General features: G+C 66.6%; 52 protein-coding genes, 1 tRNA gene and 2 pseudogenes (1 of these 55 only partly in view). 27 read left to right on the forward strand and 28 right to left on the reverse strand.

Features of this window, described 5'->3' with window-relative positions:
• From AC1DFE_RS17985 to AC1DFE_RS18025, 9 genes and pseudogenes are all read right to left on the reverse strand, one after another.
• Positions 1-221, reverse strand: a 221-nt coding sequence (locus AC1DFE_RS17985) for an aldehyde dehydrogenase family protein (protein ID WP_476907234.1), incomplete at its 3' end; no start/stop codon positions are given.
• Between the two features lie 232 nt (positions 222-453).
• A pseudogene (locus AC1DFE_RS17990) lies at positions 454-1,856 on the reverse strand (MFS transporter).
• A gap of 35 nt (positions 1,857-1,891) precedes the next feature.
• Complete coding sequence (locus tag AC1DFE_RS17995; RefSeq protein WP_476907235.1) at positions 1,892-3,412, reverse strand: NAD-dependent succinate-semialdehyde dehydrogenase; 1,521 nt, start codon at positions 3,410-3,412, stop codon at positions 1,892-1,894.
• 40 nt (positions 3,413-3,452) lie between these two features.
• Complete coding sequence (locus tag AC1DFE_RS18000; protein WP_476907236.1) at positions 3,453-4,268, reverse strand: HpcH/HpaI aldolase family protein; 816 nt, start codon at positions 4,266-4,268, stop codon at positions 3,453-3,455.
• Positions 4,253-5,038 carry a 2-oxo-hept-4-ene-1,7-dioate hydratase gene (gene hpaH / locus AC1DFE_RS18005; protein WP_476907237.1) on the reverse strand — a complete coding sequence of 262 codons (786 nt, stop codon included), beginning with the start codon at positions 5,036-5,038 and terminating at the stop codon, positions 4,253-4,255. Before hpaH ends, AC1DFE_RS18000 begins: the two co-directional genes overlap by 16 nt.
• Before the next feature lie 3 nt (positions 5,039-5,041).
• The gene (gene hpaD, locus AC1DFE_RS18010) at positions 5,042-6,133 is read right to left on the reverse strand and encodes a 3,4-dihydroxyphenylacetate 2,3-dioxygenase (protein ID WP_476907238.1); all 1,092 of its coding nucleotides are present in this window, start codon (positions 6,131-6,133) and stop codon (positions 5,042-5,044) included.
• Positions 6,134-6,168: 35 nt separating this feature from the next.
• Complete coding sequence (gene hpaE / locus AC1DFE_RS18015; protein WP_476907239.1) at positions 6,169-7,683, reverse strand: 5-carboxymethyl-2-hydroxymuconate semialdehyde dehydrogenase; 1,515 nt, start codon at positions 7,681-7,683, stop codon at positions 6,169-6,171.
• A 59-nt stretch (positions 7,684-7,742) separates the two neighbouring features.
• A complete protein-coding gene (locus AC1DFE_RS18020; protein ID WP_476907240.1) occupies positions 7,743-8,465 on the reverse strand; it encodes a GntR family transcriptional regulator in 723 nt (240 codons plus the stop codon).
• On the reverse strand, positions 8,458-9,933 hold the full coding sequence (locus AC1DFE_RS18025; protein WP_476907241.1) for a fumarylacetoacetate hydrolase family protein: 1,476 nt from the start codon (positions 9,931-9,933) through the stop codon (positions 8,458-8,460). Before AC1DFE_RS18025 ends, AC1DFE_RS18020 begins: the two co-directional genes overlap by 8 nt.
• 225 nt (positions 9,934-10,158) lie before the next feature.
• Between AC1DFE_RS18025 and AC1DFE_RS18030 the strand changes: the two genes are divergently transcribed.
• Positions 10,159-12,126, forward strand: a complete 1,968-nt coding sequence (locus tag AC1DFE_RS18030) for an FAD-binding monooxygenase (protein WP_476907242.1) — start codon at positions 10,159-10,161, stop codon at positions 12,124-12,126.
• A gap of 118 nt (positions 12,127-12,244) precedes the next feature.
• On the opposite strand, the gene AC1DFE_RS18035 is transcribed toward AC1DFE_RS18030, so the two are convergent.
• Positions 12,245-12,538 (reverse strand): hypothetical protein, encoded by a 294-nt coding sequence (locus AC1DFE_RS18035; RefSeq protein WP_476907243.1) that lies wholly within the window; start codon positions 12,536-12,538, stop codon positions 12,245-12,247.
• A gap of 236 nt (positions 12,539-12,774) precedes the next feature.
• Between AC1DFE_RS18035 and AC1DFE_RS18040 the strand changes: the two genes are divergently transcribed.
• Positions 12,775-14,250, forward strand: coding sequence for an APC family permease (locus AC1DFE_RS18040; protein WP_476907244.1), 1,476 nt, complete (start codon positions 12,775-12,777; stop codon positions 14,248-14,250).
• Between the two features lie 141 nt (positions 14,251-14,391).
• On the opposite strand, the pseudogene AC1DFE_RS18045 reads toward AC1DFE_RS18040, so the two are convergent.
• Positions 14,392-14,871, reverse strand: a pseudogene (locus AC1DFE_RS18045) (AmiS/UreI family transporter); the annotation flags it as partial.
• A gap of 196 nt (positions 14,872-15,067) precedes the next feature.
• On the opposite strand from AC1DFE_RS18045, the gene gdhA reads away from it, so the two are divergent.
• Complete coding sequence (gdhA, locus tag AC1DFE_RS18050) at positions 15,068-16,405, forward strand: NADP-specific glutamate dehydrogenase (protein WP_476907245.1); 1,338 nt, start codon at positions 15,068-15,070, stop codon at positions 16,403-16,405.
• 51 nt (positions 16,406-16,456) lie between these two features.
• Here gdhA and AC1DFE_RS18055 read toward each other — a convergent pair whose 3' ends face one another.
• The 3 genes from AC1DFE_RS18055 to AC1DFE_RS18065 form a co-directional block, all read right to left on the reverse strand.
• A complete protein-coding gene (locus AC1DFE_RS18055) occupies positions 16,457-17,416 on the reverse strand; it encodes an AraC-like ligand-binding domain-containing protein (protein WP_476907246.1) in 960 nt (319 codons plus the stop codon).
• A 154-nt stretch (positions 17,417-17,570) separates the two neighbouring features.
• Positions 17,571-18,701: a D-TA family PLP-dependent enzyme gene (locus tag AC1DFE_RS18060; RefSeq protein WP_476907247.1), complete on the reverse strand. Its 1,131-nt coding sequence runs from the start codon at positions 18,699-18,701 to the stop codon at positions 17,571-17,573.
• A gap of 65 nt (positions 18,702-18,766) precedes the next feature.
• Complete coding sequence (locus AC1DFE_RS18065; protein WP_476907248.1) at positions 18,767-19,357, reverse strand: TetR/AcrR family transcriptional regulator; 591 nt, start codon at positions 19,355-19,357, stop codon at positions 18,767-18,769.
• Between the two features lie 120 nt (positions 19,358-19,477).
• Here AC1DFE_RS18065 and AC1DFE_RS18070 point away from each other — a divergent pair, with 120 nt between their 5' ends.
• From AC1DFE_RS18070 to AC1DFE_RS18080, 3 genes are read left to right on the forward strand one after another with little or no spacing between them, the layout of a single operon-like run.
• Positions 19,478-21,394: a primary-amine oxidase gene (locus tag AC1DFE_RS18070; protein WP_476907249.1), complete on the forward strand. Its 1,917-nt coding sequence runs from the start codon at positions 19,478-19,480 to the stop codon at positions 21,392-21,394.
• Positions 21,395-21,403: 9 nt separating this feature from the next.
• Entirely contained in the window at positions 21,404-21,949 is a 546-nt protein-coding gene (locus AC1DFE_RS18075) for a hypothetical protein (protein ID WP_476907250.1), read from the forward strand.
• Between the two features lie 32 nt (positions 21,950-21,981).
• Positions 21,982-22,947, forward strand: coding sequence for an Lrp/AsnC family transcriptional regulator (locus tag AC1DFE_RS18080; RefSeq protein WP_476907251.1), 966 nt, complete (start codon positions 21,982-21,984; stop codon positions 22,945-22,947).
• Here the strand turns inward: AC1DFE_RS18080 and AC1DFE_RS18085 are convergent.
• Positions 22,919-24,364, reverse strand: coding sequence for an amidase family protein (locus AC1DFE_RS18085; RefSeq protein WP_476907252.1), 1,446 nt, complete (start codon positions 24,362-24,364; stop codon positions 22,919-22,921). The genes AC1DFE_RS18080 and AC1DFE_RS18085 overlap by 29 nt on opposite strands.
• Positions 24,365-24,648: 284 nt before the next feature.
• On the opposite strand from AC1DFE_RS18085, the gene AC1DFE_RS18090 reads away from it, so the two are divergent.
• Together AC1DFE_RS18090 and AC1DFE_RS18095 are read left to right on the forward strand one after the other, a co-directional pair.
• Positions 24,649-25,383, forward strand: coding sequence for a DUF5058 family protein (locus AC1DFE_RS18090; protein ID WP_476907253.1), 735 nt, complete (start codon positions 24,649-24,651; stop codon positions 25,381-25,383).
• Between the two features lie 91 nt (positions 25,384-25,474).
• Positions 25,475-26,215 carry a hypothetical protein gene (locus tag AC1DFE_RS18095; RefSeq protein ID WP_476907254.1) on the forward strand — a complete coding sequence of 247 codons (741 nt, stop codon included), beginning with the start codon at positions 25,475-25,477 and terminating at the stop codon, positions 26,213-26,215.
• 70 nt (positions 26,216-26,285) lie between these two features.
• Here the strand turns inward: AC1DFE_RS18095 and AC1DFE_RS18100 are convergent, their stop codons facing one another.
• Positions 26,286-26,837, reverse strand: coding sequence for a flavin reductase family protein (locus tag AC1DFE_RS18100; protein WP_476907255.1), 552 nt, complete (start codon positions 26,835-26,837; stop codon positions 26,286-26,288).
• A gap of 260 nt (positions 26,838-27,097) precedes the next feature.
• Between AC1DFE_RS18100 and pstS the strand changes: the two genes are divergently transcribed.
• The 4 genes from pstS to pstB all read left to right on the forward strand — a co-directional run bounded on the left by pstS (position 27,098) and on the right by pstB (position 31,239).
• Complete coding sequence (gene pstS, locus AC1DFE_RS18105) at positions 27,098-28,219, forward strand: phosphate ABC transporter substrate-binding protein PstS (RefSeq protein ID WP_476907256.1); 1,122 nt, start codon at positions 27,098-27,100, stop codon at positions 28,217-28,219.
• Between the two features lie 124 nt (positions 28,220-28,343).
• Positions 28,344-29,276 carry a phosphate ABC transporter permease subunit PstC gene (pstC, locus tag AC1DFE_RS18110; RefSeq protein WP_476907257.1) on the forward strand — a complete coding sequence of 311 codons (933 nt, stop codon included), beginning with the start codon at positions 28,344-28,346 and terminating at the stop codon, positions 29,274-29,276.
• The gene (gene pstA, locus AC1DFE_RS18115) at positions 29,277-30,386 is read left to right on the forward strand and encodes a phosphate ABC transporter permease PstA (protein ID WP_476907258.1); all 1,110 of its coding nucleotides are present in this window, start codon (positions 29,277-29,279) and stop codon (positions 30,384-30,386) included.
• Positions 30,387-30,459: 73 nt separating this feature from the next.
• Positions 30,460-31,239, forward strand: a complete 780-nt coding sequence (pstB, locus tag AC1DFE_RS18120; protein ID WP_476907259.1) for a phosphate ABC transporter ATP-binding protein PstB — start codon at positions 30,460-30,462, stop codon at positions 31,237-31,239.
• Between the two features lie 117 nt (positions 31,240-31,356).
• Here pstB and AC1DFE_RS18125 read toward each other — a convergent pair whose 3' ends face one another.
• The 3 genes from AC1DFE_RS18125 to AC1DFE_RS18135 all read right to left on the reverse strand — a co-directional run bounded on the left by AC1DFE_RS18125 (position 31,357) and on the right by AC1DFE_RS18135 (position 33,908).
• Complete coding sequence (locus AC1DFE_RS18125; protein WP_476907260.1) at positions 31,357-32,373, reverse strand: inorganic phosphate transporter; 1,017 nt, start codon at positions 32,371-32,373, stop codon at positions 31,357-31,359.
• Between the two features lies 1 nt (position 32,374).
• Positions 32,375-32,992, reverse strand: a complete 618-nt coding sequence (locus tag AC1DFE_RS18130) for a DUF47 domain-containing protein (RefSeq protein ID WP_476907261.1) — start codon at positions 32,990-32,992, stop codon at positions 32,375-32,377.
• A 256-nt stretch (positions 32,993-33,248) separates the two neighbouring features.
• Positions 33,249-33,908, reverse strand: coding sequence for a hypothetical protein (locus tag AC1DFE_RS18135; RefSeq protein ID WP_476907262.1), 660 nt, complete (start codon positions 33,906-33,908; stop codon positions 33,249-33,251).
• A gap of 233 nt (positions 33,909-34,141) precedes the next feature.
• Here AC1DFE_RS18135 and AC1DFE_RS18140 point away from each other — a divergent pair.
• Positions 34,142-34,214: transfer RNA gene (locus AC1DFE_RS18140), tRNA-Lys, on the forward strand.
• Positions 34,215-34,302: 88 nt separating this feature from the next.
• On the opposite strand, the gene AC1DFE_RS18145 is transcribed toward AC1DFE_RS18140, so the two are convergent.
• Positions 34,303-35,658 carry a glutamyl-tRNA reductase gene (locus tag AC1DFE_RS18145; RefSeq protein WP_476907289.1) on the reverse strand — a complete coding sequence of 452 codons (1,356 nt, stop codon included), beginning with the start codon at positions 35,656-35,658 and terminating at the stop codon, positions 34,303-34,305.
• Between the two features lie 466 nt (positions 35,659-36,124).
• Here AC1DFE_RS18145 and AC1DFE_RS18150 point away from each other — a divergent pair, with 466 nt between their 5' ends.
• The 10 genes from AC1DFE_RS18150 to AC1DFE_RS18195 all read left to right on the forward strand — a co-directional run bounded on the left by AC1DFE_RS18150 (position 36,125) and on the right by AC1DFE_RS18195 (position 43,962).
• Positions 36,125-37,132 carry a LacI family DNA-binding transcriptional regulator gene (locus AC1DFE_RS18150; RefSeq protein ID WP_476907263.1) on the forward strand — a complete coding sequence of 336 codons (1,008 nt, stop codon included), beginning with the start codon at positions 36,125-36,127 and terminating at the stop codon, positions 37,130-37,132.
• Positions 37,133-37,159: 27 nt separating this feature from the next.
• Positions 37,160-37,756, forward strand: coding sequence for a cysteine hydrolase family protein (locus AC1DFE_RS18155; RefSeq protein WP_476907264.1), 597 nt, complete (start codon positions 37,160-37,162; stop codon positions 37,754-37,756).
• Positions 37,757-37,834: 78 nt separating this feature from the next.
• Positions 37,835-38,137 (forward strand): urease subunit gamma, encoded by a 303-nt coding sequence (locus tag AC1DFE_RS18160; RefSeq protein ID WP_476907265.1) that lies wholly within the window; start codon positions 37,835-37,837, stop codon positions 38,135-38,137.
• Positions 38,138-38,144: 7 nt separating this feature from the next.
• The gene (locus AC1DFE_RS18165) at positions 38,145-38,489 is read left to right on the forward strand and encodes an urease subunit beta (protein WP_476907266.1); all 345 of its coding nucleotides are present in this window, start codon (positions 38,145-38,147) and stop codon (positions 38,487-38,489) included.
• Positions 38,486-40,231 (forward strand): urease subunit alpha, encoded by a 1,746-nt coding sequence (gene ureC / locus AC1DFE_RS18170; protein WP_476907267.1) that lies wholly within the window; start codon positions 38,486-38,488, stop codon positions 40,229-40,231. Before AC1DFE_RS18165 ends, ureC begins: the two co-directional genes overlap by 4 nt.
• Positions 40,232-40,240: 9 nt before the next feature.
• Positions 40,241-40,717, forward strand: coding sequence for an urease accessory protein UreE (ureE, locus tag AC1DFE_RS18175; protein WP_476907268.1), 477 nt, complete (start codon positions 40,241-40,243; stop codon positions 40,715-40,717).
• Entirely contained in the window at positions 40,698-41,378 is a 681-nt protein-coding gene (locus tag AC1DFE_RS18180; RefSeq protein WP_476907269.1) for an urease accessory protein UreF, read from the forward strand. Before ureE ends, AC1DFE_RS18180 begins: the two co-directional genes overlap by 20 nt.
• 12 nt (positions 41,379-41,390) lie before the next feature.
• Positions 41,391-42,008, forward strand: a complete 618-nt coding sequence (ureG, locus tag AC1DFE_RS18185) for an urease accessory protein UreG (protein ID WP_476907270.1) — start codon at positions 41,391-41,393, stop codon at positions 42,006-42,008.
• Complete coding sequence (locus tag AC1DFE_RS18190) at positions 42,005-42,904, forward strand: urease accessory protein UreD (RefSeq protein WP_476907271.1); 900 nt, start codon at positions 42,005-42,007, stop codon at positions 42,902-42,904. The genes ureG and AC1DFE_RS18190 overlap by 4 nt, the downstream gene beginning before the upstream one ends.
• On the forward strand, positions 42,904-43,962 hold the full coding sequence (locus AC1DFE_RS18195; protein ID WP_476907272.1) for a HoxN/HupN/NixA family nickel/cobalt transporter: 1,059 nt from the start codon (positions 42,904-42,906) through the stop codon (positions 43,960-43,962). The genes AC1DFE_RS18190 and AC1DFE_RS18195 overlap by 1 nt, the downstream gene beginning before the upstream one ends.
• Here AC1DFE_RS18195 and AC1DFE_RS18200 read toward each other — a convergent pair.
• Entirely contained in the window at positions 43,959-44,567 is a 609-nt protein-coding gene (locus AC1DFE_RS18200; RefSeq protein WP_476907273.1) for a TetR/AcrR family transcriptional regulator, read from the reverse strand. The genes AC1DFE_RS18195 and AC1DFE_RS18200 overlap by 4 nt on opposite strands.
• 156 nt (positions 44,568-44,723) lie before the next feature.
• Between AC1DFE_RS18200 and AC1DFE_RS18205 the strand changes: the two genes are divergently transcribed.
• Positions 44,724-46,181, forward strand: a complete 1,458-nt coding sequence (locus AC1DFE_RS18205) for an APC family permease (RefSeq protein WP_476907274.1) — start codon at positions 44,724-44,726, stop codon at positions 46,179-46,181.
• The gene (locus AC1DFE_RS18210; RefSeq protein ID WP_476907275.1) at positions 46,171-47,814 is read left to right on the forward strand and encodes an amidohydrolase; all 1,644 of its coding nucleotides are present in this window, start codon (positions 46,171-46,173) and stop codon (positions 47,812-47,814) included. Before AC1DFE_RS18205 ends, AC1DFE_RS18210 begins: the two co-directional genes overlap by 11 nt.
• On the opposite strand, the gene AC1DFE_RS18215 is transcribed toward AC1DFE_RS18210, so the two are convergent.
• The 6 genes from AC1DFE_RS18215 to AC1DFE_RS18240 form a co-directional block, all read right to left on the reverse strand.
• Positions 47,811-48,197: a VOC family protein gene (locus tag AC1DFE_RS18215; protein WP_476907276.1), complete on the reverse strand. Its 387-nt coding sequence runs from the start codon at positions 48,195-48,197 to the stop codon at positions 47,811-47,813. The genes AC1DFE_RS18210 and AC1DFE_RS18215 overlap by 4 nt on opposite strands.
• Before the next feature lie 114 nt (positions 48,198-48,311).
• Positions 48,312-49,280, reverse strand: a complete 969-nt coding sequence (locus tag AC1DFE_RS18220) for a carbohydrate kinase family protein (protein WP_476907290.1) — start codon at positions 49,278-49,280, stop codon at positions 48,312-48,314.
• A gap of 156 nt (positions 49,281-49,436) precedes the next feature.
• On the reverse strand, positions 49,437-50,231 hold the full coding sequence (locus AC1DFE_RS18225; protein WP_476907277.1) for an ATP-binding cassette domain-containing protein: 795 nt from the start codon (positions 50,229-50,231) through the stop codon (positions 49,437-49,439).
• The gene (locus AC1DFE_RS18230; protein ID WP_476907278.1) at positions 50,228-51,274 is read right to left on the reverse strand and encodes an ABC transporter permease; all 1,047 of its coding nucleotides are present in this window, start codon (positions 51,272-51,274) and stop codon (positions 50,228-50,230) included. The genes AC1DFE_RS18225 and AC1DFE_RS18230 overlap by 4 nt, the downstream gene beginning before the upstream one ends.
• Complete coding sequence (locus tag AC1DFE_RS18235) at positions 51,271-51,426, reverse strand: hypothetical protein (protein WP_476907279.1); 156 nt, start codon at positions 51,424-51,426, stop codon at positions 51,271-51,273. The genes AC1DFE_RS18230 and AC1DFE_RS18235 overlap by 4 nt, the downstream gene beginning before the upstream one ends.
• A gap of 5 nt (positions 51,427-51,431) precedes the next feature.
• Positions 51,432-52,550 (reverse strand): substrate-binding domain-containing protein, encoded by a 1,119-nt coding sequence (locus AC1DFE_RS18240; RefSeq protein ID WP_476907280.1) that lies wholly within the window; start codon positions 52,548-52,550, stop codon positions 51,432-51,434.
• Between the two features lie 165 nt (positions 52,551-52,715).
• On the opposite strand from AC1DFE_RS18240, the gene AC1DFE_RS18245 reads away from it, so the two are divergent.
• Complete coding sequence (locus tag AC1DFE_RS18245) at positions 52,716-53,714, forward strand: LacI family DNA-binding transcriptional regulator (protein WP_476907291.1); 999 nt, start codon at positions 52,716-52,718, stop codon at positions 53,712-53,714.
• A gap of 64 nt (positions 53,715-53,778) precedes the next feature.
• Complete coding sequence (locus AC1DFE_RS18250; protein WP_476907281.1) at positions 53,779-54,072, forward strand: putative quinol monooxygenase; 294 nt, start codon at positions 53,779-53,781, stop codon at positions 54,070-54,072.
• Between the two features lie 133 nt (positions 54,073-54,205).
• Here the strand turns inward: AC1DFE_RS18250 and AC1DFE_RS18255 are convergent, their stop codons facing one another.
• Positions 54,206-56,217, reverse strand: the 3' portion of a protein-coding gene (locus AC1DFE_RS18255) for a GH32 C-terminal domain-containing protein (protein WP_476907282.1). It continues 652 nt past the right edge of the window; 2,012 of the gene's 2,664 nt are visible here — the last part of the coding sequence; the start codon falls outside the window, past its right edge; its stop codon occupies positions 54,206-54,208.

Genomic DNA, 56,217 nt, shown 5'->3' on the forward strand with positions numbered 1-56,217 from the left:
GGCGGCCTGGCGGCCTTGAGCAGCGCGGCGGACCTCGCGTCGTGGCCCAGGGCAGCCCACGCCGGCTGGGCAGCCTGGGCTGCGGTTACCGCTCGCTCCAGGTCTTCGACGGTGTGGACCGGTGCCTCGCCAACGGGCTTCCCGGTGGCGGGGTCGAGGATGGTCCGGGTCTCGCCGGAACCGGGGGTGATGGATGCGAGGAGGGCATCGTAGGTTTCCAAGAGGTACTCCACTTCGAGTAGGTCTGTGCGCTCGGCCGGTCGGCGAGGCGGGCATACCTAAGTGTTGTCCGGGCGCGGACCCGATGGCTTGTCTTTGGGTGCAGAACCCTTGACTTGGGGCGAACTGACCGGCTGAAATGCCTGCAGGAGCTGCCGCTGGCCGGGAAAGCGAACTGGCCGGAGCGGACCAAAAGGGTCCGCTCCGGCCAGCCGGACGTGTTGGTATAACGGGCTAGATTTCGGCGGCCGCCTTGGCGGCGTCGGCCGGAGCGGCCCGGCGCCGGTCGAAGACGGTGGCGCCGACCTCCTGCTCGGCCTGGTTGTTGATGCCCAGGTCGATGTCCCTGCGTTCCCGGATTACCAGCACCGCGGCCGTTGAAACGAGGGCCACGATGAGCAGGTAGACGGACACGGAGGCTGTTGTTCCGGTGGCCTGGACCAGGGCCGTGGCGATCATCGGGGCGAAGGCACCGCCGACGATGGCGCCGAGCGCGTAGGAGATGGCGACGCCGGAGAACCGGATGGAGGCGGGGAACAGTTCACTGTACAGCGCCGCCTGCGGCCCATAGGTGAGGCCGAGCCCGGCGGTGAACAGTGCAAGGCCAAGGAACAGCGCCCAGATGTTTCCGGTGTTTACCAGCCAGAACAGCGGGAAGACCGTGACAATGAGGCAGCCGTAGCCGATGAGGTAGGTCTTCTTCCGGCCGAGGCTGTCCGCCAGGTAGCCGGAGATCAGCGTGAACATGAACCACAGGGCAGCGGAGCCGGTCACTGCGAGGAGCACTTGCGTGCGGTCCATGGCCAGTCCGGCGGGATTGGAGCATAGCTGAGGATGTAGCCGCCGGTGGTCATGTAGCCCGCGGCGTTGTTGCCGGCGAAGACCAGGGCCGCGATGATGACCAGCAGCCAGTGCTTCTTGAACAGTTCCACAACCGGGACCCGGGTCTGCTGCTTCTTTTGGGCGATCTCCTCGAAGACCGGGCTTTCCTCCACGCTGCGGCGGACCATGAAGCCCACGACGATCAGGACGAAGCTGAGCAGGAATGGGATACGCCAGCCCCACTCCACAAAGGCGGCACCGGGGGAGACCACACCGGACATCAGGGCCAGCACGCCGGAGGCCAGCAGCATGCCCAGGGGGACGCCCAGTTGGGGGAACGCACCGAACAGGCCCCGCTTGCCGCGCGGCGCATGTTCAACCGCCATCAGGACGGCGCCGCCCCATTCGCCGCCGGCTGAAATGCCCTGCAGGATGCGCAGGAGCAGCAGCAGGATGGGCGCCACGATACCGGCCGTCTCGAAGGTCGGAAGCACACCAATGAGGGTGGTGGCCGCCCCCATCATGGCCAGCGTGATGACCAGCATGGCCCGGCGGCCCAGGCGGTCCCCGAAGTGTCCGGCCAGGAAGGCGCCCAGCGGGCGGAACAGGAAGCTAAGTCCCACCGAGGCGAAGGAAATCAGGATCCCGATGTCGGCGCCGGCGGGCTCGAAGAACAGCTTCGCGAAGACCAGGCCCGCGGCGTTGGCGTAGATGAAGAAGTCGTACCACTCGATGGTGGTTCCGATGATGGTGGCGAACGCTACGCGGCGGTTGTCCGTCGCCGAGCCGCGCTGCCCATGCTGGACAGTACTCAATGTTTTTCCTTGCTGTGTGGACACGTCGCTAGGTGCTAGCCCGCGTAGGGGTCGGCGATGCCGATGTACTGGGTGGTGGTGTATTCGGCGATGCCTTCGGAGCCGCCTTCGCGGCCGAGCCCGGATTGCTTGACGCCGCCGAAGGGTGCGGCGGCGTTGGAGATGACGCCGGCGTTGAAACCGACCATGCCGAATTCGATCTGTTCGGCCACGCGGAGGAGCTTGTTGAAGTCGCGGCTGTAGAGGTAGGAGGCGAGGCCGTATTCGCTGGCGTTGGCCAGCCGGATCGCGTCGTCCTCGGTGGCGAAGGTGGTCACCGGGGCGACGGGGCCGAAGATTTCCTGGCGGAGGATGTCGGCGTCGTTGGGGACGTTGCCCAGCACAGTGGGCGGATAGAAGTAGCCGGCTCCCTCGACCGGGGCGCCGCCCGTGATGGCGGTGGCTCCGGCGTCGACGGCTGCACTCACCAGGGCGTGCACGTCGTTGCGGGCGCCGGCATCGATCAGGGGACCGACCTGGGTGTCCGGTTCGGTGCCGCGGCCGGTGGCCAGGGCGGCCATGGCCGCGGCGAACTTGGCGGTGAATTCGGCGGCGACGGTTTCCTGGACGAGGAACCTGTTGGCGGCTGTGCAGGCCTCGCCCATGTTCCGCATCTTGGCTGCCATGGCCCCTTCGACTGCCTTGTCGAGGTCGGCGTCCTCGAACACGATGAAGGGTGCGTTGCCGCCAAGTTCCATGGAGGTGCGCAGGACGTTCTGGGCGGCGTCGGCCATGAGCCGCTTGCCCACCGGTGTGGAGCCGGTGAAGGAAACCTTGCGCAGGCGGGAATCTTTGAGCAGGGGCCCCGAGATGCCGGAGGCGGACGAGGAGGAGACGACGTTGAGGACGCCGGCGGGCAGGCCGGCGTCGAGCATGGTCTGGGCAAAGTACTGCGCGGTGAGCGGGGTGAGTTTGGCGGGCTTGAGGACCATGGTGCAGCCGGCCGCGACGGCGGGGGCGACCTTGCGGGTTGCCATCGCGAGCGGGAAGTTCCACGGGGTGATGAGCAGGCACGGCCCGACAGGCTTGTGCTGGACCAGGATCTTGTTCTTGCCCTCGGGGGTGGTGAGGTAGCGGCCGTGGTCGCGGACGGTTTCCTCGGAGAACCAGCGCAGGAACTCGGCGCCGTAGGTGACTTCGCCGCGGGCTTCGGCCAGCGGTTTCCCCATTTCCAGGGTCATCAGCAGCGCGAAGTCCTCGGCGCGTTCGGTGACCAGGTCGAAGGCACGGCGCAGGATTTCGGCCCGTTCCCGCGGTGCGGTCCGTGCCCAGGACGCCTGGACGGCGTCCGCTGCGTCGAGCGCGGCGAGGGCGTCCTCGCTGGTGGCCGAGGCCAGGGTGGCGAGCACCTCCCCGGTGGCGGGATCCTGCACGTCGAACGTGCCGCCGTCGGACGCGTCCCGCCACTGGCCGTTGATTAGCAGGCCGGTGGGCACGGACGCGAGAAGTTCGGCCTCACGTTCGGGAGAGACGGAGGCCGGCGAGACGGCAGGGGAGAGTACGGGCGAAGTGGTCATGCGGGGTCTCCTCGGGAGTGGGAAGGTCTGAGGGTTGGGTTTAGTAGCTGGCCGGGGAGTCGGCACCGGCCGCTCGGACGTATTCGGCGGCGAGGGCCTCGGAGCCGCGGGCCAGGAGGGCGACGTCGGCGCCGACCAGGATGAAGTCGGCACCGGCCGCCAGGTAGGAACGGGCCGTGGCGGGCGCGAAGGCGTTGACGCCCGCCGGTTTGCCGGCCGCTTTTGCGGCGGCGAGGCAGTGTTCGACGGCGGCACGTACCTCGGGGTGTTCCTGCTGTCCCAGCAGCCCCATGGAGGCGGCGAGGTCTGACGGCCCGACGAAGATGGCGTCCACGCCGTCGACCTTCAGGATGTCCTCCACCGCTTCAACTGCGGCCGTGGATTCGATCTGGATGGTGACGCTGACGGTGTCCGATGCCCGGGCGAGGTAGTCCGGAACGCGGTTCCAGCGGGCCGCGCGGGCCAGCGCCGAGCCAACGCCGCGGACGCCGTGGGGCGGGTAGCGGGTGGCGGCCACCGCGGCCTCCGCCTCGGCCACGGAGTTGACCATCGGGACCAGCAGGTTCTGCACGCCCAGGTCAAGGTACTGCTTGATCAGCACGGTGTCGTTCACCGGTGGCCGGACCAGGGTGTGGACCGGGTAGCCGTGGATGGCCTGGAGCTGGGCCAGGAGGGATTCGAGCCCGTTGGGGCTGTGCTCGGCGTCCACCAGGAGCCAGTCCAGGCCGGACCCGGCGCAGAGTTCGGCGATCAGCGGGCTGCCGGAGCAGACCCACATCCCGGCAAGCGGCCTGCCTGCTTTACCGTTTTGACTGCGCAGGGCATCCCGGAAAGTGTCGTCTATTCGAAGCGGCATGTCACGCTCCCCAGGGGTCCGTAGTCGGCGTGGACGGTGTCGCCCTTGTACACCCAGAGCGGGCGGGTGAAGGACCCGGCCAGGATGATGTCGCCGGCCTTCATGCTGTCTTCGTGTGCGGCGATCTTGTTGGCCAGCCAGTGCACGCCGTTGGCCGGGTGGTCCAGGACGCCCGCGGCGACGCCTGTTTCCTCCACGGTCTGGTTCTTGTAGAGGATCGCGGAGACCCAGCGGAGGTCGACGGCGTCCGGCTTCACCGGGCGTCCGCCCACCACCATGGCGCCCATGGCCGCGTTGTCGGAGATGGTGTCCACGATGGTCCGGCCCTCCATCTCGATCCTGGAATCGAGGATCTCGAGGGCCGGAACCACGTAGTCGGTGGCGTTCAGGACGTCGAAGATGGTGCAGCCCGGGCCCTTGAGCCCGTCCTTCAGGACGAACGCCAGCTCCACCTCCACCCGCGGATGGGTGTATTTGTCCCATTCCACGGAGCAGCCGGTTTCCAGCACCATGTCGTCAAAGATGGCGCCGTAGTCCGGTTCGGTGATGCCGGTGGCGGCCTGCATGGCCTTGGACGTGAGGCCGATCTTGCGCCCCACCAGGGTCCGGCCGGCGTCCTCGTTGCGGCGCCGCCACAGCTGCTGCACGGCGTAGGAGTCCTCCACAGTCATGTCCGGGTAACGGGCAGTCAGGCGGGGCACAGGGGTGCGGGTCCGGCCGGCGTCCACCAGCTCGTCCGCAATGGCCTCGATCGTCTTCGCGTCCAGCATCGGTTAGACCTGGGCTCCCAGCTTGAAGCCCACTGCGTCGGTGCCTGCGGAGGAGGTTTCGTCCTTGCGGGTGTAGGAGAAGCCGTCGGCTCCGACGGTGACGGCCATTTCGGAGGCGTCGGTGCGCTCGATGACCGGCTGCGGGTTGCCGTCCAGGTCCAGGACCAGGGAGGCTTCGGTATACCAGGACGGGACCACGGGGTTGCCCCACCAGTCGCGGCGCTGGTTGTCGTGGACGTCCCAGGTCACGGTGGGGTTGTCCGGGTCGCCGGTGTAGTAGTCCTGGGTGTAGATCTCGATGCGGTGGCCGTCCGGGTCCAGGATGTAGAGGTAGAAGGCGTTGGACACGCCGTGCCGGCCGGGGCCGCGTTCGATCCGGTCGCTGATGCGCAGGGCGCCCATCTTGTCGCAGATCTGGATGATGTTGTGCTTCTCGTGCGTGGCGAACGCGACGTGGTGCATGCGCGGGCCGTTGCCGCCGGTCAGGGCGGTGTCGTGGACGGTCTGCTTGCGGTGCATCCACGCGGCGTACGTGACGCCGTCGGAGTCCTTGATGTCTTCGGAAACGCGGAAGCCCAGGTCCTCCAGGTAGGCGCGGCCGCGGGGAACGTCCGGGGTGACCTGGTTGAAGTGGTCCAGGCGCACGAGCTCGCCGGCGGAGTAGAGGTCGTAGCGCTGGGTGAGGCGCTCAACGTGCTCGGTCTCGTAGAAGAACTCGTAGGGGAAGCCCAGCGGGTCCTCGACGCGGACGGAGTCGCCGATGCCCTTGGTGAAGCCTTCCTTGCGGCGCTCAACCCGGCAGCCCAGTTCCTTGTAGTAGGCCTCGGCGGCGTCCACCTCGGTGGGGGACTTCACCCGGTAGGCGAAGGCGGCCACGGCGGCGATGGGGCCCTGGCGGAGCACCAGGTTGTGGTGGATGAACTCCTCCAGGGAGCGCAGGTAGATGGTGTTCTCATCTTCTTCGGTGACGTGCAGGCCCAGGACGTCGACGTAGAACTCGCGCGACTTTGCGAGGTCCGTGACGACGATTTCCATGTAGGCGCAGCGGACGATGTCCGGTGCCGGGACGGTGGGCGTGGGAACGAAGTTGGTCATGATGTTCTCTCTTCTTTGAAAGGGGTGGCTAGCGCTTACGCGCCGAATTTAGGGGTGTGGACGGAGCCGAGTGTGATGTGCACGGCCTGCTGGTCGGTGTAGAAATCGATGGAGCGGTAGCCGCCCTCGTGGCCCAGGCCGGAGGCCTTGACACCGCCGAACGGGGTGCGGAGATCGCGGACGTTGTGGCTGTTCAGCCACACCATGCCGGCTTCCACGTTCTGCGAGAAGTTGTGGGCACGGGTCAGGTTCTGGGTCCAGATGTAGGCCGCCAGGCCGTACTTGGTGTTGTTGGCCAAGGCGAGGGCTTCGTCGTCGTTCTCAAACGGGGTGATGGCGACGACGGGACCGAAGATCTCCTCCTGGAAGATCCGGGCGTCGGGGGAGACGTCGGCGAAAACGGTGGGGGCGATGTAGTTGCCCTCCGGCAGGCCTTCGGGCCGCCCACCGCCGGCCAGCAGCCGGCCCTCGGACTTGCCGATCTCCACGTAGGAGGCCACCTTCTCGTAGTGCTCCGGGTGCACCAGGGCGCCCACCTGCGTCTTGGGATCGTGCGGATCTCCGACGACGATGTTCTTGGCGCGGGCAGCGTACTTCTCGCAGAACTCGTCGTAGATGGCGCGTTCCACCAGGATGCGGGAGCCGGCGGTGCAGCGCTCACCGTTGAGGGAGAAGACGCCGAAAAGGGCGGAGTCGACGGCGGCGTCCAGGTCGGCGTCGGCGAAGACGACGCAGGGGGACTTGCCGCCGAGCTCCATGGAGAGGCCCTTGAGGTTGGCGGCGGCGTTGCGGAAAATGGTCTGGCCCGTGGTGGTCTCGCCGGTGAAGGAGATCAGCGGGACGTCAGGGTGCTTGACCAGGGCGTCGCCGGCTTCCTCGCCCAGGCCGTTGACGAGGTTGAAGACGCCGTCGGGCAGGCCTGCCTCCTTGAAGATGGCGGCCCAGAGCGATGCGGACAGCGGGGTGAATTCGGCCGGCTTGAGGACCACGGTGTTGCCGGTGGCCAGTGCCGGGGCCAGCTTCCAGGACTCGAGCATGAACGGGGTGTTCCACGGGGTGATGAGCCCGGCAACGCCGATCGGCTTGCGGTTCACGTAGTTGATCTGTGAGCCGGGGACCTTCATGGCGTCGTCGAACTGCGCCACGATCAGGTCCGCGAAGAAGCGGAAGTTTTCCGCGGCGCGCAGGGCCTGGCCCTTGGCCTGGGTGATGGGCAGGCCGGTGTCGAAGGTTTCGAGTTCGGCGAGGCGGCTTTCCTGGGCTTCGACGGCGTCGGCAATCTTGTTGAGGATGCGGGCGCGCTCCCGCGGCTTCATCTTGGGCCACGGGCCGTTGACGAATGCTTCGCGGGCGGCGGCGACGGCGAGGTCGATGTCCTCCTTCTGGCCTGCCGCGGCGGTGGCGTAGTTCTGGTTGGATACCGGGTCCAGGACGTCGAACGTCTTTCCGCCCACGGAATCAACGAACCTGCCGTTGATGAAGTGCTGGATGTGGGTGGGCAGGTCCTCGGGAACGTAGTGCTTTGCTGCTGTTTCTACAGGGGTCGTCATCGTTGTTTTCCTTACTGTCTAGAGAGACGCGGGGTCAGTTACGGCCCAATTCGGGGCCGTTATTGGGCGCTAAGTGACCCCGCGTTGGTTTGGGAGAGGTACGCGTCCAAGGTGGCGCTGCGGTGGAGTCGAGCTGCTTTTTCGATGGTGTCGGCGTCGGCGCCGGCTTCAATGAGCCGGAGCAGGGCCTCGTGTTCGTCCACGGACTCATGGGCCCGGCCGGGGACAAAGCGGAACGTTGAGGATCGCAATGACGCCAGCCGGTTCCAGCCGCGGTGGACAAGATCCAGGATGTGCGGGTTGGGGCAGTGCTCGAAGAGGACGCTGTGGAAGTCCTGGTTGAGCCGGGTGAACCGGACGGGGTCGAAGTGCTGCAGGCACTCGCGCATCTCGGCGTTCACGGCGCGGGCCCGGGCAATGTCCGCTTCGCCCACCAGCGGTGAGGACAATGCCGTGGCCGCACCCTCCACGATGCTCAGCGTCTGCATCGTGTAGAGGTACTCGGTGGGATCGATGCCCGCCACGGTGGCCCCAACGTTGCGTTCGAAATTCACCAGGCCTTCGGCCTCGAGCCGGCGGATCGCTTCGCGGACCGGGACCACGCTGAAGCCGAGGTCCTTGGCGATGGCGGCCAAAACCAGCCGGTAGCCGGGCGTGTAGGTGCCCTCCACGATCCGTGCCTTGATGGCCTGGTAGGCCTGCTCGGACTTGCTCCCGGCGGTGCTGCCGGAGGCGCTTGCGGAGATGCTCTCGGCGGCGTGGGCTGTTGCCGTTTCAGTCATTGGCCTTGCCTGCTTCCCATTGCTCATACTTGGCGCGCCACTGCGCGTTGAGCGGGTAGAGCCCGTCCACCCCGTGGCCCTGCTCCACCATTTCGGCGATGAAAACCTCTTCGCGTTCCTGGGCGATCGAGTCGTTGGCGACTTCCTCGGCGATGGCCGGCGGGATGACCAGGATGCCGTCCGAGTCCGCCACGATGATGTCCCCGGGCTGCACCGTGGTGCCGCCGCAGGCGATGGTGATGTCCGTATCCCACGGGATGTGGCGGCGGCCCAGCACGGCGGGGTGCGGGTTGGAGTAATAGGTGGGGAGCTCCATGGCGGCCACGGCGGAGAAGTCCCGGACGCCGCCGTCGGTGATGATCGCGGCGGCGCCGCGGACCTGCGCGCGCAGGGCCAGGATGTCGCCGATAGTCCCGGTGCCCTTCTCCCCGCGGGCCTCCATCACCAGGATTTCGCCCTCGTTGACGGAGTCGATGGCCCGCTTCTGTGCGTTGAAGCCGCCGCCGTGCGTCTTGAAGAGGTCTTCACGGTTGGGCACGTAGCGCAGGGTCCGGGCCAGGCCTACAACCTTGCGGTCCGGGCGGGTGGCGGTGAGGCCGTCGATGCTGACGTTGTTAAGACCGCGCTTGCGCAGCTGGGAGGACAGCGTGGCGGTGCAGACGCTCTCCAGCTTGGCCTTCAGCTCCGGGCTCAGGACGGAGGCGGCAGCCTCGGAAGACACGGCCGGAAGTCCTGCAGCTTCGCGGGAGCCGTAGGCTTCCTCCCGCTGCAGATCATCGGCCTTGGGCAAGGCACCAAAGTCGGCGAACGGCGTCGTGCCTTCGGTGACCGTGGTGGTGAGCCGGCCGGTAGTGAACGAACCGGCGCTCACCTCCACCTCCAGCACGTCGCCGGGCACGGCGACCGAGGCGCCGGCCGGTGTACCGGTGAGGATGATGTCCCCCTCCTCGAGGGTGAGGAGCTGGGACAGGTCCGCCACGAGCCGGGCGAACGGGAAGAGCAGGTCTTCGGTGGTGTCGTCCTGGACGAGTTCGCCGTTGTGCCAGGTGCGGAGGCGCACTTTGGCGGGGTCGACGGCGTCTGCCGGAATCAGCGCCGGGCCCACGGGGGTGAAGCCGTCGCCGCCCTTGGACCGGAGGTTGGAGCCCTTGTCCGCGTAGCGGAGGTCGTACACGCCGAGGTCGTTGCTGGCCGTGACGGCGGCGACGTGGCTCCAGGCGTCTTCGACCTCGACGCGGCGGGCCGCCTTGCCGATGATGATGGCGATCTCGCCCTCGTAGCCGAGGAGTTCGCAGCCTGCCGGGCGCTCGACGGCGGCACCGGTCAGGGACAGCGACGACGACGGCTTGAGGAAGTAGGAGGGCTGCGCCGGTGTCCGGCCGCGCTGGGCTGCCCGGCTGGGGTAGTTGATGTGCACCGCGATCACCTTGCGCGCTGCTGCCAGGGTGTCGTCGTTGACCTGCTCCAAAGCGTTCTCCTCATCAGGTACGAAATCGTATACGAAACATCTTGGACCCCCTCCGGCAGCTTCGTCAACCCCCGCCTTCCGATAAGGGGGAGGTGGTTGTAACCCGGGTCATATGTGACGTACAGTACTGAAGCATAACCACAATTTCTATTATCGAACCAGCTGTTCCGATATAGAACACATGATTTGGCGAAAGCCAGCCACACACTGAAGTGAGGAAAGCCCGTGCAGTTCCACCACCACGGTTACGTTTCCGGTGACCCGCGCATCCAGCCGGCCGCCGGCGTCGGCATCAACCGCCCCGAAGAGCTGCCCGACGAGGTCGACGTGCTCATCGTGGGCTCCGGCCCTGCGGGCATGCTCGCGGCCGCCCAGCTCTCCCAGTTCCCGGACATCACCACGCGCATCGTGGAGCGCCGCGGCGGCCGCCTCGCCATCGGCCAGGCCGACGGCATCCAGGCCCGCAGCGTCGAGACCTTCCAGGCCTTCGGCTTCGCCGAGGAGATTACCGCAGAGGCCTACCGGATTACCGAGATGGCGTTCTGGAAGCCGAGCGCGGAGAACCCGAAGCACATTGTCCGCGCCGCCCGTGCGGTCGACGACGAGATGGGCATCAGCGAATTCCCGCACCTCATCGTCAACCAGGCCCGCGTGCTGGACTACTTCGCCCGGGTCATGGCCTTTTCCCCGACCCGGATGACGCCGGACTACGGCTACGAGTTCCGCAGCCTCGACGTCGCGGATTCGGGGGAGTTCCCCGTTGCCGTGACACTGGTCCACACCACTGGCGAGCACGCAGGCCAGGATCGCGTTGTGCGGGCCAAATATGTGGTGGGTGCTGACGGAGCGCGGAGCAGGGTCCGTGAATCGATCGGCTGCACGCTCGCCGGTGACCAGGCCAACCATGCCTGGGGCGTCATGGATGTCCTCGCGTCCACCGACTTCCCGGACATCCGCACCAAGTGCGCCATCCAGTCCCACGACGGCGGCAGCATCCTGCTGATCCCGCGCGAGGGCGGCCACCTGTTCCGCATGTACGTCGACCTCGGCGTCGTGCCGGCGAACGACAATGGCGCCATCCGCAAGACCACCATCGAGCAGATCATCGCCCACGCGAACCAGATCCTGCAGCCCTACACGCTCGACGTCCGCAACGTCGCCTGGCACAGCGTCTACGAGGTGGGCCACCGCCTCACCGACAGGTTCGACGACGTCCTGCCCGCCGAACGGGATACCCGCACGCCGCGCGTGTTCATTACCGGCGACGCCTGCCACACGCACAGCGCCAAAGCCGGCCAGGGCATGAACGTGTCCATGCAGGACGGCTTCAACATCGGCTGGAAGCTCGGCCACGTCCTTGAAGGACGCAGTCCGGAATCGCTGCTCGCCACGTACTCCGCGGAGCGGCAGGTCGTCGCGAAGAACCTGATCGATTTCGACAAGGAGTGGTCCACCCTCATGGCCAAGAAGCCCGAGGAGTTCGACGACCCCTCGGAACTCGAGGACTTCTACGTGCGCACCGCCGAATTCCCGGCCGGTTTCATGACCGAGTACGCGCCGTCGATGATTGTTGCTGAGGCGAAGCACGCCGGGTTGGCCACGGGGTTCCCGACCGGCAAGCGCTTCAAGTCTGCCCCCGTGCAGCGCGTCTGCGACACTAACCCGCTGCAGCTTGGCCACCAGGCAACGGCGGACGGGCGCTGGCGCATCTATGTGTTCGCCGACCCCGCCGAGGCCGGCGCCGCGTCGCCGACCACCGACTTCGCACAGTGGCTGGAGAACGCCCCGGAGTCCCCGCTCGCGGCCACGCCGGAGGGTGCCGACGCCGATGCCTGGTTCGACGTGAAGGTCATCTACCAGCAGGACCACAGGGGCATCGACATCAATGCCGTCCCGGCCGTGTTCAAACCGGAGGTGGGGCCGTTCAGGCTCACCAACCTCGAGAAGGTCTACGGCACCGACCCGAAGGCCGACATCTTCGAACTGCGCGGACTGGACCGCGGCGGCGTCGTGGTGGTGGTCCGCCCGGACCAGTACGTGGCGAATGTCCTGCCGCTGACGGCGACCGCGGAGCTCGGAGCGTTCTTTGCGCCCCTGCTGCCGGGCCGACCGCGGAAGCCGCTGCAATCCGAACCGCTTCGGACCAAGCCGCTACAGTCCGCTGGCTCGGGGCTCGTCGCCAACCTGGCATAAGAGCAGGTCTGCCGGGGAATCCGGCAGCCTCCCCGGCAAAACTTTGGCTCCTGGAGTCCGGATCCTTGCACCGAGGATCCGGACTCCTTTGTGCTCCGGGGCTTTGCTCGGGCGCGCTTCAGGCGAGCCCGCGGTGTGCGGCCCACATCGCGGCCGCGTGGCTGGCAGCCTCGGCGATCAGTGCGGCCAGTTCCGGCCGGTCAGGCACGCGGAACGAGACGTAGGCCCCCCGGCCGCCGGCGATGGGGCGGCCGTAGGCCTTGGCGGCAAGGTGTCCGTCAGGCAGGAGCCGGACGTTCAGCGTGGTCAAAGTGAACTCCTCGCCCCTCCTGCTGTCCGTCCAGCGGAGTGCCTCCGGGATGGTGACATTGATGGCCAGGGCGCTCACTTCAAGAGCGGGATCGCTGCTCATGGACACATGGTCTCACGCGGGTGGGAGCCGGCGGCAGCAACGTCCTTGACCTCGTGCGGACACCCGCGGGATCCTCTGAGAGGAGGCTTCCTCAGGACACGGGCAGTGCGCTCAGGCACAACAACTGATCGCTGCCAGACAAGCCCCCGGCAGCCCGGGACTGCCAAGCTGGATTTACGGTGCGAGGCCATTGCCAGCACCCCTCTCCAACGCTCATGACCGTTAAGAAGGATCCAATGAGTATTTCAAATTCCGAATCCCGGACTGCAGAAGCAAGTCCCCGCAAGGAGCAGTCCACCGCCCTCCGCGCCGGCAGCATCGGCGTCCTGGGCATTCTCTTTTTCGTCCTTTCAGCCCAGGCCCCGCTGACCGGCATCGTCGGTGCGGCGCCCCTGGCCGCTGCCCTCGGCAATGGCGCCGGGGCACCGGGCGCGTACCTCGTCGTGGGCATCGTCATCGTCATCTTCGCCGTGGGGTTCGTGGCGATGAGCCGTAAGGTCCAGGCCAACGGAGCCTTTTACGCCTACATCACCGCCGCATTCGGCCGGAAGATCGGAGTGGGTGCAGCCTGGCTGGCACTCTTGGCATACAGCACCGTGCAGGCCGCCATGTACGGCCTCTACGGCACGGCCTTCTCCGGTTTGCTGGCTTCCGCCGGCGTGGCGGTACCGTGGTGGCTTCTGGCCGTTCTCACCATGGGAGGCGTGCAGGTGCTGGGATCGATGAACATCGAACTCGGTGCCCGCGTCCTGGCGTTCCTTGTGGGCCTGGAAGTGGCGATTCTTCTGATGTTCGGCGTCACCGTCCTGCTGAAGGGCGGAGGCCCGGAGGGCCTCAACGTGGCAGCGTCGTTTTCCCCCGAGGCGATCGCAACCGGAGCCCCCGGAGTGGCTATCATGTTCGCCGTGGCGTCCATGTTCGGCTTCGAGTCGACGGCCATCTACTCCGCCGAGGCCAAGGATCCCCACCGGACGGTGGCGCGGGCAACGTACCTCTCGGTGGGCATCATCGCCGTGTTTTTCGCCTTCATCACGTGGATGCTGGTGAGCTTCTACGGGCCGTCGCACGTCATGGACGCCGCCGGCGCCGCCCTTGAGTCAGGGGACGCGACCTCCTTCGTCATCGGGCCGCTGGTTGAGCTGTTCGGCCCCTGGGCCGGAGTAACAGCCGGAATCCTCCTGGTGACGTCCCTCCTGGCCGGCATCATCGCCTTCCACAACGGCATCAACCGCTACCTCCACTCGTTGGCCCTGCGCGGCTCCCTGCCCGCCGTCCTGGCGCGGACCAACAGGCACCAGGCACCCGCCTCGGCAGCCTGGGTCCAGACGGGCGTCGCCGTGCTGCTCGTTGCGCCGTTCGCGGTACTGGGAATGGACCCGGTCCTGACGCTCTTCTCGTGGTTCAGCGGGCTGGCTGTTGCGGCGCTGTTGGTGCTGTACATGCTCTGTTCCCTGGCCGTCGTCGTATTCTTCCGCCGCGAACGGGTGCAGGGGCAGCACTGGCAGACCCTGGTGGCGCCGGCCCTTGCCTCGCTGCTCCTGGCGTGGGTCCTCTACCTGGTGGTCAGCAACTTCACGTCCCTGATCGGCGGGAGCGCTGAAACGGCCGTCGGGCTGCTGGTGGCCGTCCCCGTGATGTTCCTGGCCGGCGTGCTGGTGGAAATCGTAGTGGAGAAGAGGGCGGGGACACTGGAGCCGGAGCTCGCCGGGTAACGGGCGTTCGACGACGGCAGCACCTGTTCCGCTGCGGCGGCCTCGCCACGCGAGGCCGCCCGCCAGCACCAGGAGTGTGGCAAGGCCGGCCCCTGCGGCCCCGGCCGCCGCGATGCCGGCCGGCCACTGCCCGGTAATTCCCAGGAACGCCGGCACAGTGGCCGATGCCTGGCTGGTGAGGACAAGGGACCAGCCAACCAGCGGCGTCAGGCGCGCGATGCCCAACGCCAGTTGAAGGAAGAACAGCAGCCACAAGTAGGTCCAGCAGAGCCAGAGGGCGGCAAGCAGCGGATCCTCGCCGGACCAGGCCGCAGCCAGAAGGATGCCGCAGGCGCCCACCATCCCGCAGAACCAGCCGAGGCCCGTGGACCCCAGTCCCAGCAGGACATCCAGGCCAACGTACACATAGGTCAGCCCGAAGAGGAACATTCCGGACGCCGTCAGCAATGACTGCGTCCCGGCGGCGGCGGTGACAGCCAGATGGGTAACGCCCAGGATCAGCTGGGCGCTCCCGATGACCAGGCTGAACACGGCAGCGTCCCGGCGGGGGACCAGATCCAGCGCGGCCAGTCCGTTGATCAACAGTGCGGCTCCGGAGAGGAGCAGGCAGAGATACGGCATCAGAGGCTCTTCCTGGCCCAGGGCATTGAGCACTTATTTCTCGTTCTACGGAATTCTTCTGTCACATTACGGAGAATAAGGGAGATGACGCCGGCCGCCTACCTGGCTGCGGTCTTAATCGGTTAGGTTGAAAGCTCAACTATAGGCGGCTGAAAAATCCTCTCCGGCCGTTGCCCGCGGAAGTAAGGACAGTTTCATGGATGCAAGGCTGGAGGCCGTCAGGGATACGGTACTGGCGCGGAACCCCGGCGAGGCTGAGTTCCACCAGGCGGTGGTCGAGGTGTTCGAAAGCCTTGGCCCCGTGCACGACCGGCACCCCGAGTTCCTTGAAGCCGCCATCCTGGAACGTCTCTGCGAGCCCGAGCGGCAGATCATCTTCCGGGTGCCGTGGACCGACGACTCCGGCCGGGTGCAGATCAACCGCGGCTTCCGAGTGGAATTCAATTCCGCTCTCGGCCCCTACAAGGGCGGCCTGCGGTTCCACCCCTCCGTTTACCTCGGCATCGTGAAATTCCTCGGCTTCGAGCAGATTTTCAAGAACGCGCTCACCGGCATGCCGATCGGCGGCGGCAAGGGCGGCTCCGATTTCGACCCCCGGGGGCGCAGCGATGCCGAAGTCATGCGCTTCTGCCAGTCGTTCATGACCGAGCTCTACCGCCACATCGGCGAGTACACAGATGTGCCGGCCGGCGACATCGGCGTGGGCGGCCGCGAAATCGGTTACCTCTTCGGCCAGTACAAACGCATCACCAACCGCTACGAATCAGGCGTCCTGACCGGCAAGGGCATCTCCTGGGGAGGTTCACTGGTGCGCCCCGAAGCCACTGGCTTCGGCACGGTGATCTTCACCGAAGAGATGCTCAAGACCAGGGGCTCTTCCTTCGACGGCCAACGCGTGGTGGTTTCCGGCTCCGGCAATGTGGCCATCAACGCCATCGCAAAGGCCCAGGCGCTGGGCGCCACCGTGGTGGCCTGCTCTGACTCCTCCGGGTACGTCGTGGACGAGGCGGGGATCGACGTCGGGCTGCTCCGCCAGGTGAAGGAAGTGGAGCGCGGACGCCTCAAGGACTACGTTCTGCGTCGTTCCGGCGTTTCCTACGTGGAAGCCGGCTCTGTCTGGGACGTCGACGCCACCGTCGCACTGCCGTGCGCCACGCAGAACGAGCTCGACGGCGATGCTGCCGCGCGGCTTGTCCGCAACGGACTGCTCGCCGTTGGCGAAGGCGCCAACATGCCCTCCACCCGGGACGCCGTGGCAGTGTTCCAGGAGGCGGGAGTGCTGTTTGGGCCCGGCAAGGCCGCCAACGCGGGTGGTGTGGCCACGTCGGCGCTGGAGATGCAGCAGAACGCGAGCCGCGACTCCTGGTCCTTCGAGCACACGGAACAGCGCCTCACGGACATCATGGTGGGCATCCACCACCGCTGCGCCTCCACCGCGGACGAGTACGGCGAACCCGGCAACTACGTGCTGGGCGCGAACATTGGCGGCTTCGTCAAGGTGGCGGACGCGATGCTCGCACAGGGGTTGATCTAGGTGCAGGCTCCCGGCACTAGGTCAACGGCCCCGGGCCGGCGGCGCTGGCAGTCAAGCGCCGCGCCGCCAGTCGCTGGGTGATTCGCCGAAGGCGTCCCGGAACGTGCGGCTGAAATGCGCCGCGTCAAGGAATCCCCACCGTGCGGCCACCGCGCCCACGGAGGTGCCCGTGTGCAGCGGATCCCGGAGGTCCCGGCGCACACGTTCCAGCCGGCGGCTCCGGATCCAGCTGGCAACGGTTGTGCCGGACTCGTGGAAGACGTTGTGCAGGTGGCGGGTCGAAATGAAATGGGCTGCGGCAATGGTGGCCGGCGACAGTTGCGGATCGGCGAGGTTCGCCTCGATGTATTCACGGACCGACGTCGCCAGCAGCGTCTGCGGCCTCATGCTGTCGGCAGCCAGATCCAGTTCCGAATGGAGCATGGTCGAGACGAGGTCGAGGGTGTTGGCCGCCAGCCGCGAGCCGCTGGGCCCGCTGAGTGCCTCCATGTTGCCGGCGAGCTGCGTGATGAAGGGCCCCACGATGCCCGCCAAGCCGGTTCCGCCGGCAAGGCGGACCGCCGACAGCTGTCCTACATAGTCCGGTGGCAGCGACAGCGAGTCGTGCGGGAACATGACCACCATCATGCGTGCCTGCTCCTCGAACGCAAGCGTGTAGGGGCGGTTGGTGTCGTAAATGGCGAGGTCGCCGGGGCGCAACACGGCTTCACGGTTGTCCTGGATCAGGAGGCCGCTGCCCTCCAGTTGGAGGTTGAGCTTGAAATAGCGCTGGTTCGACTGCGCGAGCAGGGCCGGCGTGCGGTGGACGCTGTGGCCCGAAGCCGACACCTCCACGATGCACATCCGGTCCAGCACCCGGGACCGCATCTGGCCGCGGAACAGCTCGGGCCGGTCCGTTTCGGCAGCCAGCGGCACAAAGGACTGCGCCACGAGATGCCTCCAGTGGTCAAAGGAAGTGGCCACGCTGGAGGTGAGGGTCTGGTCCGCGGTGCGGATTGTGGTTGCTGGCATGAACGTTCCTGACGCCGGTTGGGTGTCTCTTGGCGGATCCCCCAAGCTGTGTCCTGGAACACATTAATTTCAGGTTAGCGGCGAAATGCAGCCCTGTCATCTTTTTTCAACACATGTCGAAAAAAGATTTTTTCAGCAAAAGCGCCCCGGCCCCTTACTTGTTCTTGCCCCGGGCCGCCACCGCCCACCGGTCCACCAGTTCGCCGCTGCGCACCACTGCGACGTCGTCCACCAGGTTCATCGCGAGGCATACGTGGTTGGGGATGACGCGCAACCTGTGCCCGATGGCCGGCACGGTTCCGCGCTCGGGCCACTCGACAGTTGCGTGGTGCTCCGACAATGCGGTGATCCTGGCGTCGGGGTGGTCCATCAGCCGTCCGAAGCCGGTAGCCCACGCCGGCCGGTCGCTGCCCAGAACCTTGCTGCCGGCGTCGATGATGAACCGGGCAGGACCGGCCGCCGGGGTTCTGTGGTGGCTGACCACCGTGGCCGCCACCGTCAGCGCGATGTCCTCGACGGCGCACCGCCCCAGCTCGAGCTGCTGGGCGTCGCCAAAGACGTACACGCCCGGCCGGACCTCGGTGGCTGCCGAATTCCCGGTCAGCATGGCCGTCGGAGTGGAGCCGCCGCTGCGGCAGCTGATGTCGAATCCTGCCGCGTTAAGAACCTGGGTCGCCTGGTTCAACGCGTGCTGCTCCTGCCGGGCCGCTTCGACGGGCATGCCCGGTGCGTAGCTGTGCCCCGGGAAGGTGAAGACTCCCGCGACTTTCAGCCCGGCCTGCGCCGCTGCTTCGGCCACGGTGACCACCGCCTCTGGCTGGACGCCGCTGCGGTGGTGGCCGCTGTCGACTTCCACGAGGACGCTGATGCTCCCCGCGGCACTTCCCAGTCCGGATCCCAGCATGGTTGCCCCCTCCGCGGAATCCACTCCGACGGCGATCCGAGCCGTTTGCGACAGCCGCCGAAGCCGCTCCGCCTTTTGCGGCGAAACCCAAAGGGGGTAGGCAATGAAGAGGTCGTGCACTCCGGCAGCCGCGAACACCTCCGCTTCGCCGATGGTGGCCACGGTCAGTCCTGAGGCTCCGGCCGCGATCTGGCGGGCGGCGATCTCCGGGATCTTGTGTGTTTTGGCGTGCGGGCGCAGGCGCAGGCCTTTCGCCCCGACTGCCGACGCCATGCGCTCGATGTTCCGGTCCAGTATGTCAACATCAACCATGATTTCCGGCGTATCGATTTCCTTCGGGATGGTCACTTCCGGTGTCTCCTGGCGGTTCTCGCGGATCATCTTGGATCCTCTCGGTTAGGCGGGGCTGGGGTGCTTGGGGCGTCCGTGCTGGCAGGCGGGCAGTCCTAGCGGGTCAGCAGGGCCAGGTAGCCCTCGAGTTGCCCGTCCAGGCCGAGCTCCGTTTGGCCCTCCGGGAGCAGTGCTGCCGCGATCTGGGCGCCCAGCAGCATGTTGAGCAGCTGGCCGGCCAGGCTCGCGTCGTCGACCACGATGGTGACATCGCCGTTCTCCCTGGCCTCCGCGAGGTAGCGACGGATCGCATCCAGCCACTGCTGCATCGATTCCCGGTGGATCTGCGCCTTGCCGGGGTCGTTGATGGCCTTCTGCCAGAAGGGGATGACGATCCGGGCTTCATTGATCCGTTCCTCGTCCAGCGGAAGCACTTCGACGCAGAAGGCCCGGAGGGCGGCCAGCCCCGAGAGCCCCGCGGTGACTTCGGCGATGCGCTCATTGGTGCGGTTGAAGACGTGGCCAAACGCGAAGGTCAGCAGCGTGTCCTTGGTAGGGAAGTACGGTTTGAGGGCGCCATTGGCGAAGCCCGCCTCGGTGGCGATTTCCCGCATGGTGGCGCTTTCGATGCCCAGCCGCGCGATGATCCGCCAGGTCGCATCCACCAGTTCCAAGCGGCGTTCGTCGTGGTCAACAATCTTTGGCACGCAGCCGCTCCCCAGTAAATATTTCGCCCAGACTCTTGTGAGTCATCTTACGTTCGCTTATTCTCTACAACTATAGAAAATAAACATCCGACCCGCCAGGGTCCCGGACAGAAGGCCGCTATGACGCCCTCCATCACCCAAACAGCCAGCCCCTTCCGCCTTGCCACCGCTGGGGAAATCAGTGAGGTGCAGGGCATTCTTCGGTCTGCGGGCCTCCTTGGCGCGGACAAGCGCATTGCCTACCTGGGCCTCCTCGACCCGGCCCGCGGGTCCGGCCCGGGCACGGAGGACCGGCGGTTCCGGGCGTTCATCCACGACGTCTCTGGTGCCCGGCCCCACGACGTCACCGTTTCGGTCTCCAGCGCAACGGTGGAGTCCGCCGTCGAACTCGACACCGCGGCCACCGGCGAACTGCCGGTCCTCGAAGAGGAGTTCGAGGTGGTGGAGCAACTCCTGGCCACCGACGAGCGGTGGCTGAAGGCCCTGGCCGCGAGGAACCTGGACGCCAGCAAAGTCCGCGTTGCCCCGCTGTCCGCCGGCGTTTTCGAGTACGCGGAGGAGAAGGGCCGCCGGATCCTGCGCGGGCTCGCGTTCGTGCAGGACTTCCCGGAGGACAGCGCCTGGGCCCACCCCGTGGATGGGCTGGTGGCCTACGTGGACGTGGTCAGCAAGGAAGTCACCCAGGTGATCGACACCGGAGTCTTCCCCGTCCCGGCAGAGCACGGCAACTTCACCGACCCCGAGCTCACGGGCCCGCTCCGCACCACCCAGAAGCCCATCAGCATCACCCAGCCCGAAGGCCCCAGCTTCACGGTGACCGGCGGCAACCACATCGAGTGGGAGAAGTGGAGCCTGGACGTCGGCTTTGACGTCCGCGAGGGCGTGGTGCTGCACAACATCGGCTTCCGGGACGGGGACCGGCTCCGGCCGATCATCAACCGCGCGTCGATCGCCGAGATGGTGGTCCCGTACGGCGATCCGTCCCCGGTCCGGTCCTGGCAGAACTACTTCGACACGGGGGAGTACCTGGTGGGTCAGTACGCCAACTCGCTGGAACTGGGCTGCGACTGCCTCGGCGACATCACCTACCTCAGCCCCGTCATCAGCGACGCCTTCGGCAACCCCCGCCAGATCCGCAACGGCATCTGCATGCACGAGGAGGACTGGGGCATCCTGGCCAAGCACAGCGATCTCTGGTCCGGCATCAACTACACCCGCCGTAACCGCCGCATGGTGATCTCCTTCTTCACCACCATCGGCAACTATGACTACGGCTTCTACTGGTACCTCTACCTCGACGGCACCATTGAATTCGAGGCCAAGGCCACCGGCGTCGTCTTCACGTCGGCATTCCCGGAAGGCGGCTCGGACAACATCTCCCAGCTGGCACCGGGGTTGGGGGCGCCGTTCCACCAGCACATCTTCAGCGCCCGCCTGGACATGGCCATCGACGGTTTCACCAACAGGGTGGAGGAAGAGGACGTGGTCCGGCAGGTGATGGGCCCGGGCAACGAGCGCGGCAACGCGTTCACGCGGAAGCGCACCGTGCTGACCCGGGAGTCGGAGGCCGTCCGCGAAGCGGACGCACGCGCCGGCCGCAGCTGGATCATCTCCAACCCCGAATCCCGCAACCGGCTGGGCGAGGCGGTGGGCTTCAAGCTGCACGCCCACAACCAGCCCACCCTGATGGCCGACCCAGGGTCCTCCATTGCCCGGCGGGCCGCTTTTGCCACCAAGGACCTGTGGGTCACCCGCTACGCCGAGGACGAGCGCTACCCGACCGGCGACTTCGTCAACCAGCACTCCGGCGGCGCGGGTTTGCCCGCTTACATCGCGCAGGACCGCGACATCGACGGCCAGGACATCGTCGTGTGGCACACCTTCGGCCTGACCCACTTCCCGCGCGTCGAGGACTGGCCCATCATGCCGGTGGACACCGTCGGGTTCAAGCTCCGCCCCGAAGGCTTCTTCGACCGCAGCCCGGTCCTGGACGTCCCGGCCAACACCGGCCAGTCCGGCTCCCACTGCCACGGCTAGGCTCGCTCCATGACCGCACTGCAGGGATGGGGCCGCGCCGCCGGTCCCATCCCTGACCCTGTTCCCGGCATCAGCCACCCTGTCCCTGGCGGCAAGCACATCCTGCACGCCCGCGCCGTCTCAGCCGTGACCGCGGGGTCCTGCGCGGTGCACCTCTGGCTTGCCGCCGGAAACCACCATGGCCCCTGGCTGGGTGCCATGATGCTCGCGATGGTGGCGGTTTGCCTGCCATGCGCCGTGCACCTGTGGCGCGGCGCGCGGGAGCGGTCCCTGCGCCAGGTGATGGGCTGTGCCCTGGCCATGACGGCCTTGCATGCCGTCCTGTTGCTGGGAACCGCCGCCTTCGCAGGGGGCGGCGCATCCGGCCACAACCATTCCGCAGCTGCGGCGGCCAGTGCGGCGGCCGGAGCGGGTTTCTTTGGGTCCGGCACTGAAGGTTTGCTGGCTATCGTCGTCCTGGAAATTACGACGGCGTTCCTCGCCGCGACGCTCCTCGCCCGCCTTCGCTCCGTCCCCCGGACGGCAAGTCTGTTCCATGCTGCAATGGAGCCCTAAGGAAAGGCCCGTTTGCGGAAGATGGAGTGCGGATGATCCTTCTCGATTCACTGGAGCGCCGGATTGTGGCTGCCTTGCAGCTGGACCCTCGCTGCCCCTGGCGCAAGATGGCCGCCGTCCTGGGTGAGCCGGAGCGGACCGTTGCCCGCCGCGGGGCGCAGCTGCTCGAATCCGGCGCTGTTGCCGTCGCCGCCGTGCGGCCCCATCCGGCGTCGATGCTGGTGGAAATGCGCTGCACGCCGGGCACCGCACGCGCGGCTGCGCAATCACTCGCGCAGCGCTCCGACACCACATTCGTCTACACAGTCACCGGAAATGGCGACTGCGTGGCCGAGATCCTCACGGACCCGGACAAGATGGGGGACATCCTCTCCGACGAACTGCCCTCCACCATCGGGCTGCGGCACTCCGTGAGCTATCCGGTGCTGCGGTATTTCCGGACCATCCAGGGCTGGCGGCCGGAGATGCTCACGGCGGAACAGGCCGACGCCCTGCGCTCGCCGGTTGCTGCGGACTCGGGTGTGTCGGCAGTCCGGCAGACCCTGAACCGCCAGGACACCGAAGTCGTGGAAGCCCTCTGCGCCGATGGACGCATCAGTTTCGAGGCTCTGGCCCGGCGCGTCGGGGTCTCGGAAGCAACCGCCCGCCGGCGCTGCGAATGGCTGCTCGCCAACAACCAGATCCAGCCCCGCGTGGTGGTGGAGCCGGCCGCGCTGGGGCTCGGCGTCGAGGCGCTGCTGTGGATCAGGGCCGCGCCACACACTGTGGAGCAGCTCGGCAAGAGCCTGGCCGAGCTGCCCACCGTGCGCTACGCGGCAGCGCTTGCCGGTGACTACCAGATCGTGGCCGATGTGACAGTGCCCGACCTGCCGTCCCTGTACCGCTTGATCACAGCCTCCGACTGGGCCGCTCAGGCTTCCAGCGTTGATGTGTCCCTGCTGCTGGACGCCCGTAAACGTGGCGGCCGCGTCATGCGCCCGGCGCGGCCACCGGCTTGAGGCCGCCCAGCTCCGGCGCAACCGCAGCGTACCGGGTCTGCTGCTCGAATGCCCGCGCCCAGCGGAGCAGCTGCACGTCGGTGTAGTGGTTGGAGGCCAGCTGCAGCCCGATGGGAAGACCGGAGCCGCCGAACCCGGCGGGCAGGCTCAGCACCGGGAGGCTTGTGGCGGAGAGCAGGCAGGCCGACCTCATCCAGTCCAGATACGTTTCGGAGCGGACGCCGGCCACCTCCGGCGGGTAGCGCAGCGAGGCATCGAACGGCAGGACCTGCGCGCACGGGCTGGCCAAGAGGTCATAGCGCGTGAAGAAGTCCTGGACGCTGTATTCAAGCCGGGTGCGGGCAGCGCGGGTGGCAATGATGTCCTCCGCGGTGAGGGCCAGGCCCTTGCCGACGTTCCACCGCACCTCCGGCTTGATGAGGTCGCCTGATTCGGCCACCAGCCCACCCAGCCCGGCCGCGAAATCGAGTGCCCGCATGTTCCCGAACACCAGGTCCGCCTCGCTGAAATCCGGGCAAGCCTCCTCCACCACTGCGCCCATTTCCTCAAACACGGCTAACTGGCCTTCCAGGTGGTCCGCGATTTCCGGTTCCACCGGCACGCCGATGCCGAAGTCCCGTGTCCATCCGATCCGGACGCCGCGCATGTCGGTCTCGAGCGCGGCCCTGAAGTCTGCCGGATCCACCACCTGCGGGTGCGGCACGCGCGGATCCCGTCCGGCGGTGACGGACATGAACAGGGCGATGTCCTCCACCGTGCGCGCCATCGGGCCGGTGCGCCCCAGCCAGGACCAGGCGTTGACATCGGACGGCATCGGAATAACCGCCAGTGAGGGCCGGAACCCGACAATGTTGCAGAAGGACGCCGGGATCCGCAGCGAGCCGCCCATGTCGCTGCCGTCGCCCATCGGCTGCACACGGGAACCCACGACGGCGGCCACCCCGCCGCTGCTGCCGCCTGCGCTGAGGGTGGGTGCGTACGGGTTGGTGGTGGTGCCAAAGAGCTCGTTGAACGTGTGGGAGCCAGCCCCGAACTCGGGAACGTTGGTCTTCCCGGTGCTGACCACGCCGGCGGCCTTGAGCCGGGCGATGATCAGGTCATCCTTGGCGGGCACGAGGTCCTTCAACACCACCGAACCCAGGGTGGTGCGCATGCCGGCGGTGTTGTTGGTGTCCTTGTGGGTCAGGGGCAGGCCGTGCAGGGGCGGCAGTTCTGCTCCGGAGGCCGTGAGCTCGTCAGCACGGGCTGCCAGGTGCGCGGCACCTTCGGCGTCGAGGGTCACCACCGCGTTAAGCAGGGGATTCACCCGGGAAATGCGTTCGAGGTGGCAGCCGAGGGCTTCCCGGGCCGAGATTTTCCTGTTCCTGATGGCGGCGGTGAGCTCGACGGCGGAAAGTTCGCTGATGGCGTCAGACATGGTGCTCCTTCGGGCGGCGCTTGAACAGTGCGCGGTTGTACTTCCCTGAAGTGTGGAGGACCCGAAGCGGGAGCGGAAGGCATCCGCGGATGAAACCCCCGCATGACCGATCCGGCCAGAATTCTGGCCGATTCCGCCATCCCTTGCCCTCCCAAGCCGGCGTCCCGGACAGTATTCCTAACCTGCTGGCCGATCTGGTCGGAGGTCCAGATTCAGCGGCGTGGCGGTTCGGGCCCGCGGCATCAGCATCACGGCCCCAGCGGGGCCCTAACCAGGAGGATCGCATGCACGCACCCATGGCCCCTACCGGCTCCACGGACATCCTTTCAATCGCCAACGCCCCCATCCTCTGGCTCTGCGTGGCCGGCGTCTTTGCAGTCATCGTGGTCCAGTCGCTGATTTTCCTCCGTGCCGTGCGCCGGGCAGCTCCCTCGGTGCTGATGACCCCAGGTGACATCAGGACGTCGTTCCGGTCCGGGGCTGTCTCCGCGATCGGCCCCTCACTGGCCGTTTCGCTGGTGGCCATCGCGCTGCTGGCGCTCTTCGGTGCTCCCGCCGTACTGTCCAGGATCGGACTGATCGGATCCGCGGCCTACGACGTCTCGGCGGCCGGCATCGCGGCCGGCACGCTCGGCGCCAAGCTGGGCGACGGGAGCTACACCCAAAGCGTTTTCGCGGTGGCGTTCTTCGCCATGAGCATCGGCGGAGCCATGTGGATGATCGCCACGCTGATCCTTACCCCGTTGCTCCGCCGCGGTGACGCCAAGGTACGCGCGATCAACCCTGCGGCCATGGCCATCGTCCCTGCGGCCGCCCTCATCGGAGCCTTCGCGTGCCTGGGCTTCACCGAGCTGCCAAAGTCCGGCACCCACGTGGTCACGTTCGCCGTGTCCGCGGCCGTGATGGCGCTGTCGCTGCTGCTGGCCAGGGTTCTCGGCAAGACCTGGCTGCGGGAGTGGGGCCTGGGCATCTCGATCGTCGCTGCCCTCGGCGCCGCCCTTCTGGCGTCGGGCAGCTGACCGGCGCTCCCGGCACATACCCCGCCGGACCCCCGGCCAGAACCAGACATAGACCCCAGAACCAGACTTAAGCAACGACAGGAACACGGCAATGACAGCCACGAGCACCGCACCGGCCACAACAGACCAAGCCATGGCCGAGTTTGACCGCACCACCTCCCGCTGGGGACGCGCCACGATGATCGCGGGCCTGCTGGTCTCCGTCGCCGGCCCTTTGTACCTCGTCTCCGCCGGGGGACTGGACATCGCTCCGGCGCAGCTCTGGATCGCCTTCGCCGCCGTCGCTGCCACGTTCGGGATCATCTGGATCGTCGAGCCGCTGACGTATTACCCCATCCTCGGACCCGCCGCCATGTACCAGGCGTTCATGATCGGCAATATCTCCAACAAGCTCCTGCCGGCGGCCCTGATCGCGCAGACCAACATCGGCGCCAAGCCCGGGACCACCCGCGGCCAGCTGGCTTCCGTCGTGGCCATCTGCGGTGCGGCGGCCGTCCACCTGGCCTCACTGGCAATTTTCGTGGGGCTGCTGGGGAGCTGGCTCATCAGCGTTATTCCGCCTGCCGTCATGAACGTGACCCGGCTGTACGTGCTGCCTGCGGTCCTCGGCGCGGTGCTGGTCCAGGCCATCGTCTCCATGAAGCAGCCGCGGACCACGGTCATCGCCCTGGCCGTGGCAGCCGCCGTCGTCTTTCTTGTCCTGCCGGCGGTTCCGGGACTGGCCATGGTTTCCACCGCCATCTCGGTGCTGGGGACCGTGTTGCTGGCGTGGTTCCTCCGGGGCCGGCAGCCCGCCGCCGACCGGCCGGCCCAGCCGGTGCACCTCGAGTAGCAGGCCCACCAAAAGTGCGTCCGTCCGGGATTTCCGGCCGGGCGCACTCTGATTTAAGCCCCTGGCCTCGCTAAGGAGCCAGCCGGCGGAACTCCGAACCGAAATGCACAAGCGGGTCCGGCGCCTCGGACGGTGCCGCCCCGCTGCCCATCGCCATCACCTCGCCCACAACGAGCAGATGTGTCGCCGCAGGACGGACCGACACCGTGCGCAGCTCGAAATACGCCAGGCAGCCGTCAACCACCGCTGATCCTGTGGCCGGTCCGCGCCGGTAGGGGACCTGCGCGAGCAGCCCGTGCAGCGGTGTCCCCGGACTGGCCAGCCACGCCGCCGTGCCCTGGTGCTTGCCGGACAGCACGCTGAGGGCCCAGGTGCCGGCCTCTTCGACAGCCTCGCCAATGCGCGACTCCGCGTACAGACTGACCAGCATGGTCGGCGGGTCGTAGGAAACAGAGAGGAAGGCGCTGACCGTTGCGGCGTAGTCCCTGTTCCGCAGCCGGGTGGAAACCACCGCGACTCCGGCGGTGATGTCGGAGCTCAGCCTGCGGAACAGGTCAGTATCGGCTTCCGACGGCGGCCCCTCGCCCAACAGGCGTGCGTCGAGCGGTCCAGAAGTTTCCATGTGGCCCATCGTGCCACGTGGGGCCGCTGTTGAGCCTGTTAATGGAGTGGCGGAACCACTACGACTGTGGGGCAGCTAACGCAATGGCAACCCAGTATCTGTAAGCCAATGGCCCGCCGTCGTTAACCCTGCGTTCACCTGCGACCCCAAAACTTGTTACCTGCGGCCCATACCTTCAGTGAAGGTACAAAAAGTACGCATCGCACGTTCGGACGTCTCCGGTCCGCACCGCATCAGAAACCCTGGAAGGGGTACACCCAGTGAAGGCACTCCGCTTCGGCCGCCACGCGGCAATCGCTGTTATCGCCGCTGGCGCACTCGCGCTCACCGCCTGTGGTTCAGACAATGCCACGAACACCACCCCGGCCGGCAGCGCCTCCGCCGCCGGCACCAAGGTCACCGGCACCCTGACCGGCATCGGCTCCTCCGCGCAGGGCGCGGCCATGGATGTGTGGAAGACCAACTTCGCCTCCGCCAACCAGGGCGCCACCGTGCAGTACTCCCCGGACGGCTCCGGCGCCGGGCGCAAGGCCATCCTCGACGGTTCGGCACAGTTCGCCGGTTCCGATGCCTACCTGAAGGACGAGGAACTGGCCTCGGCCAAGAAGGTGTGCGGCCCCGAGGGTGCCATTGAGATCCCGGTCTACATCTCGCCGATCGCCATTGCCTTCAACCTGCCGGACATCACCGAGCTGAAGCTGGATGCCCCCACCGCGGCCAAGATCTTCCGCGGCGAAATCGCCAAGTGGAACGACCCCGCCATCGCGGCCCTGAACCCGGACGCCAAGCTTCCGGACCTCGCCGTCACCCCGGTGAGCCGCTCTGACGACTCCGGCACCACCAAGAACTTCACCGAGTACCTCTCCGCTGCGGCTCCCGATGTCTGGAAGGACAAGGCCGACGGCATCTGGCCTTCATCCCTCAAGGGCGAGAACGCCAAGGGCACGTCCGGCGTCGTCAAGACCGTCACCGACACCCCGGGCGCCGTGACCTACGCCGACGACTCCGCCGTTGGCGGCAAGCTGGGCGTCGCCCAGATCAAGGTCGGTTCCGAGTTCGTCAAGATCTCCCCGGAAGCTGCCTCCAAGGCAGTCGACCTCGGCAAGGCTGTTGAAGGCCGCGCAGACACCGACGGTGCCATCAAGCTTGACCGCACCACCACCGAGGCCGGCGCCTACCCGGTGGTCCTGGTTTCCTACCACATCGTCTGCTCCACCTACGACAAGCAGGAAACTGTCGACCTGGTCAAGGCTTTCGAGAACTACGTAGTTTCCGCAGAGGGCCAGAAGGCTGCCGCCGAGTCCGCCAAGTCGGCTCCGATCTCCGCCACCCTGGCCGCGAAGGCCGTCAAGTCCATCGAATCCATCAAGGTCAAGTCGTAACTTTTTACCTGTTCGCCGAAGTTCCCCGCCCAGCCGCCAGGCAGGGCGGGGAACTTAGCCGTGTAAAACGCAGTTTGAGCACGATCCACTTCTCTGACGCACCAACAACACCGAAGGGCCGGGTATGACCACCACCTCCCTGACCAGTTCCCAAGGCGCCGGCCGCGCCGGGGACAAAGTCTTCTCCGGAGCGGCCCTGGCGGCAGGCTGCCTGATCCTTGCCGTACTGTTCGGCGTGGCCCTCTTCCTCGTCATCCAGGCTATTCCAGCCTTCACCGCCCCCGCCGCGGACATCCAGGGCGGCGAGGGCTTCTTCGCCTACATCTGGCCGATCGTCGTCGGCACCCTCATCGCGGCCATCATCGCACTGGCCATCGCCACGCCGGTATCCATCGGCGTCGCCCTCTTCATCTCGCACTTCGCCCCGCGCGGCCTCGCGTCCGGCCTCGGCTACGTGATCGACCTGCTCGCGGCGATCCCCTCCGTCGTCTACGGTGCCTGGGGCGCGGCCTTCCTGGCCCCCCAGATCTCGCCCGCCTACGGCTGGCTGGCCGCGAACCTGGGCTGGCTGCCCATCTTCCAAGGCCCGGCCTCCGCCACGGGCAAGACCATCCTGACGGCCGGCATCGTGCTGTCCGTCATGGTGATTCCCATCATCACGTCGCTGTCCCGCGAGATCTTCCTCCAGACCCCCAAGCTGCACGAGGAAGCAGCCCTCGCGCTGGGCGCCACGCGCTGGGAAATGATCAAGATGTCGGTGCTGCCCTTCGCCCGTCCGGGCATCATCAGCGCCGTCATGCTGGGCCTCGGCCGCGCGCTGGGCGAAACCATGGCCGTGGCGCTGGTGCTGTCCTCAGGCGCGCTCACCGCCAGCCTGATCCAGTCCGGCAACCAGACGATCGCCGCCGAAATCGCGCTGAACTTCCCCGAGGCCAGCGGCCTCAAGGTGAGCACGCTGATCGCCGCGGGCCTGGTCCTGTTTGTGATCACCCTCGCCGTCAACATGATCGCCCGGTGGATCATCAGCCGGCACAAAGAATTCTCGGGAGCCAACTAAATGACCTCCACCCTGACCCCGGTCCGCAAGCGGTCCGCCCTGACCAAGGGCCAGCTGCCCAAGTACGCTCCGTACGTGGTCCTGGGCGTCGCCCTGGTCCTGGGGGCCGCCATCCTGGCCCTGATCGGCTTCAACGCCTTCGGCTGGGGCGTCGTCTCCGCCGTACTTTTCGCCGTCGGTCTCGTAGGGTGGAGTGGTGCCGTTGAAGGGTCGCGCAAAGCCAAGGACAAGCTCGCCACGTGCCTCGTGATGGGCGCTTTCCTGGTTGCGCTCCTCCCGCTGATCTCCGTCATCTGGACCGTCGTGGTTAACGGTGTCCCGGGCCTGCTCAACCCCGGCTTCCTGGGCACGTCAATGAACGGCGTCACCGGCGTGTTCGACAACCGGGCGGCAGCCGGCAGCGGGCCGGTCATCGGCGGCATCTACCACGCTCTTATCGGCACCGTGCAGATCACCCTGCTGGCCACCGTCATCTCGGTTCCGGTAGGCCTGCTGACGGCGATTTACCTCGTCGAGTACGGCAACGACCGCCCGCTGGCCCGCGCCATCACGTTCTTCGTGGACGTCATGACCGGCATCCCGTCCATCGTCGCCGGCCTGTTCGCTGCGGCCTTCTTCTTCGCGGTGGTGGGTCCCGGCACCAAGACCGGCGCCGTCGCCGCCGTCGCACTGTCCGTGCTGATGATCCCGGTGGTGGTCCGCTCCAGCGAGGAAATGCTGAAGATCGTGCCCAACGAGCTCCGCGAGGCCGCCTACGCTCTGGGCGTCCGCAAGTGGCGGACCATCCTCAAGGTGGTGATTCCGACGGCGATCTCCGGTATTGCATCCGGCGTCACCCTTGCGATCGCCCGGGTTATTGGCGAGACCGCCCCGATCCTGGTGACAGCAGGGTTCGCCACGAGCATCAACAACAACGTGTTCGGCGGGTGGATGGCTTCGCTGCCCACGTTCATCTACACGCAAATCCTGAACCCCACGTCGCCGTCCAACCCCGATCCGTCGTCGCAGCGGGCATGGGGTGCGGCCTTGGTCCTCATCATCCTGGTGATGCTGCTCAACCTGGGCGCCCGCCTGATTGCCCGGGTCTTCGCACCGAAGACGGGCCGCTAGGCCGGATCGCACCTTCCGGCCCCCTGCGGCCGGAACCTAGACTTCATTACATACCAGCAAGTTAAGGAACATCATGTCCAAGCGCATCGACGTCAAAGACCTGAACGTGTACTACGGCAATTTCCTGGCCGTGGAAGACGTCAGCATCAACATCGAGGCCAAGTCGGTCACCGCGTTCATCGGCCCCTCGGGCTGCGGTAAGTCCACCTTCCTGCGCACCCTCAACCGCATGCACGAGGTACTGCCCGGTGCCCGGGTCGAGGGCGAGGTGCTGCTCGACGGCGACAACCTGTACGGGCCTGGCGTGGACCCGGTAACGGTGCGCTCCCAGATTGGCATGGTGTTCCAGCGGCCCAACCCGTTCCCCACCATGTCCATCCGGGACAACGTCCTGGCCGGCGTGAAACTGAACAACCAGAAGATCTCCAAGGGCGAGGCCGACGCCCTGGTGGAACGCTCGCTCCGCGGTGCCAACCTCTGGAACGAGGTCAAAGACCGCCTGGCGAAGCCGGGCTCAGGACTGTCCGGCGGCCAGCAGCAGCGCCTCTGCATTGCCCGCGCCATTGCCGTGGAGCCGCAGGTGATCCTCATGGATGAGCCGTGTTCCGCCCTGGACCCGATCTCCACCCTGGCCGTCGAGGACCTCATCAACGAGCTCAAGGACCAGTACACCGTGGTGATCGTGACCCACAACATGCAGCAGGCCGCCCGCGTCTCGGACAAGACTGCGTTCTTCAACATCGCCGGCACCGGCAAGCCCGGCAAGCTCATCGAGTTCGCCGAGACCAGCACCATCTTCAACAACCCGAGCCAGAAGGCCACCGAGGACTACGTCTCCGGCCGCTTCGGATAATCCCTGCCGGCGTGGGCCCACCACCGGCTCTTTCCAGAGCGAGCCACAGCAACGCGGGGTCATTTATCGCCGTATCCGGACCTCCGGAGGGGCGGTAAGTGACCCCGCGTTGCTTGCTCAGGCGCCGATGAGCGGGGAGAGCGCCAGTTCGAGGACGAAGGCTCCCGCAGCGGTGGCTGCGGGCGTCAGGACCCACAGCGACAGGATCCGGGTCACCAGCTTGCGGTGGCTGGTGGCAAATTGCTGGTTTTCCCCGGCGCCGAGTACGGCGGACGTGACGGTGTGGGTGGTGGACACCGGCCAGTGCAGCCCGATGGCGCCAATAAACAGCAGGAGCGCACTGAAGCCCTGGGCCACCACACCACGCAGCGGGTCCACCCGGGTGAGGCGGTAGCCAATGGTGTGCGAGATGCGCCAGCCGCCAAACAGCGTGCCCACGGCGATGGTGAAGGCGGACAGAAGGGCCACCCACATCGGAAGCGAGCCGCCGTCGGAATAGCCGGCGGCCAGCAATGCCAGGATGAGTACCGCGCTGATCCGCTGGCCGTCCTGCAGCCCGTGGCCGAAGGCCACGGCGCCGGCCGCGATGGACTGGGCGGCCCGGAACCGCTTGTTGACCACGCTGGGCTGGGTGTAGCGCGCAGCCCAGGTGACGGGAAACACCAGCAGGTAGGCGGCGATGAAGGCGATGACCGGCGAGAGGACCAGGGGGAGCACCACCTGGAAAAGGAGCGACTGGTCCACTCCGCCCACCGAGTTGCCGCCCACCAGCACGCTGGCAGTTCCCGCTCCCGCCAGCCCGCCCACCAGGGCATGCGTGGAGGAGGAGGGAACGCCACGCCACCACAGGTAAAGGCCCCAGGCGCAGGCGCTGGCGAGGCCCGCGACGATGATGGTCAGGCCGCTGTCCCCCCGCGGGAGGGTGACCCAGTTCTGGCTGATGGCCACCGCCAGGCCGGCGCTCAGGAGTGCACCTATGAGGTTGAAGAGGGTCGCCAGCAGGACCGCCACGGTGGGAGTCAGGGCACGCGTTCGCACGGCCACGGCCACAGACGTGGACACATCCCGGAAGCCGTTGATGAAGGAGAATGCCGCAGTGAGGAGCACCACCAGGGCGAAGATGAACAGCGTCACCTCAGGATTCCTTGACGATGATGCTGCCCACCTGGGTGGCGATGCGGCGCATGTCCTTGGTGACGTCAACCAGCTGGTTGGCGATATCGCGGTTGCGGGCATATTGGGCTGATTTCATGTCCTTGAGCATGTCCGCCACCCAGACGCGGTGCGTTCGTTCGGCCCGCTTGGCCAGGCGCAGGACCTCGATCCAGTAGTCCTCAAGATCGTCCAGGTTGTTCAGCCGGCGCATGGCGTCGGCCGTCAGCTCGGCCTGGCGGCTGATGATCTCCAGCTGGTCGGCGGCGCGCTTGGGCAGCCGGTCCAGGTTGTAGAGCGCCACCAGCTCGGCCGCGCCGTCCAGCTTCTCGATGGCTTCGTTCAGGCTCTGCGAAAGAGCGTACATGTCCTCGCGGGGGAGGGGGTTCACGAAGCTGGTGCGCATGTGGGTCAGGAGTGCGAAGTGCAGCTCGGCCGACTTTGCCTCGTGGTTGTGCATGTCCTCCACCAGCCGGTGGTGTTCGGTGGCCGGCGCGCCCAGGAGTTCCGCCATGGTGGCGCTGGCAAAAACGATCTGCCGGGCCAGCTGCGAAAGCAGGTTCAGGCCTGCGGGCTCCTGGGGAAAAAGGCGCAGCTTCATGAGTACCGGTCTCCGGAGGATTGTCAGGGCGGGACGCCGCGGGGGTCTTTGACTTGACGTCCCGCCCGCAGCTACCCATTACTTTACCGGCACCTGAATGAGGGCATAAAAATGGTGCCGAACCGGATACGCCTCTCGGCGGTAGGCCGCTCTAGGCGGCTAAATGTTGAAGCCCGGGGGTTTCGCGGTTCGGCACCAGTTTCAGTGTTCTACTTTGGCTGGGCCAAGTCAACATTGACAGATCGGGCCTGATGGGTCAGTCGAGCTCACCCAGCCGCCAGGCGTTGGCGGCGTGTTCCAGGTCCTCTGCGGTCTTCACGAGCAGGTGGGAGTTGCGCGTCAGTTTGCGCGCGTGGCTCTCGTTCGAATGCTCCGCGCCGTCCGCGAGCGTGGCCTGGCCAAGGGCTACTACGCGGCAGAACGCGGCAGACCGCTCCAGCGCGACGTCGAAGTCGCCGTCGAAGGCCCCGGACAGGATGGCGTCCGCCATGGTCTTCATTTCGTCCGCACCCGGCGGTTCGGCCGCGCCGGCCACCACGTTGGCGACCTGCGCGGTGTCCTTGCCCGCCTTGAAATAGACGGAGATGCGCTCGGGATCCTGCACCGTTGCTGCGCGGAGGGCATACAGCCGCCACAGCGCACCGGGCAGCGAGCGTGCGGGGCTTTCCGCCCACATTTCCGCTATCGCCTCAAGGCCCTGCTCGTCGGCCAGCTTGACCAGCCGATTGGTGATGACGGGATCATCGCTGTCCCGCCCGTGGCGCACCAAGGCCTGGGCGGCGAGGTGCGCAGCTTCCGAGACACGTGCCGGATCGGCGCCGCCTGCGAAAGGTTCGAAATCAATGGGCGCAAAAGGCTTCGGTTTGTGGTGCCGCTCCGCCCCGCCCGGGCCGCTGGTTCCTGCTTTCTGGCTCATGGTCCCACGCTACTCCTGCAAGGAACCGGAATCGAGCGTCCCTTCGGCGCCCGCACTGCCTTCGTCGCTGGCCGAATCCCGTGGTGTCTCCCGGAAAAGACACGTTCGACGACGGCGGCGGGGCGCCGTGCTGAAGTCCCCACCGTCTGGGGTACAGTGTTAATCGTCCAGAAATGGACTGGAACTGTTTCGCGTGTGCAGGCTGTTGAAGTCCGCATTCCAGCAGGCAGTTTGGGCCTTTAGCTCAGTTGGTAGAGCATCGGACTTTTAATCCGTGGGTCGTGGGTTCGATCCCCACAGGGCCCACTCTTTTAGCGAAGAGTGGAAAGTCCCCGGCTTCCTGGCAACAGGAGTCCGGGGACTTTTTATGTCCGCCGCCAATCCGGGGTAACGGCTAACTGGCTGCCGGCAGGGTGCCGTCCGCTGCGGGCAAGTCCCGCCGTTCCAGTGCCGGGCAGACCTGCGCACCCGATTCCGCTGTGGGGTTGTGGCCGTTGGCACTGGCCTCCATCTTCGTGCCAGCATCCATCTTCGCCCCGGGCTGAATGGCCAGGCCAAACAGCGTCTCAAGGGCAGCGGTGTACTCGTCCTGCCGGCCCGTCGCGGCCAGTGCGCGTGCCCTTGAGGTGGGCACGTGCAGAAGCTGCCGCACCACCCGCCGCAGGGCGAACTCCACCGCCTCCGCCGTGGCGGTGCAGCCGTGCTGGTTCTTCACCCGCGCGACTTCCCCTGCCAGCACCGACTGCATGTGTTCGCGCAGCGCCACGATCGCGGGATCCAGAAGCCGCGCCTGCCGCTCCTCCTCAAATCTCAGGGCCGCCCGCCGGACAAGCTCACCGGCCTGCCGGACGACGTCAGTGTGTTCCCGTGGCGAGGCCAGCCGCACATGCTCCAGCGTGATGAGATCGAGCCCGGGCAGTTCGCCCACCTCCGGTTCAAAATCCCGGCTGAGGGCGAGGTCGACGACGACGAGCGGGGCTGCAGCGCCGTGCCTGAAGGTCCGGAAATCCTCCTGGCCAAGCCTGGGGCCGCGGCCGCTGCATCCGACCACCACATCAGCTGCGCGGATGGCGGCGGGCAAGTCCTCTGAGGTCAGGCCGGTGGCGCCCCTGGCCGAAGCAAAGGCCTCCGCCCGTCCGGACCAGGAAAACACCGAGATCGCAGAACATGTCCTTGCCGCCAGGAGTGCGAGGGTGGAGCCGGCGTAGGCCCCGGTGCCGATGACCACCACGGACAGGCCGGACAGGTCCCGGCGGCCCAGCCTGGACAGGGCACAGTCCAGCGCAACGGACACCATGGAGCGGCCGGCCTCACCCAGGGCAGTCAGCGATCCAACCTCGCGGGCGGCCCGGGAGGCCGCCTGGAAGAGCCGGACCAGTGCTCCGCTGGCCGCTCCGGTTTCCTGGGCCGTGGCAAGTGAGCGGCGCAGCTGCCCGGCAATTTCCCGTTCGCCCACCACCGCCGAGTCAAGGCCGGACCCCACTGAGAAAAGGTGCTCGGCCAGGGCAGTGCCCGTCAGGCAGTCAAGGGTCCCGCGGACTTCCTCCGCGGAAACGCCTGAGCATGTGCCGATGAGGCCCAGCACGCGCTCCCTGGTGATGTCCGGATCCGCGCCGGGAGCAACGTCGCAGTACACCTCGAACCGGTTGCACGTGGCGAGCACCACTGATCCGGCCACACCGTCCACATCCGAAATGACGTCCGAATTGATCCGGACGGGTCCCGAACCGAGCCGGGCCAGGAACTCCAGGCCGGATCCCCGGCCCCCCGCGTCGCCAACTGGTTCGAGACCCCCATCTCCGTACCGGGGCACGGTTCCCCGGTACGGTGTGCGGGCATGATGGGAAACCACCAGAGCAAACTGCCGTTCTGACGGGGGTAATCCCTCGATGGGCCCCCCTGCACCTTCCAACAATTCGGGCCCCTTCCGCCGCAACGTTCCCCATCCTGTCCTGCCGCGCCACCTGGTTACCGGCCGGCCGGTGGCACCGCGCGTTCACCGCTTCCGGACCGGCCCCGCCGGTGCCCGCTGCTACTGGAGACACCGCCGGTCCCTGTGGCCAGGCGCCGTTGCCTGGCCACAGAGCCAAAGAGGCCTTGCAGAAAGGGTGCGGGACCCACCTTGGGAAATTCTTGGCGGGCGGGGCGGCCCGCATTCTGCAACGATGTACGTGAGAGAGATGCCCGGGGGATGTCTGCCGCGAAAGGTACCTTGCATGGCCGTGACAATGAACGACGTTGCCCGCGCGGCTGGAGTGTCCCTGAAAACCGTGTCGAATGTGCTCAACAACTATGAGTTCATCAGGCCGGCCACCCGGCAGAAAGTGCTGGACGCCGTCGCCGAGCTTGGGTACGAGGCCAACCTGACGGCGCGGAGCCTGCGGTCCGGAAAGTCCCGCATGCTGGGCCTGGTGGTGTCCGACCTGTCCGTGCCGTATTACGCAGAGCTCGCTTCCCGGCTCATGACGGCGGCAGTTGCCCGGGACTACCGCGTCCTGGTGGAGCAGTCCGCGGCCACCCGGGCCAACGAGCTCACTGCACTGCAGGGATCCCTGAGCCAGCTGACCGACGGTCTGTTATTCACGCCGCTGGTGCTCGACGCGGACGCCGTGGACGCAGCCCGCCGCGGAACCAAGCCCCTCGTGATGCTCGGCGAGCACATTGACGACCCGCGGTTCGACCTCGTGACCATGAAGAATGTGGACGCGGCTAAGGCCATGACAGCCCACCTGCTCGCGGGAGGCCGGCGCCGTATTGCGGTGATCGGTGCCTCCCCGGGTGACCGTGCCGGTTCGCCAGGCCTTCGGCTGGCCGGATACCGGGAGGCGTTGGCAGACGCGGGAGTGGACTTCGATCCGGCGCTGATTGTGCCGGCGGAGTGGCGCCGTGACGGCGGCGCGTCGGCGGTGGCAAGGCTGCTCGGCAGCGGCCAGCCGTTCGACGCTCTCTTTGGATTGAACGACGCCCTGGCGTTGGGCGCCATGCACGAACTCCTGATCCGGGGGGTCAGGGTTCCGGAGGACGCAGCCGTAGCCGGGTTCGACGACATCGATGAGGCGCGGTTCTCGTCCCCGTCGCTGACCACAGTCGCTCCGGGCATGGACGAGATCGCCGAGCGGTCAGTGCAACTGCTGATTGACCGGATCGAGGGGACCGAGAATGCCGCCGGGGGCGTGCATGTGCAAGCGGAATTTGGGTTGCGAACCCGTGCCTCGGCCCCATAGATTTCTCAGTGCAGGAAAGGTGCGTCCATGATTGCCCTACTCATCATCGACATGCAGAACGCCTACTTCGAGGCACCGGAACTGGCAGCCCAAAAGGAGCGGGTGGTCAGCTCCTGCAACATGCTGCTGGAGGGGTTCACGTCGAGCGGCCACAAGGCGCTGCTGGTTGGCACCGAGCACGAGCGGGACAAGTCAACGTGGACGCTTAACATGCTCGACGACGACCAAGGCTTCATTTTCCGCGGCAGCGAGCAGGCGGACACCGTGCCCGGCCTCGCCACCGATGGCCTGCCGCAGCTGAACAAGACGCGGGACAGCGCCTTTATGGGTACCAACCTGCTGTCCCGGCTGCGGAACTGGGGCGCCGACGAAGTGGTACTGGCCGGCGTCTCCACGCACAACTGCATCGCCCAGACCGGAGCGGACGCCTTCGCCCATAACATCCGGGTTACGTATGCCGGGGACGCCACGGCGTCGGAGGACAGCCAGGATGCCGCGGACATGCTGCGCATCCTGTCCACGACATACCGCCAGCCTGTCCGGTCGAGCGATGAGATCCTTGCCCGGCTCGGCGGGCGGTTCAGCGCCGGGCCGTCAGCGCCGGGCGCCGGGAGCCGGACCTGATGCTCCTGAAACGTAGTAGAAACGTGCGGGGCCTAGTCTGGGTCCCACGCCTACCCGCAGGCCGTTGAAGGGATCCTCATGCATCTGCTGCCCCGTGAGCAGGAAAAACTCATGATCGTGATAGCCGCCGACCTCGCCCGCAGGCGCCAGGCTCGGGGGCTCAAACTGAACTACCCGGAAGCCGTGGCCATCATCAGTTACGAACTGATCGAGGGCGCGCGGGACGGCAGAACAGTGGCCGAGCTCATGAGCTACGGCGCCACGCTGCTCAGCAGTGACGACGTCATGGAGGGCGTGCCGGAGATGATCCACGATGTCCAGATCGAGGCAACCTTCCCCGATGGCACCAAACTCGTCACCGTCCACAATCCCATCCGATAGGGGCGCCATGATTCCCGGAGAGTACGTCCTGCGTCCTGAACCGCTGACCATCAACGCGGGCCGTGAGGCGGTCGACGTCGTCGTCCTTAATACTGGTGACCGGCCCGTGCAGGTGGGCTCTCATTACCATTTCGCGGAGGCGAATCCGGCGCTGGAATTCGACCGCGACGCCGCCTACGGGCGGCGCCTGGACATCCCGGCCGGCACAGCCGCACGGTTTGAACCGGGCGACGGAAAAACCGTCCGGCTGATCAGGCTGGCCGGCAGCCGTGAGGTCCACGGCCTCAGCAACGCCGTGAATGGCAGCCTGGGCGACGACCGGGACACCGGCCGGGACGGGGGAGACCGATGAGCTTTGAGTTGTCCCGCAGGCAGTATGCGGATCTTTACGGCCCGACGACGGGCGACGCCATCCGCCTGGCCGACACCGACCTGTTCCTGGAGATCGAGAAGGACCTCACCAACTATGGCGAGGAAGTGGTCTTCGGCGGCGGCAAGGTCATCCGGGACGGCATGGGCCAGAACGGCCAGGCCGTCCGGGATGAGGACGTTCCGGACACCGTCATCACCAACGTCGTGGTGCTGGACCACACCGGCATCTACAAGGCTGACGTCGCCCTGAAGGATGGCCACATCTTCAAAATCGGCAAGGCCGGAAACCCGCAGATCGCCGACGGCGTGGACATCGTCATCGGCGCCAGTACAGAGATCATCGCGGGGGAACGCAAAATCCTCACCGCCGGGGGAGTGGATACGCACATCCATTTCATTTCCGCAGACCAGGTGGCCACTGCCCTCTGCAGCGGCGTGACCACCATGGTGGGCGGGGGCACCGGACCGGCCGAAGGCACGAAGGCCACCACCGTCACCCCGGGGAAGTGGCACATCCACCGTATGCTGCAGGCCGCAGAAGGCCTTCCCATCAATATCGGACTGCTCGGCAAGGGGCACGCCTCCGCCATGGAGCCGCTCGCCGAGCAGATCCGCGCGGGCGCGGTGGGCCTGAAGGTCCACGAGGACTGGGGCGCCACCACGTCTTCGATCGACACCTCACTGAAGGTGGCGGACGAGTACGACGTCCAGGTAGCCATCCACACTGACACGCTGAACGAATGCGGTTTCGTGGAGGACACCATCCGGGCCATCGGCGGCCGCGTCATCCACACGTTCCACACAGAAGGCGCCGGGGGCGGGCATGCGCCGGACATCATCAAGATCGCCGGCCTGCCGAACGTGCTTCCAGCCTCCACGAACCCCACGCTCCCCTACACCCGCAACACCATCGAGGAGCACCTGGACATGCTGATGGTGTGCCACCACCTCAACCCGGACATCCCGGAGGACGTGGCCTTCGCCGATTCCCGGATCAGGGCCGAAACCATCGCCGCCGAGGACGTGCTCCAGGACATGGGGATCTTCGCGATCACGTCGTCCGACTCCCAGGCCATGGGGCGCGTGGGCGAGGTGATCACCCGCACCTGGCAGGTGGCGGACAAGATGAAGAAGCAGCGCGGCGTTCTGACGGACCCTGCCGGTGGCATGCACGGTGCTGCGTCCGGTTCCGGGACGGGGAGCGACAACTTCCGGCTGAAGCGCTACGTGGCCAAGTACACCATCAACCCGGCCATCGCCCAGGGCATGGCTGGTTCCATCGGCTCCGTGGAGGAGGGCAAATTCGCCGACCTGGTGCTCTGGGATCCGGCGTTCTTCGGCGTAAAGCCTGAGCTGGTGCTCAAGGGAGGCCAGATCGCCTACGCCCTGATGGGCGATGCCAATGCCTCCATCCCCACGCCGCAGCCGCGCACCATGCGGCCCATGTTCGGTGCCCACGGCAAGGCCCTGCAACAGTCGTCCATCACTTTCCTCTCCCAGGCAGCCATCGACGCCGGCGTGCCGGAGGAACTGGGCCTGGGGAAGGTCATCCGGCCGGTTTCAGGCATCCGGACCCTGACCAAGGCAGACCTGAAGTACAACGACGCCACGCCCAATATCGAGGTGGACCCGGAAACCTACGCGGTGACTGTTGACGGCGAAGAGGTCACCTGTGAACCATCGGATGTACTGCCCATGGCCCAGCGGTACTTCCTCTTCTAGGAGTTCCAGATGATCGTTGAAAAAGTCCTCGGCAACCTGCATGATCAGCCTGCCGGGTCCTACCCCGGCCTGCACCGGGAAAAGGTGGTGCTGCCCAGCGCCCAGCTGGTCAAACGCATCCAGCGGGCCACCACTGACCATGGCAACGAGATCGGCATCAGGCTTCCTGCCGGCTCAGCGGACCTCCGCGATGGCGACGTGCTGCATGTGGCCGACACCAACATGATCGTGGTCTCCGTGCTCCCCACCGACGTCCTGGTGATCGCACCCCGGACTATCCATGAGATGGGTATCGTGGCGCACTCCCTCGGCAACCGGCACCTGCAGGCACAGTTTTTCGACGCGTCGTCCGAGTACGGCGCCCAGGTCATGGTGTGCCAGTACGACCACACCGTCGAGGACTATCTCAAACACGTCGGAGTGCCCTACGACCGCCAGGAACGCGTCATACCAGTGCCTTTCCGCCATGCTGAACACAGCCACTAGCTATCAGCTGGCGCTGCGGCAGCTTACTGATTCCGCGCTGCCTACGGGGGCTTTTGCCCACTCCTTGGGGTTTGAGACCTATATCGAGCGGGGGGTCGTTCATGATGAGGAGTCGTTTGAGCGGTGGCTGGAGGCGTTCCTTTCGCAGCAGCTGACCTATTCGGATGCGTTGGCCATTCGATTCCTTTATGACGGCGTTCCTGTCCTTGAGCTCGATGAGCTGCTTACGGCGCAGCTTCTGCCGCGGCAGGTGCGGGAGGCCAGCATCAAGATGGGGAACAGGATGCTGGAGATCGGCGCCGAAGTGTTTCCCTCTGCCGAGCTGTTGGAGTACCGGTCGCTGGTGAGCGGGGGCCGGGCCGCCGGCCATCAACCGCTGGCGTTCGCCGTCGTCGCCCGTTCCCTGGAGGTTCCGCCGGCGGAGGCGACCGCCGCGTACCTTTTCGCCACCGTCACCTCCCTGACGCAGAACGCCGTCCGGGCCATTCCGCTCGGGCAGACCGCCGGTCAGCGGGTGCTGCGCAACGCGCACGACGGCGTTGCTGACGCCGTCAAGAGGGCCGCTCGCCTGACGCCGGACGACTTCGGGGCGGTAAGCCCCGGACTGGAAATTTCGCAGATGAGGCATGAGCGTCAGCGTGCCCGCATGTTCATGAGCTAGCAGGAGGACAACATGACTGAACCCATCAAGATCGGCATCGGCGGCCCCGTCGGCGCCGGGAAGACCCAGCTGGTGGAACGGCTCACGCGCCACATGAGCGCGGAGATCTCCATGGCCGCCATCACCAACGACATCTACACGATCGAGGATGCCAAGATCCTGGCCGCCAACGGCATCCTGCCCGAGGACCGCATCATCGGCGTCGAAACCGGCGGCTGCCCGCACACCGCCATCCGCGAAGACACGTCCATGAACACAGCCGCCGTCGAGGAGCTCAAGCAGCGGCACCCGGACCTGCAGGTGATCTTCGTGGAGTCCGGCGGCGATAACCTCTCGGCCACCTTCAGCCCCGAGCTGGTCGACTTCTCGATCTACATCATCGACGTTGCGCAGGGGGAGAAGATCCCCCGCAAGGCCGGCCAGGGCATGATCAAGTCCGACCTCTTCATCATCAATAAAACAGACCTCGCCCCGCACGTCGGCGCCGACCTCGCGGTCATGGAGCGCGACTCCCGCGAATTCCGCGGCGCCAAGCCGTTTTGCTTCACCAACCTCAAAACCGACGAAGGCCTCGAGCACGTCATCGAATGGATCCGGCATGAAGTGCTGATGCTCGACCTGGCGCAATGAGCACGACGGCGGCACCTCAGACGGTCACCTCCTCGGCCGCCGGGTTGGGTCCGGCGGCTTCGGCGAGGGGGGAGCTTGAGCTGCGAGTTGCCACGCGTGCTGGGAAGTCTTTTGCATCGCACCAGTTTCATCGGGGCACCTTGCGGGTTTTGCGGCCGCACTATCTGGATGACACCGGCCAGGTTTGCTACGTCGTCGTCAATCCCGGCGGGGCTTATTTGGGGGCCGATCTTTACGTTATAGACGTGGAGGTGGGGGACGGGGCCGATCTGCTGCTCACCACGCAGTCTGCGACGAAGATCTATCGGACGCCGGGATCGTTTGCCAAGCAGCGGATGACCGTCCGGCTGGGGGAGGGGTCCCGGCTTGAGCTGGCGCCCGACCAGGTCATCGCCTACCGTGAGGCATGCTACCGGCAGAACACCCACATCACGGTACGGCCGACGTCGAGCCTGGTAATGGCCGAGGTGATCACGCCGGGGTGGTCGCCGGACGGCGCCTCCTTCCGGTACGAGGAGCTGCGGCTCCGCAACGAGATCCACGTGGAGACGGACGGAGGCGCCCGGCTGCTCGCCCTGGACAACCTGCTGATCCGCCCGCCCCTCGACGATGTCACCGGCACGGGCTTCATGGAGGGCCACAGCCACCTGGGTTCGCTGGTGGTGGTGGACGCGAGGGTAGACCAGGCGCTCGCCGATGATCTGCGCCGGCTGGCGGAAAAGTTCGACGCCTACACAGGGGTCTCCCTCAGTGCCACAATGGACGGCATCACGGCCCTGGTGCTCAGGTCCCTGTCGGACAGCACCGAAAAACTCAATACGCTACTGGGTGGCTGCAGCGGCCTTCTCCGTCAACGCTGGTTTGGCCAAGCGCCCCTGAACCTGAGGAAGTACTGATGACTACCTTGACCCAGTTCGCAGCCATGTACCGCGAGCGTGAGCAGTTGCCGCTCCGGACGCGCCTGCTGGCCACCTTCGGTGCGGTGGGCATCCTCCACCTTGCCGCCGTCGTGCTCCTGGTTGCCGGGACCGCGGCGTCGGGGCAGCCGCTGGCGTTTGGACTGGTGCTTACGGCCTATCTGGCCGGCATCAAGCACAGCTACGACTGGGACCATATCGCCGCGATCGACAACTCCACCCGCAAATTCGTGGCCCAGCGGCAGGACCCCACCAGTGTGGGATTCGCGTTCAGCCTGGGGCACAGTTCGGTGGTGATCCTGGCCGGCGCCCTGGTGGTTTCCGGGGTGTCGCTGGTGGGCAGGTTCATGACCGGGGGCAGCACCGGAAACCTGGTCCTGGGCCTGATCGGCGGCGGGGTCTCCGGACTGTTCCTGCTGGCCATGGGGATCTTCAACGGATCAGCATTCCTCGGGGCGGCCCGGTCCTACCGCAGGGTCCGCGGCGGCGGAACGGTGCTGCCCGAGGAGCTCGAAGCCAAGGGCCTTGTGGCCCGCTTGCTGGCCCGGCCGCTGTCAAAGGTGCGGCGGCCCAGGAACGTGTACGTGATCGGATTTCTGTTCGGGCTCGGTTTTGATACGGCCACCACCATCGGGCTCCTGGTAATGACGACGGCGGCGTCCTTGGCGGGTGTTTCGCCTGTCGCATTGCTGGCGCTGCCGCTCGCGTTCACCGCCGCCATGACACTGTGCGACACGGCGAACGGCGTGGCCATGATGCGGATGTACAAGTCGGCCATTCATGACCCCCTGCGCAAGCTCGGGTTCAACGCCGTCATCACCGGGCTCTCAGCAGTGTCAGCACTTTTTGTTGCCGTGATAACCCTTGGCGGCTTCTTCAACGCGGCGTTCGGGCTGAAGGACCCGCTGACCGCCTGGCTGGGCGGGATCGATCTGGGCGATGCCGGGCTGCTGCTGGTGGCGGCATTCCTTGCGCTGTGGGGTGTGGCGAGTTTGCGGGGACGCCGGAGGGCTGTTTCGCCGGCTCGGATTTCCTAGCCGCCCAGTTTCGCCCGCAGGCCGCCGATGACCACGTCCAGCCCGAAATCGAACGCGTGCCCGCCCCGATTCTCTGACGGTCCCGCGTTGCCGAGTGCGCGCTTCAGCGTGGGATAGCCCTCGGCCGGCGGGTCCCACACCACTTCCGGGGCCGCCAGGTCCAGGGCCGCGCCGAGGGCGAAACTGTCGATGGTGGAGATGGCCGCCACGACGTCACGCCCGCGGAATCCCGCGCTCTCCAGCGCCAGGGCCAGGTCCTCGTAGAGGCCCATGACCTCCGGGTCCGTGATGGACTGCAGCACCAGCAGCGGAGCCAGCCGCGGGTGGCGGGCAAAGGCGTCGCGGTAAGCGCGGATCAGGACGCGCAGCGCGGGTTCCCAGTCGCTGTGGTCCACGGGAGGATACGGCTGCTCGGTGATGATCCTGTGGCGGAGCAGTTCCAGGATCTCGTCCCGGCCGCTGACGTGGTTGTAGATGGAGGACTGGCTGACGCCGATCCTTTTCGCCAGCTTTGGAAAGCTGAAGTCACCGCTCTCATCAACCAGTTCCAGCGCGGCCGTCGTCAGGGCGTCCACGGATATCAGCGGGAGGAGCGGGCGCCCCATGAAATCTCCTGTCTGCAGCATTAGAACATCGGAACCCAGCCTAGTATCCGGCACCTGTTGCGGCCGCTTTCCAAAAGCTATTGTGCTCCGCGCCACACGCCCTCATACTAAACGAAAGCCTTTCGTTTAGTCGGGCTTCCCAGAAAGGAAGGACCAGTGCCGGATACCCAAACCAGACCTCCGGCGTCGTCTGCTGACGGCGCCCTCAAGCGCAATGCCCTTGGCACGGGCGGGATTGCCTTCCTCGTTATTTCGGCGGCAGCGCCACTGACCGTCATGGCGGGCGTTGCCCCGGTGGCCATCAACGTCGGCGGCATCGGCGCCCCGGCCGGCTACCTCCTGGCAGGCCTCGTGCTCAGCCTCTTCGCCGTCGGCTTCATGGCCATGACCCGGCACGTGAAGGCGGCCGGCGGCTTCTACACCTACATTTCGCTGGCCATGGGCAAGACCGTGGGGCTCGCCTCGGCCATCCTGGCGATCGTCTCCTACAACTGCCTTCAGATCGGGGTTTACGGCCTCTTCGCCGTCCAGACCCACGACATGCTCAAGGTCGTCTTCGGGCTCGACTTGCCCTGGCCGGTCATCGCCCTTGCCGCGGTGGCTGCCGTGTGGTTCCTCGGCTTCCGCGGGATCGACGTCGGCGCCAAAGTGCTCGGCGTGCTCCTCGTGGCCGAGACCGGCATCCTGGCCGTGATGGGAGTTGGCATCCTCAGCGCTGGCGGAGCGCACGGAATCGGCGTGGGTTCCTTCAGCCCGGAGAACGCTTTCGGGCCGGGCGTGCTGGCCATCCTCGGCATCTGCTTCGCCGCGTTCATGGGCTTCGAATCCACCGTGCTGTACCGCTCGGAGGCCCGCGACCCGGACAGGTCGGTGCCCCGCGCCACGTACATCGCCGTGGGCTTCATGTCCGTGTTCTACGCCTTCATCGTCTGGGCCGTGGTGCAGGCCTACGGCGAAGACCGCGCCGCGGAAGCCGCGGGGGAACTGGCCGGCGGCATGTTCTTCCAGACCATCAACCACTATGTGGGTCCCTGGGCCGAGGTGACGATGTACATGCTGATCGTCACCAGCGTCTACGCCTCCCAGCTCGCCTTCCACAACGCGATCAACCGCTACGTCTACATGCTGGCGCGCGACGGCGTGCTGCCGGCCTCCCTGGGGCAGACCCACCCGAAGTTCAAGTCCCCGCACCGGGCCGGCCAGGTGCAGACGCTCCTGGCCGCCGCGGTCATCACGGTCTGCGCCCTCCTGAACGCCGATCCGTACCAGCAGCTGCTGATCTGGGTGAACACGCCGGGGATCTTCGGCATCGTCGGGCTGCAGGGTCTGGTCTCCGTGGCCGCCTTCCTCTACCTGCGCCGGAACCCCGACGCCGCCACGCACCGGCTGATGGTGCCGCTCAGTCTCGCGTCGGCCATCCTGCTCTTCGGCGTGGTGCTGCTCATCGGGTTCAACATCGAACTGCTCACCTTCGCCGACGCACTGACCAACACCATCCTCATCCTGGTGACGCCGCTCGTCTTTATCGCCGGACTCCTGGCCGCCCGCTGGGTGCGCCGCCACCGGCCGGAAACCTTCGCGCAGATTGGAAGCTTCGAAACCCATGAATCCTGATGTAGTCATCCTCGCCGGCACCATCCACACGATGGACGGCCGCCCCTCCGGGAGCCCGGCGCCGCAGGCCGTTGCCGTCCGGGACGGCGTGATCGCCGCCGTCGGAAGCCGGGCGGATGCGGCAGAGTGGCCAGCTGCGGAGGTCATCGACTTCGGTGATGCCGTGCTGACCCCCGGTCTGGTGGACTGCCATATCCATCCTGTTTTTGGACTGGAACTGACCCGCGGCTGCGACCTGTCCGGCGCAGCGGACCTGGTTGCCGTGCGCACGCTTTTGCGCGCGGCAGCAGCCGCAACGGCGCCAGGCGAGTGGGTGCGGGGCTGGGGCCTGGACCCCAACGTGTTCGGATCCGCCGCCGCCCACCGCGAGCTGATTGACGACGCCGTCTCCGGACTTCCGTGCCTTGTCCGCCTGTTCGACGGGCATTCCGCGCTCGCCAGTTCCCGGGCCCTCGAAGTCGCCGGGGTCACCGGGCCGCGCTCCTTCGACCAGGCAGCCGCGGTGGTCTGCGACGCCAGCGGCAGGCCCACGGGGCTCCTGCTGGAGGCGGCCGCCGTCGAGCTCGTTGCGCGGGTGGTGCCAGCCGAGTCCTTCGCCGAACGGAAGGCGCGGCTGGCGGAACTGTTCACACAGTTCACGCGGTCCGGGCTGACGGGGGCTCACGTGATGGACTGCGGTGACGATTCGCTGGAGCTGTACCGTGCGCTCGAAGAAGAGACTGACGCCGGCCTCCCGCTGCGCCTGCGGATCTCGCCGTGGTGCATGCCCGGCACCGGCGAGCGGGACTGGCGCGGGCTGGCGGAGCGAATCGGCGTGGGCGGACGGCGCTGGCAGGTAGCCGGCATCAAGCTGTTCGTGGACGGCACAGTGGACAACGGCACAGCCTGGCTGTTTGAACCCGATGCCTACGGTGAGTCGGTGGCGCCGTTCTGGCCCCGGCCGGAGGAATATGCCGAGGCCGTGCGGTACTTCGCCGGGCGTGGCATTCCCACTGCCACACACGCAATCGGCGATGCCGGAGTGGCAGCTGTCCTGGATGCCTTCGAGTCCCTGCCGGCGGGCACTCCGCCGGCCGTGCACCGGATCGAACACCTCGAAACCGTTCCGGACGAGCTGATCGGGAGGTTCTCCCGGTCCGGCCTCATCGCCAGCATGCAGCCGACCCACTGCACGCATTACTCCCGCGCCGACCACTCGGACAACTGGTCCACCCGGCTCGGAACGGAGAGGGCGAACAACGCCTGGCGGTGTGCGGACCTCCGTGCCGCGGGAACCACCCTGGGGCTCGGCTCCGACTGGCCGATCGCTCCGTTCGAACCGCTGCCCATCCTGGCGGACGCGCAATTGCGGCGGCGGTCGGGCCGCCCTGGTGAACAGCCGATCGCTCCCGGGCAGGCGCTGACGGCCCGGCAGGCGCTCGAAGGCTACACCTCGCACGCGGCACGGGCTGCGGGGGAGTGGACGGTCTCCGGCTCCATCACGGTGGGCAAGCGCGCCGACTTCACCGTGTTCGACGTTGATCCGCTGGCGGCTGCGCCGGATGACCTGGCAACCTCCCGGGTCCTGGCCACGTTCGTGGACGGGCAATCGCAGTACTCGGTGGTTGGGGCCGGGAGCCCGCCGCTCTCCTAGGAGGTGACGGGCTCAAGCCGCCTGCGCAGGAGGCAGAACTCGTTGCCCTCGGGGTCTGCCAGGACGTGCCATTGCTCGTCGCCGGTCTGGCCGACATCGGCGGGACGGGCGCCGAGGGCGAGCAACCTTTCCAGCTCGGCGTCCTGGTCCCGGTCGACGGGGTTGACGTCGATGTGCAGGGGAAGCTTCCCGGTCCGCGGGTCGGTGCTGGGGCTCAGGATGATGGTGGGCTGCAGTCCGCCGAATCCGGTGTCCGGCGGGCCGATCTCGATTGCCCCGTCCTCCCGGTCGAGCTCGACGTAGCCGAGGACCTCGCTCCAGAACTGCGCGAGCAGTTCGGGGTCGGTGCAGTTGAGGACAAGTTCGCTGATACGGCATGCCATGGACCTCAGTGTACGGAGACGTTCCGTGCGAATGCAGCAATGATCCGGACCCGCGTGTGGCGGCGGACAGGACCAGCCCCGTGCCCAGGGCATTCGCCGGACTGGCCCTGACGTTTAGACGGCGGCGGGCGCCGCTTCTACCGGCGCCACCGCGTCCTCGGGCAGGTCCGCCAGGAGCTCCTCCGCCGTGGGCGGGTTGGCTCCGGGGCGGCGCACGGTGATAGCGGCGGCCTTCGAGGCCATTCGTCCCAGTGTTTCCAGCACAGCCGGTGCCAGGCCGTCCGTTCCCCGCGCCAGCAGTCCGTAGATCAGCGCCGCCATGTACGAATCCCCGGCGCCGATGGTGTCGGCCACGGTGGACCGGATGGCCGGCACCACCAGTTGCACGTCCGGGGTGGCAAGCAGCGACCCTTCCGAACCGCGGGTGACCACCGCGAGCCCCGCACCAAGCTCCAGGATCCGCGCCGCGGTGTCCTCGAGCTGAAGATTCGGGTAGAGCCAGCGGGCATCCTCGTCGCTCAGCTTGACCACGTCAGTGAGCGGGACCAGCTCCTCGAAGATGGTCCGGGCCTCGGCCTGGCTGCCGAGGAGTGCGGGACGGATGTTGGGGTCGTAGGTGACCACGCATTCGCGGTGCGACTGTTCCAGGAGGGTCCTGACTGCAGTTGCGCCCGGAGCCAGGAAGGTGGCGATCGAGCCGGTGTGGAGCACCCTGGGAAGGGATGCCGGGGCCACCGCTGGCAGTTCCCAGCGGATGTCGAAGTCGTAGGTGGCGGAGCCATCGGCAGCCAGCGTTGCGGTGGCGCTGGCGGTCCTGCCCGGTGTCCTGGAGCCGGGCAGGAGCGCCACTCCGGCGCGCTGCAGGTGCGCCTCGATGGCCCGGCCACGGTCGTCGTCCCCGATGGAGGTGAGCAGGGCTGTCCGGATGCCCAGCAGGCCCAGCCCGTAGGCGACGTTCGACGGCGAGCCGCCCGGATGCTCGACCGTTCCATTTGTGGATTCGACGACGTCCACCAGCGCTTCGCCGATGACAATGACATCCGGCGCGGCGGCGCGGTTTCCTGAGTTGGCGCTTCCTGCTATGCCAGTTCCGGCGTTGGAGGTGGGGATCACGGTGGGGCCTTTCAGGGAGCCGTCCGCGGGCCGGCTTCGGCCCGCGGACGGGGGTTGGTGCTGGTTTCGGTTGCGCCGGTTCGGTGGCGCCGAATTTTCGGGGGTGTGTTGAGGCGTGCCGGCCGGTCAGGCTGTGGCGGCGCCCGTCATGATCGCCACGGCGTCGGTCATGCTGTGCGACTGCGGGGTGATGGTGGCCGCGCACTTGCCGAGGCGCTGGATGTGGATCCGGTCGGCCACGTCAAACACGTGGGGCATGTTGTGGCTGATCAGGATGACCGGCAGGCCCCTGTCCCGGAGATCCCGGACCAGCTGCAGAACCTGGTTTGATTCCCGCACGCCGAGGGCCGCCGTCGGTTCGTCCAGCACGACCACTTTGGAGCCGAACGCCGCGGCGCGGGCCACTGCGACAGCCTGGCGCTGGCCGCCGGACAGGTTTTCCACGGGCACCGTCACGTCCTGGAGCGTCGAGATGCCAAGCCGGGTCAGCTCTTCCTTGGCTTTGCGGCGCATGCCCTTGGTGTCGAGGACTCGGAAGATCTTTCCCAGCGGTCCGGGAACGCGCTCTTCACGGCCCAGGAACAAGTTGGAGGCGACGTCGAGCGCCGGCGAGACCGCCAGGTTCTGATAAACGGTTTCAATGCCATGGACGCGGGCATCCTGCGGGCGCTTGAAGTGGACTGGCTGGCCGGAAACGAACAACTCGCCCGAGTCCGGGACCTCGGCACCGGTAAGGCACTTGATGAGAGTGGACTTTCCGGCACCGTTGTCGCCGATGACCGCCAGGACTTCGCCCGGGTACAGGTCCAGGCTGACGCCGTCCAGGCCTACAACCCGGCCGAAGGTCTTGACGAGGTTCCTGGCTTGCAGGATTGGCTGGCGGACCTCGGTCTTGGCCGGCTGGAACTCTGTGGCGGTCATGATTTCACCTTTCGGATCCACTGGTCGATCGACACAGCGAGGATGATGAGGACGCCCACGGCGAGGGTCTGGTAGAGCACATCGAGGCCCGCCAGCGAAAGGCCGTTGCGGAACACCCCGACGATCAGCGCTCCAAGGAGGGAGCCCCAGATGGAGCCGCGGCCGCCAAAGAGGCTGGTTCCGCCAATCACGACGGCGGTGATGGAGTCGAGGTTCAGGTCCACGCCGGCGTTGGGGCTGGCCGCGTTCGTGCGGCCGATCTGGATCCACGCGCCGACGGCCAGCACGGCCCCCGCTGCGAGGTAAACGCTCATCAGGACGCGGTTCACCGGGATGCCGGCCAGACGGGCGGCTTCCTTGTCATCGCCCACTGCGTAGACGTGCCGGCCCCAAGCGGTCTTTCCGAGGATGAACGCCACCGCGATGTAGAGCAGGAGCATCATGACCACGCCGGTGGAGATCCGCACGGGGCCAACCGGGAACGTGCTGCCCATCCACGTCAGCAGGCCGGGCATGCTGGAGCCGCGGACGGTGGAGCCGCCGGAGTAGAGGAGCGTCACGGCAATGAAAATGTTAAGCGTTCCGAGCGTGACGATGAACGGGGGGAGCCGGAACCTGGTGACCAGGAAACCGTTCAGCGCTCCGGCTGCCAGGCCCACGACGAGGCCAAGGAGGAGAGCGAGCGGAGCGGGCGTGCCGCTGCCAACAGCGAGTTGCGCCACCACCATGGAGGACAGGATCATGACAGCACCGACGGAGAGGTCAATTCCGGCGGTCAGGATGATGAGCGTCTGGGCGATCGCGAGCGTGCCCACAACCGAAACCTGCTGCGTGATCAGGGATAGGTTCTCGACCCGCAGGAACCTCTCATTGAGGAGCCCGAAGACCACCACAGCAACAAGCAGGACAATGGCCGGGCTTAGTGCGGGATAGCGGTGGAGGATGTTGCGGATTCGGCTGAGCGGGGTCTGCCGGTCGAGGAATTCCTCGGCCGGGTCTGCATGCCCTGCTGTGGGCGGGCCTGCGGTTTGTTGCTGGGTCATTGCTGCTCCTGAACTTCAAGGTCCTGCTGGGGGTGCTGGTTCGGCTGGTGCTGGTGCTGGTGCTGCTGCTGCTTCTGCCGGGGAATCTCCTGCGGCCGCGCACCGCGGGAAGGTACTGCGTCTTCAGCACCTTTCCGCGGTGCGAGGCGCACGCTGGCTACTTGCCCCAGCAGACCTTGGCGGCCTCGGATGTTGTGATGCTCTTGACGCCGTCGACGGCTTTGTCCGTGACCAGCTCTACGCCGGTGTTGAAGAAGTCCAGTCCTGCTGAATTGGCTGGCTTCTGGCCGGTCTTGGCGAGGTCAACGATGGCCTTGACGCCCAGTTCCGCCATCTTGACCGGGTACTGCTGGGCGGTGGCACCAATGACGCCGGCCTTGACGTTGTTGACGCCGGAGCAGCCGCCATCCACCGAAACCACCAGGACGTCCTTTTCCTTGCCGGCGGCCTTGAGGGCCTCGAAGGCGCCTGCCGCGGCAGGTTCGTTGATGGTGTAGACAACATTGACGTTCGGATTCTTAGCCAGGAGGGTCTCCATGGCGGTCCGGCCGCCATCCTCGGCGCCCTGGGTTGCCTGGCTGCCCACGATCTCGTAGTCGCCGCCCTTGCCGCCGGTGTACTTGCCGGTCTTGGCCTCGTCACCGTTCTTCTTCTTGTCCGCGGTGTCGATGCCGAGGCCGCTGAGGAAGCCCTGGTCCCGGTTGTAGTCCACGGAGACGACCTTGTCGTCGAACAGGTCCAGCAGCGCGATGGTGGCCTTCTTTCCGCCAAGTTGCGCGGCGGTCCACTTGCCGATCAGTTCACCAGCAGCGAAGTTGTCGGTGGCGAATGTGATGTCCGCGGCATCAGCGGGGTCCGGCGGAGTGTCCAGGGCGATGACGAACAGGCCGGCGTCCTTCGCCTTCTTCAGCGCATCGACGACCGAAGGGCCGTTGGGCGTGATCAGGATGCCTTTGTCGCCCTTGGAGATTGCGTTTTCGATCGCCTGGATCTGCGTCTCTTCGTCGCCGTCGGCCTTGCCGGCTGCGAGCTTCAGGTCCACGCCGTCGGCTTCGGCGGCCTTCTTTGCGCCGTCCTGCATGGAAACGAAGAACGGGTTCGACGTGGTTTTCACGATGAGGGACACGCCGACCTTCTCGGCCGAAGAACTTCCGGCTGACGAGGTGCTTGGGGAACTCCCGCCGCAAGCGGTGAGGCTGAGCGTGCCGAGGGTCAGAACGGCACCGATGGCAAGCAGGCGGTGGGTGACTGTCCGCGGGGCTTTGGAACTCAACATTGAATCTCCTGGTTTCGTGGCACTTCTGGTGCCTGACAACGATGTCATGCATCATGTAATCAACATCACAAGGTACAGTCAAGAGAAATTTCGATAATGAAGGACCAATCAATGACAACGATGTCTAATCGTTACCAGCCCGAGACAACAAAAAACCGGCCCACCATGCGCCACGTCGCGGCGCTGGCCGGCGTTGGCATCAAGACCGTCTCCCGGGTGATGAACGATGAACCGGGGGTGTCCGAGGCAACCCGCCAGCGCGTACTCGGCGCCTCCCAGCAACTCAATTACCAGCTGGACATGGCAGCGGGAAGCCTTCGCCGGGCCGGTCGCCAGACCCTTTCAATCGGCCTCCTGCTGCCAAGTGTGTCCAACCCCTTTAGCGGAGAGATTCATCGCGCCCTGGAGGACTCCCTGACCGCCCGAGGTATTGCGGTCTTTGCGGCGAGCCTGGACGACGATCCCGAACGGGAGAAGGCTTTGGTGGCCGCTTTCCTGGGCAGACGCGTGGATGGCCTGGTCCTGACTCCCATCGCCAAGAGCCAGTCCTACGTTATTCCGGAGCATTCACGGGACCTGCCCATGGTCTTCATAGACCGCGAACCCGTTGGCATCGAGGCGGACGCCGTGGTGACGGACAACGCAATAGGAGCAGCCAGAGCCGCTGGCCACCTGATCGCGCAAGGTCACAGGAAGCTTGCCTACCTGGGCGACCGCACGGACATCCAGACCGCCCGGGAACGCCGGCGCGGCTTCATCGAAGAACTGGGCAGGGCAGGCATCCCCACGTCCATGGTCCCTGTGCGCGAAGGCCTCCACGACGAGGAGTCCGCGCGCAAGGCGGCGATTGAGCTGCTCAGCTCCGAGGACCCGCCCACGGCCATCTTTTCCAGCCAGAACCTCGTCACATTCGGAGTTATGCGCGCCCTGAAGGAGCTCGGCGCCAGCAGGAAAGTGGCGCTTGTGGGGTTCGACGACTTTACCCTCGCGGACATGATGGACCCCGGAATCACCGTCATCGCGCAGCACCCCGAGAGGATCGGAAAGCTTGCCGCCGAGCGGCTCCTGGCCCGGATCGACGGCGACGACAGCGCCCCGGAGACGTACGTCGTTCCCACTGAACTCATCGAGCGCGGATCAGGGGAACTCCGCCCGCCGCGTTGAGCCGGCCGGCCTTTGTGCCACCACGATTTCAACCACCCATACCGAACCTTTAAGAGGGGAAACCATGACGAAAACGCTGTATGCAGAATTCACCGTCAAGCCCGGCAGCGAAGACCGGGTCGCGGACATGATGCGCGAACTGACCGAACATGTACGCCGGGAACCGGGCAACCAGCTGTTCCTGCCGTACACCCGGGAAGGAAATCCCCGCGAGTACTTCGTGTTCGAGGTGTACGAGGACGATGCCGCTTTCCAGGAGCACATCAGCGCCGACTACGGCGCCCGGTTCAACGGGGAGCTCGCGGACCACATCGAGGAGGACGGCTCCGTGCTGACCTGGCTGCAGCCGGTCCACTAAGTCCCGGCCCTGCCTCCTTCAGGCGCAACTGCGTCCAGCGCGAAGCGGCATGCATCCCGCACGCAGAAGGCCGGTGTCCGCAGGTTCCGCGGACGCCGGCCTTCCGTGGGCTGTTCTACTTCGACGCTGGCCTTTACTTCCTGTTCTTGGCCGTCTGCTGCGCTGCCTGGAACATGGACTGTCTGAGCGGCGTGACGGTCAGTGACTGCAGCCGGGCGGTGCCGCCCTCGGCAAAGAGCGCCACCTGGTTAGCGCCCTGTTCCGGGAAGACCTGGTCGGTGATGGTCCGCAGGCCGTTCTGCGCGAACACCTCCACCGAGGACCGGTCGACGTAGACGCGCAGCGTCACGTTGCCGCTGGCGTCCACGGCCACCGGGGCGGAGTCAACCGAGGCGAAAAGCGGGTGGAAGTCTGTCATGCCGGAGTTGCTCCGGTCGACGTACGCCTCGCCGGATGCCTTGTCGTATCCGATGACGGTGGACTTGCTGCCGTTCCCCAGCACGGTGATCCCGGACTTGGCTGCCGAACCGGGGGCGAAGGTCACGTCGATCCGCTGCACGTCACCCGCGGCCGCAGCCGGCAGCACGTGGGTGCCGGCGGGAATGTTCCGCGCCCGCTTTTCCGAGTAGCTCACCCTCGTTCCCAAGCCATCCACCTGCTGGACGGCCTTTTGCGTCAGGCGCGGGCCGCTGGCCGTTTGCGTCAGGGCAACTTCGCGGGGCAGGGACATGGCGCTGCGCCACGGTGAGGTTGGAATGCTGTTGGCGTAGTCCCAGTTGTTCATCCAGCCGAGCATGGTGCGCTTGCTCTGCGGCATGTTGTTGAAGGATACGGACGCGTAGTAGTCCCTCCCGTAGTCGAGCCAGTCGTAGGTCTGGAGCCGCGGCGTGGCCGGCCGCGGCGAGGCGACAAACTCATCCGCCAGGATGTGGCCCCAGCCGAAGCGGTTGTTGTCCACCACACGGATGCTGGCCTGCCGCCCCCTGAACTCGGACACGTCCCACGACGCCCAGTCCAGGACCTCACTGTTGGCGCCGGTGGCCGTCCTGACCACCTTGCCGTCCACCACGAGGTTGACGGTGGTTTCATCCGATCGCGGCACGGCGGCCTGGTCCGTCAGCATGACGTGGTCCAGCGTGAGGTGTCCCCAGCCGCCGGTGGCCTGGTCCACGATCCTTAGCTGTGCCTGCTGACCCGCGAATTCGGACACGTCCCAGCCCTTCCAGTTCAGGGCGCCCGCATCGTCCCCGGCGAGGCTGCGCACCACGTTGCCGTTCACCAGCAGCTGGGCCTCCAGCGTCTGCCCGGAGCCTGCCGCGCGGTGCCCGCCGCCCACCAGCATGCTCATGAAGTTCCGGTTCACCGTAAACGACGGCGAGGTCAGGGTTCCCTGCCTGTCGTCGCTGGGCGCCCCGCCCGTATCGAACGTGTTGATGCGCTTGGCGCCGATATAGAAGTCGCCGCCGGACGTGGAAGGCTGGAACGCCGGTGCCAGATCCCCAGTTCCTGTCCACCCGGCGTCGGCCAATGTGGAGCCGTCCGGAACCTCAAAGCCGTTGAACAGCAGGTCGCCGGGCGGTGGGGTGTTGTCCAGTTTGTCCGAGACCCGCGGATGCTGTCCGCCGCCCACCAGGAAGTTCAAGTAATCGCTGTCCACCGTGAACTCCGGGGAGCTCATCGAGCCCAGCGGCCAGTCGCCGTCGTTGAACGAATTGATCAGGCCGGCGCCGGCAAAGCCGGTGACGCCGTTCTGCCCGGCGAGGGTGCCGGACGCGGGCGCCCCGGTGAACGGGCCGTCCTTCGAGTTGCCGGGTTCGTTGTTCACGGTCCAGCCGTTGTAGGTGCCGTCGTTGAAACCCGCCAAGGGAGTGCCCGCGGGCAGTGCGTCACTGGCCTTCGTGGTTTCCGACGTGAAGGTGGCGCCGTCAAATTTGCCCACGAAATACTGCCCGGCGGAGCCTCCGGCCACGCCTCCCGGGTTGGTGTTGACCACCATCACCCACTTGACGTTCGCGGGGTTGCCGTCGACAGCAAGGGGGAACAGGTCGGGGCATTCCCAGAGCCCGCCCGTGGCGTTCGCTGGACCGAACTCGCTGAGCTGCGTCCAGTTCTTGAGGTTGCCGGACTTGTACAGCACTACCTTGT

It is taken from the genome of Arthrobacter sp. 05T423, assembly GCF_056396245.1.

Coding starts and splice junctions, on each gene's coding strand:
- AC1DFE_RS17995 (WP_476907235.1), bottom strand. CDS start 3,412: ATGACCACTTCGCCCGTACTCTCCCCTGCCGTCTCGCCGGCCTCCGTC.
- AC1DFE_RS18000 (WP_476907236.1), bottom strand. CDS start 4,268: ATGCCGCTTCGAATAGACGACACTTTCCGGGATGCCCTGCGCAGTCAA.
- hpaH (WP_476907237.1), bottom strand. CDS start 5,038: ATGCTGGACGCGAAGACGATCGAGGCCATTGCGGACGAGCTGGTGGAC.
- hpaD (WP_476907238.1), bottom strand. CDS start 6,133: ATGACCAACTTCGTTCCCACGCCCACCGTCCCGGCACCGGACATCGTC.
- hpaE (WP_476907239.1), bottom strand. CDS start 7,683: ATGACGACCCCTGTAGAAACAGCAGCAAAGCACTACGTTCCCGAGGAC.
- AC1DFE_RS18020 (WP_476907240.1), bottom strand. CDS start 8,465: ATGACTGAAACGGCAACAGCCCACGCCGCCGAGAGCATCTCCGCAAGC.
- AC1DFE_RS18035 (WP_476907243.1), bottom strand. CDS start 12,538: ATGAGCAGCGATCCCGCTCTTGAAGTGAGCGCCCTGGCCATCAATGTC.
- AC1DFE_RS18040 (WP_476907244.1), top strand. CDS start 12,775: ATGAGTATTTCAAATTCCGAATCCCGGACTGCAGAAGCAAGTCCCCGC.
- gdhA (WP_476907245.1), top strand. CDS start 15,068: ATGGATGCAAGGCTGGAGGCCGTCAGGGATACGGTACTGGCGCGGAAC.
- AC1DFE_RS18055 (WP_476907246.1), bottom strand. CDS start 17,416: ATGCCAGCAACCACAATCCGCACCGCGGACCAGACCCTCACCTCCAGC.
- AC1DFE_RS18060 (WP_476907247.1), bottom strand. CDS start 18,701: ATGATCCGCGAGAACCGCCAGGAGACACCGGAAGTGACCATCCCGAAG.
- AC1DFE_RS18070 (WP_476907249.1), top strand. CDS start 19,478: ATGACGCCCTCCATCACCCAAACAGCCAGCCCCTTCCGCCTTGCCACC.
- AC1DFE_RS18075 (WP_476907250.1), top strand. CDS start 21,404: ATGACCGCACTGCAGGGATGGGGCCGCGCCGCCGGTCCCATCCCTGAC.
- AC1DFE_RS18080 (WP_476907251.1), top strand. CDS start 21,982: ATGATCCTTCTCGATTCACTGGAGCGCCGGATTGTGGCTGCCTTGCAG.
- AC1DFE_RS18085 (WP_476907252.1), bottom strand. CDS start 24,364: ATGTCTGACGCCATCAGCGAACTTTCCGCCGTCGAGCTCACCGCCGCC.
- AC1DFE_RS18090 (WP_476907253.1), top strand. CDS start 24,649: ATGCACGCACCCATGGCCCCTACCGGCTCCACGGACATCCTTTCAATC.
- AC1DFE_RS18095 (WP_476907254.1), top strand. CDS start 25,475: ATGACAGCCACGAGCACCGCACCGGCCACAACAGACCAAGCCATGGCC.
- AC1DFE_RS18100 (WP_476907255.1), bottom strand. CDS start 26,837: ATGGAAACTTCTGGACCGCTCGACGCACGCCTGTTGGGCGAGGGGCCG.
- pstC (WP_476907257.1), top strand. CDS start 28,344: ATGACCACCACCTCCCTGACCAGTTCCCAAGGCGCCGGCCGCGCCGGG.
- pstA (WP_476907258.1), top strand. CDS start 29,277: ATGACCTCCACCCTGACCCCGGTCCGCAAGCGGTCCGCCCTGACCAAG.
- pstB (WP_476907259.1), top strand. CDS start 30,460: ATGTCCAAGCGCATCGACGTCAAAGACCTGAACGTGTACTACGGCAAT.
- AC1DFE_RS18130 (WP_476907261.1), bottom strand. CDS start 32,992: ATGAAGCTGCGCCTTTTTCCCCAGGAGCCCGCAGGCCTGAACCTGCTT.
- AC1DFE_RS18135 (WP_476907262.1), bottom strand. CDS start 33,908: ATGAGCCAGAAAGCAGGAACCAGCGGCCCGGGCGGGGCGGAGCGGCAC.
- AC1DFE_RS18150 (WP_476907263.1), top strand. CDS start 36,125: ATGGCCGTGACAATGAACGACGTTGCCCGCGCGGCTGGAGTGTCCCTG.
- AC1DFE_RS18155 (WP_476907264.1), top strand. CDS start 37,160: ATGATTGCCCTACTCATCATCGACATGCAGAACGCCTACTTCGAGGCA.
- AC1DFE_RS18160 (WP_476907265.1), top strand. CDS start 37,835: ATGCATCTGCTGCCCCGTGAGCAGGAAAAACTCATGATCGTGATAGCC.
- AC1DFE_RS18165 (WP_476907266.1), top strand. CDS start 38,145: ATGATTCCCGGAGAGTACGTCCTGCGTCCTGAACCGCTGACCATCAAC.
- ureC (WP_476907267.1), top strand. CDS start 38,486: ATGAGCTTTGAGTTGTCCCGCAGGCAGTATGCGGATCTTTACGGCCCG.
- ureE (WP_476907268.1), top strand. CDS start 40,241: ATGATCGTTGAAAAAGTCCTCGGCAACCTGCATGATCAGCCTGCCGGG.
- AC1DFE_RS18180 (WP_476907269.1), top strand. CDS start 40,698: ATGCTGAACACAGCCACTAGCTATCAGCTGGCGCTGCGGCAGCTTACT.
- ureG (WP_476907270.1), top strand. CDS start 41,391: ATGACTGAACCCATCAAGATCGGCATCGGCGGCCCCGTCGGCGCCGGG.
- AC1DFE_RS18190 (WP_476907271.1), top strand. CDS start 42,005: ATGAGCACGACGGCGGCACCTCAGACGGTCACCTCCTCGGCCGCCGGG.
- AC1DFE_RS18195 (WP_476907272.1), top strand. CDS start 42,904: ATGACTACCTTGACCCAGTTCGCAGCCATGTACCGCGAGCGTGAGCAG.
- AC1DFE_RS18200 (WP_476907273.1), bottom strand. CDS start 44,567: ATGGGGCGCCCGCTCCTCCCGCTGATATCCGTGGACGCCCTGACGACG.
- AC1DFE_RS18210 (WP_476907275.1), top strand. CDS start 46,171: ATGAATCCTGATGTAGTCATCCTCGCCGGCACCATCCACACGATGGAC.
- AC1DFE_RS18215 (WP_476907276.1), bottom strand. CDS start 48,197: ATGGCATGCCGTATCAGCGAACTTGTCCTCAACTGCACCGACCCCGAA.
- AC1DFE_RS18225 (WP_476907277.1), bottom strand. CDS start 50,231: ATGACCGCCACAGAGTTCCAGCCGGCCAAGACCGAGGTCCGCCAGCCA.
- AC1DFE_RS18230 (WP_476907278.1), bottom strand. CDS start 51,274: ATGACCCAGCAACAAACCGCAGGCCCGCCCACAGCAGGGCATGCAGAC.
- AC1DFE_RS18240 (WP_476907280.1), bottom strand. CDS start 52,550: ATGTTGAGTTCCAAAGCCCCGCGGACAGTCACCCACCGCCTGCTTGCC.
- AC1DFE_RS18245 (WP_476907291.1), top strand. CDS start 52,716: ATGCGCCACGTCGCGGCGCTGGCCGGCGTTGGCATCAAGACCGTCTCC.
- AC1DFE_RS18250 (WP_476907281.1), top strand. CDS start 53,779: ATGACGAAAACGCTGTATGCAGAATTCACCGTCAAGCCCGGCAGCGAA.